Here is a 57444-nt window from a genome sequence, read left to right as displayed (position 1 = left end):
GCCGCCTGCCACGCGGCTACCAGGCGATGGACGCGCAGGCAGTGCGCGGCCAGTTCGTGCTGCACGTAGCTGTAGGGATAGGCGCCGCCCTGGAACAGCTCCTTGAGGTTGGAGAAGCAGGCGTCCATCGGCTCGCGGCGCAGGCACACGATGCGCGCCCGTGGCAGCGCACGCAGGACCAGCGGGATGCACGACAGGTTCATCGGGTTCTTGTCGACCAGGTGGCTGGCCACGGCATCGGCGGTGCCGATGCGCTGCAGGTAGCGCCGGCCCACGGCGGCCGCGTCGACCGATGCCAGCAGCGCGGCCGCGCCGGGCTGCAGGCCATGGCGGAAGAACCGCCCCGACACCTCGCTGATCGCGGCGGCCAGGTCGTTGCGTTCGCCCAGCGCGCGCACCTGCGGATGGTTGCCGAGGATGCGTTCCAGCAGGGTCGTTCCGGTGCGCGGCATGCCCACGACGAACACGGAGCATCGACCTTCGACGCCCACGCGCGGTTCCGGCAGCGCGCCGACGGGCATCAGCGCCTCCAGGGCGGCGGTCTCCAGCGCCGGATCGCAGGTGATCGTGGCGCGGGCCAGCGCGGCGCCGCGGTCGAGCGCCGCCCAGGCCTGTTCCGTTTCGCCGGCGCGGTCGAGCTCATGGAACAGGGCGTATTCCAGCTGGACGCGCTCCCAGCCGCTCGCCGCGGCCAGCGCCTGGCGCAGGCGCGGCACGCGTGACATCGCCGGCTCGGCCGGCGCGTGGGTGGCCAGTGCCCAGTGCGCGTCGGCCAGGCGTGGATCCAGGGCCAGCGCGGATTCGTAATGGCGCATCGCCTCGCCGGCGCGCCCGAGGTAACGCAGGACGTTGGCGCGGGTCAGCTCCAGCAGCGGATGCGGCGGCAGCCGCCGCCCGGCCCGGTCGAGCAGGTCCAGCGTCTCCGTGTAGCGTCCTGCCAGCCACAGGTGCTGGGCCAGCGCCGGGAGCTGGCGCAGGAACTGCGGATCGTCGTGGTCCGCCTCCAGGACGAGCGCAGCCACGCGGTCCTCGGCCGCGAACTCCAGCAGGCGCGCGGTGAGATAGGCCAGGTTGCGGTCCACCGGCGCCGGAGGCAGCAGCATGGCGGCCTGCAGCACGTGGTCGCGGGCGGCGATGTAGTCGTCGGCGGCCTGCTCCAGGCGCGACATGCGCAGACGCGCCGGCACGTGCCAGGGGCAGGCGGCGAGGATCGCTTCGTAGTGCGGCCGTGCCGCCGCCGGGGTTCCGGCGGCCACCAGCTGCTGTGCCTGCTGCCATGACTCGACGACCGTCGGCATGCGCTCCCCGTGGTGGACGGACGGCCCAGCATAGCGCCGGGCCGCCGGAAGACGGAGGCCGCCACGCGGCGGCCTCCACTGCCATGGCCCGCGTGCAGCGGGCGCGGCGTCGCTCAGAACCGGTACTGGACCATGAATCGCACGCTGCGTGGCGCCTGGAAGCTGCGCGGCAGCAGGTACGTGTTCAACGGCACGCCGGTATTACCGTCCTCGGCCCGCTCATCCACCGCGGTGACCTTCTGGTTGTTGAACACGTTGAACACGTCGATCTTGAACGACAGGCCCTCGGCCCAGTTGGGCGCGTAGGCGATGTTCAGGTCGAACGTGTTGGTCCACGGCAGGCGCCCGGCGGTGCCACGCGGCACGGCCTCGGCCGGCCCGTCGACGCCGCCGGCCTCGGTGGTGCCGCAGCGGAAGAACGACGCGCCGTACGGGTGGATGTCGCCCTGGTAGGGGTAGAACACGCCGAGGCAGTTGACCGGGCGGCCGGACTGCACCAGCAGGTTGCCGCCCACCGACCACTCGTCGTTGAACTGGTAGTTGCCGAACAGCTTCAGGCTGTGGCGCCGGTCATTGGGCAGGTAGCCGTAGGAGTCGACCGCCAGTTCCTTGTAGTCGAAGTCCTGGGTGACGCTGGTATCGGCCTGGCCGATGTCCGACTTCACGCCGCCTTCGGTGTTGCCCTTGCTCCAGGCCAGGGTGTACGAACCGCTGAGGAAGAAGTTGTCCCAGCTGCCGTCCCAGAAGAACTCCAGGGCCTTGTAGTTGCGCTTGGCCGGCGGCGACAGCAGTTCGCCCGGGATCGTGTACTCGGTGAGGACGCCGTTGTCCTCCAGGTCGGTGACGAACACCGCGTCCTTGCCCGGGTTGAACATGCGGCAGTACGGGAAGCCCGAGCTCGGCAGCACCGGGTCGAAGCCCTCTTCGACGGCGCGGTCGTAGATCGGCGTGTAGTCGCAGTTGTCGTCGATGGCGGCCTTGAGCTTGCGGTAGATCGCCTTGGCACCGATGTTCTGGTGCTCGGTGAGCTGCTTCTGGAAGCCGAGGATGAACTCGTCCTGGTACATCGGATCGAGGTTCTTGGCAGCGATTGTGGCGGGGTTCTTGGGCTCGCCGAACTCGCCGTTGATGTACTGCAGGCCGCCGCGCGGGGTCAGCCCCTGCGGCACGCCGGTCACCGGATCGACCCCGGTGAAGTCGTAGTTCTGGCGGGTGTAGAGCGAGGCGCTGGCGCCGCGCACGGCGACGCTGGCGGTCAGCGGCAGCGCGTAGCGGCCGGCGTTGCCGTAGATCTTCAGCGTGGAGTCGCCGTTGGCGTCCCAGGAGAAGCCCAGGCGCGGGGCGAACTGGTTCTTGATCTCCACGTACGCCTGGCCGTCGCCGTTGAAGTTCTTGAAGCTGTCCCAGCGCGCGCCCAGGTAGGCGGTGAAGCGCGGGGTGATCGACCAGAAGTCCTCGATGTAGTACGCGGTCTGCTCGACCTTGACCCGGGTGCCCTGGTTGACGATCTGCTCGCGGACGATGTCGAACTCGTCGCCGGTGTTGGGCAGTTCGTCGGGACCGTTGTTGGTCGAGTAGCGCCAGATGCGGCCGCCCTCGTAGGAGTTGCCCGCCACCGAGGTGAAGTCGTCGGTGTCGTAGCCGAACCCGATGCGGTGGTTGCCGATCTCCCAGTCGAAGTCCAGGCGCAGCTGGTCGCGTTCGTCCCTGGAGTCGCTGCGTGCGATGGGATCGCCGGTGATGTTGCAGGCGCTGGAGTACACGCCGGTGATCGCGGTCCGGTAGCCGGGGCGCGCGTCGGTGATGATCGGGCAGCCGTTCGCCGGCTCGGCCAGGTTGCCGCCGTACTCGACCCGGGTGCCGTCGGCGGTGCGCAGGTAGGTGGCGCGCGAGTACTCGCCGGTGCCGTAGAGCACCGACATGGTGAAGGTGTCGGTCAGGTAGCCGGTATAGCGGCCGATGTAGTTGTCGCCGCCGGCCTCGGTGTACGAGGTGCCCACCAGGTCGCCACGGTTCACCTGGCCGACGTCGTTGAGGTAGGTGCGGGTGGTGGTGGTGCGCTTGTCCGACAACCCCGTGAACTCGATCACGTGGTTGTCGGTGATGTTCCAGTCCAGCTTGACCAGCCAGCGCGGATCGCCCTTCTCCACTTCCTTGTTGTTGGTGCTGGACACCACCGTGTCCCAGTAGTCCTCTTCCCGCTCGGAGTAGGACACGATGCCGTAGGCGAACAGCTTGTCCCTGATCAGCGGGCCGCCAGCCCAGAACGAGGTCTCCCAGCTGCCCAGGGTATCCTTGGAGTTGTCCTCGCGGATCTTGCCCAGGTCGTCCGGCACCAGCGGGTTGGAGTAGTAGGCGCTCCTGACCTCCTCGCGCAGCGAGTCCGGCGACCAGAACACGTTGGCGCCGGCCTCGAACTCGTTGGTACCGCGCTTGGAGACCATGTTGATCACGCCGCCCAGCGAGCGGCCGAACTCGGCGCCGTAGCCGCCGGTCTTGGTCTGCTGCTCGGCGATGGCCTCGTAGGGGACCTGGGCGAAGTTGAGGTTCCGGAACGAATTGCTGATGTTGAAACCGTTGAGGTAGTACTGGTTCTCGGCCACCGAGGAGCCGCCGAACGAGGCGAGGTTGCCGAAGGCGTCGTCGCCACGCACGGTGCCCGGCGCCAGCAACGCGACCGACACGCCGTCGCGCGACACCGGGATGCGCGCGATCTGCTCGGCGGTGAGGATGCTGGTGGACTCGACCGAGGACACGTCGATCGGATTGACCGCACGCGCGCCACGGACCTGGATGCCGGCGAGGGTCTGGGCGCCGGATTCCTCGACGAAGTTGACCCGGGTACCGGTGCCGAGGCTGACGCTCACCTCGCGGACCGCGGTGGACCCGTCGCCGCGGGTCAGCGTGACCCGGTACGTACCCGGCTGGATGGAAGGAACGCGATAGCTGCCGTCGGCGCCGACGGGCACCTCGCGGCGGAAGCCGGTGGCGGGGTTCTCGATAACCACCGTCTCCCCGGGGTTGGCTTGTCCAAACAGCGCACCGGTCGCCGACTGCGCGTACACACCGGTGGTGACACAAAGGCCCAGCGCCATGGTGAGGGCGCTGCGGCGAAGGTTGCGGTTCCAGCGTTTGTGCTTCACGGCTTTCCCTTCGTGGACAGCCCGGATGGGCCCTCAACCGTTACTATCGGCACTTGCTCCGGTCAACAAACATTCAGCAGATATAAATAATTTGTATCGAAACTGTGTCGGCGTTAACAGTTTCATACGATTGCTTTAACGCCAAACCCCTCCGGCCCGTTTGCGGCGCGGCCGGCCACGCGCACCCCGGGCCTCCATGCAGCCGCACCACAACTCCGAAGACCCGGCAGTACGGGCGTCGTCACATTCCCCGTACCCACGCGCCCGCCGGCAGGCGCGATAATCGGGCCGATCGATGGATACTCCCCTGCCCGGCAACCTGAGCTTCGAACTGGCCCTGGTGCTGCTGGCCGCCACGATCGTGGCCGTTCCCCTGTTCCGCCGGCTGGGCCTGGTCGCCGTGCTGGCCTACCTGGCCACCGGCGTGCTGCTGGGACCGGACGGCATCGGCGCGGTCAGCGACCCCGAGCGGATCCTGGGCGCCTCCGAGCTCGGCGTGGTGATGCTGCTGTTCGTGATCGGCCTGGAGGTCTCGCCCTCGCGGCTGGGCCTGCTGCGGCGCCCGGTGTTTGGCGCCGGCGGAGCGCAGGTGGCGCTGTCGGCCCTGCTGCTGGGCACTGCCCTGTTCCTCTATGGCGTGCACTGGAAGGGCGCGCTGGTCGCCGGCATGGGCCTGGCCCTGTCCTCCACCGCGGTCGGGCTGCAGATGCTGGCCGAGCGCCGCGAACTGGGCAGCGACCACGGCCAGCTGGCGTTCGCCATCCTGCTGTTCCAGGATCTGGCCGCGATCCCGCTGCTGGCCATCATCCCGCTGCTGGGCGGGGTCAAGGACGAGAGCCTGACCTGGGCCATGGTCGGCCACGCGCTGGGCGCGCTGGCCCTGGTGTGGTTCGGCGGCCGCCTGCTGATGCGGCGCGGACTGAAGGTCGTGGCCAGCATCCGCACCCCCGAGGTGTTCACGGCCACCGCCCTGCTGGCGGTGCTGGGCAGCGCCTGGATCATGCAGCAGGCCGGGCTGAGCCCTGGCCTGGGCGCGTTCATCGCCGGCGTGCTGCTGGCCGATTCCGAATACCGGCACGAGCTGGAATCGCAGATCGAGCCGTTCAAGGGCCTGCTGCTGGGCCTGTTCTTCATCGCCGTGGGCATGGGCATCGACCTGGACCGGATCGCCGCCGAGCCCTGGCTGATCGCCGGCGGGGTGGGCCTGCTGCTGGTGGTGAAGTTCGGCGTGCTGCTGGGCATCGGCAAGGTCGCGCGGCTGCAGCCGGGGCACGGCCTGCTGCTGGGCGGCACCCTGTGGCTGGGCGGCGAGTTCGCCTTCGTGGTCTTCCACGAGGCGCTGCGCGTGCGCCTGCTGACCACCGCCGAGTACGACCGCCTGGCCGCGATCGTCGGCGTGTCGATGGCGCTGATGCCGCTGATGCTGATGGCGCTGGACCGCTACCTGCGCCAGCGCCGCGAGGACCATCCGCAGGAGGCGCCGCAGTACGACAACCCGGCGCCGTCGCTGGAGAAGCCCAAGGTGCTGATCGCCGGCGTGGGCCGGTTCGGCCAGATCGTGGCGCGCGTGCTGGCGGCGAAGAAGATCCCCTACGTCGCCCTGGACCGGAGCCCCGAGCGCGTCGACGACGTGCGCCGCAGCGGCGGCCGCATCTTCTATGGCGACCCCACCCGCTCGGACCTGCTGCGCGCGGCCGGCGCCGAGCACGTCAAGTTGTTCGTGGTCTGCACCGACGAACCGGAGACCACCATGCAGTCCGTGCGCCTGATCCGGCGCCAGTACCCGCAGGCAAGGATCCTGGCCCGCGCGCGCGACCGCCACCAGGCCTGGCGGCTGATGGACCTGGGCACCGAACCATACCGGGAGCTGCTGGGCACCAGCCTGGAAGTGGCCGAGCGCGTGCTGCGCGAGCTCGGCGTGCCCGCGGCCGCCGCCGCCGAGCATATCCGCCGCTTCCGCGAGCACGACGAGGCCCTGCTGCAGGAGCAGTACCTGGTCTACGACGACGAGGCCGCGCTCAAACGCAGCACCCGCCAGGCACGTGCCGAACTGGTGCGGCTGTTCGAGGCCGATGCCGAGGACCCGGCGGTGGCCGGCGCGGCCGAAGGCACGGAAGGCACGACGCAGGCCAGGCCGCCGGGCGACGCCACCTGAAGCCGCCCCGCTCCGGCGGGCCGGTCAGTTCCGCGGCTGGTTGAGGAAGCGGGCCATGGACAGCCCGCCGTTCTGGTGGGAGGGCACGAATTCCGCGGCCACGTCGATGAAGCCCCGCATCACCGCGATCTCGCGCGGGGTGCGGTTGAGGGTGTCGCGCAGGTCCGGGTCGGCGCCGGCGCGCAGCAGGCGCTGGACCACGCCACCCAGCCCGTGCAGCGCGGCCAGGTGCAGCGGACCGAAGCCGCGCGGGTCCTGCGCGTCGAGCGAGACGTCCTCTTCCAGCAGGCGCTCCAGGCCGGCCAGGACCACGTTCTCGTCGCAGGCGCTGCCCGGCTCGGCGCGCGCGCCCAGCAGCAGCAGCAGCGGGGTGACGCCGCCCGCGGCTGGCTGGTCCGGCTCGGCGCCGGCCAGCAGCAGGGTGTCCAGCAGCGCCAGCAGGCGCGGGCCGTCGCGCCCGGTGAAGCCGTACAGGGCGGCGCAGTGCAGCGGCGCCAGGCCCTGGCTGTCGCCCGCGGAGATGTTGGCGCCTGCAGTCAGCAGGCGCGCGGCGATGTCGGCCAGGCCCAGCGCCGAAGCCAGCATCAGCACGGTCACGCCGCCAGGCAGGCGGTACTCCAGGTCCGCGCCTGCATCCAGCAGCGCCGAGACGATCCCGGCCTGGCGCATGCTCACCGCCGCCGACAGCGGGGTGGCGCCGCTGTTGGCCGCATGCTGCGGGTTGGCGCCGCGCGCCAGCAGCAGGTCCACGACCGCGACATGGCCGCCACCGGCTGCGCGCAGCAGGCCGGTGCAGCCCTGCGCATCGGTCGAATCCACCGCGAAGCCCAGGTCCAGCAGGCGGCGAACGGCGTCGGCGTCGCCGGCCATCGCCGCCGCCGGCACGTCCGACGCACGCAGTGGGCGGCCCGGAAGCTGCCAGCCGCGCCAGTCCAGCCAGTCGGCCAGGTCGCGGCGGCCGCTGGCCAGGGCCACGCCCAGCGGGGTCTGGCCGTCGGCGGCGCGCGATTCAGGCGAGGCGCCCTGCGCCACCAGCCGGCGCAGCGCGGCCTCGCGGCCCAGCGCCGCGGCCAGGTGCAGCGCGGTCATGCCATGGCTGTCGCGCGCCTCGCGGTCCACGCCGGCGTCGAGCAGGGCGTCCAGCAGGCGCAGCCAGCCCAGGCGCACGGCCAGCGCCAGCGGCGGATCGCCGGCCGGCGAAGGCAGGAAGGGATCGGCACCGGCGGCGAACAGGGCCAGCGCCAGCTGCGCGTGGCCGCGCGCGGCCTCGTCGCGCTGCACGCAGGCGGCGAGGAACCGGGCCAGCCCGCCGGCACCGGCCGGCGAGGCGCCATGGCGCAGCAGCTGCTGGATCGCCGGAGCGGCCTCGCCGCCACGGCCGAGCAGGGCCGAGAGCACGGTGTGGCCCTCGACCAGGGTTTCCGGATCCGCACCCTGCTCCAGCAGCCAGGCCAGGGCCGAAGGCCGCGCCTGCAGCTCGCGCTCGTGCAGCAGGCCGCCCAGCTCGGCGGCGCTGCAAAGGCGCGCCAGCGTCGCCAGGCCGTCCGTGCGGTCCGCCAGCAGGCCCTCGCGCACCAGCGCCAGCGGCGGGCGCGCGTCGGCTTCGGCCGGAGCGGTGGCCACCGCGTCGGCCACCGCCAGCGGCAGCGGATAGGCCGGATCCAGCGCGGCCACGATCGCCCAGCGTCCCGCCTCGGCGGCCACGTCCACCGCGCGGCGACCGGCGGCGTCGGCCACGGACGGATCGACCCCCACCTCGAGCAGGCGACGCACCAGCGGCAGCGAAGGCTGTTCGGCGGCGGCGGCCAGGCGCAGGGCATTGCGGCCCCCGGCATCGGCCGCGGCCACGTCCACGCCGACCGCCAGCAGCTGTTCCAGCACCTCTGCATGCTGCCCGCGTGCGGCTTCCAGCCATGGGGTGCGGCCGGCCTGGTCGGCGCGGTGCGGGTCGGCACCGGATGCCAGCAACGTGGCGACGATCCCGGCATGGCCGGCCAGCGCGGCCTCGTGGAGCGCGGTGCGGCCGCTGCGGCCCACCGCTCCGACCCGGGCCTTGAACTTCAGCAGCAGCTGCACGCCGGCCGGATCGTCCTCGTCGCAGCCGGCCGCGGCCAGCAGCACGGGTTGCCCGCCCGGCGGTTCGGGCTTGGCGCCCCGCTCGAGCAGGAACTTGGCCAGCCGCCAGTTGCCCGCGGCGCAGGCCACGCCCAGCGGCGACAGGCCGTCGTTGTTCAGCGCCTCCAGCTCGGCGGCGGCGTCGCGCAGCAGCGCGGCTACGCCCGGGTCGGTGCTGCGCGCGGCGTGGTGCAGCGGGGTGTTGCCCTCGGCATCGCGGGCGCGCGGATCGGCGCCGTTGGCCAGCAGGGTCATCACCGCCTCGGGGCGGCCGTGCCAGCTGTCGCGGGTGGCCGCCAGCAGCGGGCCGGTGCCGTCGGCCGGATTGAGGTCGATGCCGCGGGCGATCAGTGCGCGCAGCAGGCGCAGGTCCGGCAGCACCGCGGCCAGCACCGCCAGGCTGCGGCGGTCGCGGTCGTCGCCCGGGGGCGGCAGGGGGGGATCGGCGCCCGCGTCCAGCAGCTGCAGGGCATGGTCGACGCGCCCGGCGCGGGCGGCGGCGTACAGCGCCTCGGCCAGCGCGGCCGGATCTTCCGGCGCCGGCGGCAGCGGCTCCGGCTCGGCCTGCATCAGGCTGGCGGCGGCAAGGAAATCCAGCGGCGCGGCGCGCTCGGCCGGGGCCGGGGTCCGCTGCAGCCACAGGTGCAGGGGAATGCCTGCCAGGGACCAGCCCGCCGCCAGGATCCAGCGGCCGACCGGCGACAGCAGTCCCGGCCAGGCCAGCAGCAGCCAGCCACCGAGGAGCAGTGCGATGGCCGCGGCGGCGCCCAGTCCGGCCCAGCTGTCGGCCTGCTGCGGCGGCAGCCGCCGCCACGAGGCACCGGGTGCGGCGCCCTCGCCTTCGACGGCGCGCCATACCGGCCAGGTGCGCCAGAGGCCGAGGACCAGCAGGGCCGCCATCAGGCTCGTGCCCAGCGCCGCGCCCAGGCTTGCGTGGTCGCGCAGCGCCTGCAGCGGCCAGGCCAGCAGCAGCGTGGCCGCGCCCAGGCCCAGGCCCCACGTCGCCAGCAATGCCGGCAGCCCGGCAAGGACCGCGCGCGGTGCGGCAGCCTGCTTGCGGCTGCCGCGCCACCAGGACAGGCCCAGCGCCAGCAGTGGCTGCGCCAGCAGGCCGGCAGCCACGGCAACCCACCCGCCGATGCCGGCCAGCACCGCGACGATCACGCCGGCAGCCAGCAGGACCGGGGCGATGGCGGGCCGGGCAGGAGCCGGAGCGGGCTTACTCATCGGCAGCCCCCGGCATGCCGGGCACGGGCGGGAACTGCACGTGGAAGCCCTGCGCGGACAGGTTGGCGCGGACCACGGTGGCATCGGCGCGCGCCAGCCGGCGGTCGGGCGTCAGTGCGACTTCCAGGACGAATTCCAGCTGGCCCAGCGCTTGCGCCACCGTCGCGGGCAGGCGTGAAAACCCGTCGCGTTCGGCAAGGAAGACGTAGGTGTCGGCTCGGCGGCGGCTCTTGTAGACGTAGGCTTGCATGCGCGCGTGTCGCGCCCGGCCCCGGGGGAACGTAAGAACGTAGGGATTGTGTAGGAAATGTCGCAGGCGCGGAAGCGCGATTTCGCCTGCCACGTTCATCTACGTCAAACCGGGGCCGACGCGGCAGGAACGCCCGCTGTCGCTATACTCGCGCGCCTGCTGCCAACTGCCGCCGCCCTTGGTCAACCATCCCCGCCCGACGCCGATCGCACCCGTCGCCGTCACCGCCTTCACCGCGACCACCGCGCTCGGACCCGGCCTGCAGGCGCAGCGCCAGGCCCTGGAAGGCCGGCGTAGCGGCCTGCGCCGCAACGACCTGCCGGAAAAGCCGCTGGAATGCTGGATCGGCCGGGTTGAAGGCGTGGAAGCGGTGGAGTTTCCCGCCGGGTTCGAGGCCTGGCGCTCGCGCAACCACCGCCTGGCCTGGCTGGGCCTGCAGCAGGACGGCTTCCTCGATGCGGCCCGCGCCGCGGTCGCACACCATGGCGCGGCACGCGTGGCGGTGGTGATCGGTACCTCGACCTCCAGCATCGGCGAGACCGAGGACGCCTACACCCGGCTTGAGGACGGCCGTTTCCCCGCCGACCTGGCGCGGCTGAAGGTGCATTCGCCCGATGCGGCGTCCGGCTTCGTGCGCGCGGCCACCGGCGCCGCCGGCCCGGCCCTGACCGTGGCCACCGCCTGCTCCTCCAGTGCCAAGGTCTTCGCCCATGCCGCGCGCCTGATGCAGGCCGGCCTGGCCGATGCGGCCATCGTCGGCGGCGTGGATACCCTGTGCGGCAGCGTGCTGTACGGCTTCAATGCGCTGCAGCTGGTCTCGGCGCAGCCCTGCCGCCCGTTCGACGCCGCACGCGACGGGCTTTCCCTCGGCGAGGCCGCCGGCTTCGCCCTGCTCGAGCGGCAGCCCGGCGCCGGCCAGGTGCGCGCCTGGCTTGCCGGTTATGGCGAATCCAGCGACGCCCACCACATGTCTTCGCCGCATCCGGAAGGCCTGGGCGCACGGCGGGCGATGGAGGATGCGCTGGCGCGCGCGGGCCTGGCGCCGGGCGACATCGGCTACCTGAGCCTGCACGGCACGGCGACCCCGGCCAACGACAGCGTCGAGGCCGCCGCGGTGGCCGCGCTGTTCCCCGATACCCTGCACGCGAGTTCGACCAAGGGCTGGACCGGCCACACCCTGGGCGCGGCCGGCATCGTCGAGACCGCCTTCTCCCTGCTGGCACTGGAGCACGGGCTGCTGCCAGGCACCCTCAACAGCACCGCGCCCGACCCGGCGTGCGGCCCGCAGATCCGCTTCGACAATGCCCGCGCCGACATCGTCCATGCGATGAACAACGCCTTCGGCTTCGGCGGCAACAACTGTTCGCTGGTGTTCTCACGCGCATGACCACGACCCTGACCGCGGCAATCGAAGGCATCGGGCTGTGGGCCCCGGGCGTCCCGTCCTGGGAGGCCTTCGTCGGCCTGCAGCGTGGCGAGGCGGCGCCGGAAGGCGCGCCCGCGCGCCCGGCGCCGGCCCTGCTGCCGCCCAACGAGCGCCGGCGCGCGCCGGACACGGTGCTGGTCGCGCTGCAGGCGGCGCAGGCCGCGTGCGAGGCGGCCGGCCGCGATCCGGCCAGCCTGCCCTCGGTGTTCGCCTCCACCTACGGCGAGCTGGCCATCACCGACAACATGTGCGCGACCCTGGCGAGCGCGCCGACCGAGATCTCGCCCACGCGCTTCCACAACTCGGTGCACAACGCCGCCGCCGGCTACTGGACCATCGGCACCGGCGCGATGGAACCGGCCACCGCGATCAGCGCCGGCGAAGCCACCTTCGCCATGGGCCTGGTCGAGGCCCTGGCCCAGCTGGAAGCCGGCGCGCCGGCGGTGCTGCTGGTCGCCTACGACGGCACGGCGGTCGGTCCGCTGCACGACGTGCTCGGCAGCGAGGGCCTGCTCGGCATGGCCCTGGTCCTGGCCCGTCCCGGCGGCAACAACCGCCTGCAGCTGCGACTGGACCCGGACGCCGGGGCGGCGCCGGTAGCGCCACGGTGCGGCATCGCCGCGCGCAATGCGATGGCCCCGGCGGCGCTGGCGCTGGCCGAGGCGCTTGCCAGCACGCATGGCACCACCGCCCTGCCGCTGGGCGAGGGCCGCGGACTGCGGATCGGACTGGCCCATGGCTGACCCGCGTACCACTCCGGTCGTGATCCCGGCGCTCAACGAAGCGCTGCGCATCCGCGACGTCGTCACCCAGACCCTGGCCCATTGCCCGTGGGTGATCGTGGTCGACGACGGCTCCACCGACGGCACCGCCGACTGCCTGGCCGACCTGCCGGTCACCGTGCTGCGCCACGGCCTGCGCCGCGGCAAGGGCGCGGCCCTGCGCACCGGCTTCGCCGAGGCGCTGGCGCGCGGCGCCACCGGCGCGCTGACCATCGACGGCGACGGCCAGCACGATCCTTCCGACCTGCCGCGCCTGCTGGCCGCCGCCGGGCGCCATCCGGGCCACATCATCATCGGCGCGCGCCTGCGCCACCGCGCCCAGGCGCCGCGGCTGCGGCGCATGGCCAACGCCTTCGGCGACTGGGGCGTGAGCTGGGGCGCCGGCTACCGCATCGCCGACACCCAGAGCGGACAGCGCTACTACCCCGCCCCGGTGCTGGCGTTGCAGGACGTGCCCGGCGAGGACTTCGTGTTCGAGGCGCAGCTGCTGATCTCCGCCTCGCGCCGGCTGGGCGTGCGCAGCGTCGCGGTGCCGGTGGAAACCCGCTACCGCGGCCAGGACGGCGGTCCGCTGCGGCGCAGCCATTTCCGCCCGCTGCGCGACCTGTACCGGATCACCTCGCACGTGGTGCGCCAGGTGATCGCCTATGGCGACGTGTGGCGCGAGTACGCGCGCGTGCGGGCACAGCCGCCGCTGATCGACACCACGCCCTGAAGCGGACCGTTTCAGGGCCAACCGTGTTTGGCCGGCAGCCCTTCCCGGGGCTATAAGGGCCTACCTGCGCCGGGGGAGATGAGATGACGGGGCTGTTGCTGTTCCAGATCGCCGTGGTCCTGGTCGCCGCGCGCAGCTGCGGCATCGTGCTGGCCCGCCTGGGCCAGCCGCCGGTGATCGGCGAAATGGCCGCCGGCGTGCTGCTGGGCCCGGTCGTGTTCGGCGCCGCCCTGCCGGACCTGCACGCGGCGCTGTTCCCGGCCGCCTCGCTGCCGGGCCTGTCGGCGCTTTCGACCCTGGGCCTGGTGCTCTTCATGTTCGTCATCGGCGTGGAGATGCGCGCCCCCGACGGCGCGCGCGCCCAGGTGCTGGCCGCCGCGCGCGTGGCGGGCCTGTCGGCCCTGGCGCCGTTCGCCATGGCGCTGGCGGTGGCGCCGCTGCTGCACGGGATGCTGGCGCCGGAAGGCGTGGCCTTCTGGCCGTTCGCGCTGTACCTGGGCGTGGCCCTGTCGGTGACCGCATTCCCGGTGCTGGCACGGATCCTCAAGGACCGCTGCATGCAGCACACCGCGGTCGGGCGTCTTTCGCTCTCGGCCGCCGCGCTGCTGGACGTGGGCGCGTGGATCGCCTTGGCCCTGCTGGTGGCGCTGACCAGCGGCGAAGGCCATGCCGGACTGCTGCGCACCCTGGCCGGGCTCGGCCTGCTGCTGGTGCTGGTGTTCGGCGTGCTCAAGCCGCTGTTCGCCGGGCTGCTGCGCCGACACGCCAGCGACGGCCGCCCCTCCGGCACCGTGCTGGCGGCGCTGCTGGTGGGCCTGTTCGCCTGCGCCGCGGCCACCGAGTGGCTGCAGCTGCACCCGGTGTTCGGCGCCTTCCTGTTCGGCGCCTGCCTGCCGCGCGACGACCGCCTGATGCATGCCCTGGTCGAGCGCATCGAGCACCTGGCCCTGGTCCTGCTGATGCCGCTGTTCTTCGCCGTGGCCGGCATGGGCACCACCGCCGACGCGTTCACCGCCACCGGCGCCGGCGCACTGCTGCTGATCCTGGCCGTGGCCGTGCTCGGCAAGCTGCTGGGCGGCGGCATCGGTGCGCGGCTGTCCGGTTGCACGGTCCGCGACAGCCTGGCCGTGGGCTCACTGATGAATGCCCGCGGCATGATCGAGCTGATCGTGATGAAGGTGGGCCTGGACGCGGGACTGATCGGCCCGGAGCTGTTCACCCTGCTGTTGCTGGTGGCGCTGTGCACCACCCTGATGACCGGGCCGCTGCTGGCCCTGCTGGCACGCCGCGATGCGGTCGCCAGCGCGCAGGCCGGCGTGGCCGCGCCACCGGACGGGCGCGGCCGCTGAGGCCCGGCCTCAGCCCATGCCGCCGTTGACGCCGATCACCTGGCCGTTGACGTAGCCGGCGGCCTCCGAGCACAGGAAGGCGACCAGCGCGGCCACCTCCTCCGGACGCCCCGCGCGCGCGGCCGGCACCATCTGCCTGATCGCCTCGGGGCTGAACGTTCCTTCGGTCATGGCACCGGCGATCACGCCCGGCGCCACGACATTGACCGTGATCCCGCGGCTGCCCATCTCGCGGGCCAGCGATTTGCTGGCGCCGTGCAGCGCGGCCTTGGCGGCGGCGTAGTTGGTCTGGCCGCGGTTGCCCAGCACCGCCGCCACCGAGGACACACTGACGATCCGGCCCCAGCGCCCGCGCGCCATCGGCAGCAGCAGCGGCCGGGTGACGTGGAAGAAACCGTGCAGCGACACGTCGATCACCCGCTGCCACTGCGCATCGGTCATGCCGGCCATCGGCGCGTCGTCGTGGATGCCGGCGTTGTTGACCAGCACGTCGATCCGGCCCTCGCCCAGCAGGGCTTCGAGCGCGGCACCGGTGGCGGCGCCATCGGCCACGTCGAAGGCGACCGCCTGCGCGCTGCCACCGCGTTCGCGGATCGCGGCGGCGACCGCCTCGGCACGGGCCAGGTTGGTGTTGGCATGGACGATCACCGCCATGCCGGCATCGGCCAGGGCATGGCAGATCGCGCCACCGATGTCGCCGCTGCCGCCGCTGACCAGGGCGCGGCGCAGGGGATGGGTCGGACTGTTCATCGCGACATTCTGCCAGCGCGCGCGGCGCTGACGTCAGCGACCGGCGAGCGCGCTGCCGAGCATGGCCGCCGCGCGACCGCTGGCGATCACCTGGCCTGCGTGCAGGATGCGGAACGCGTACTGCTGGCTGGCCTCGCTGGCGGCCAGCAGCTCGGCCTCGCATTCCAGCGCCCCGGACAGGTCGTCGATACGGGTGACGGCCAGTTCGATCCCGCGCAGCGCCACCAGCACGCCCGGCGCGGCGCGACCGCCTTCCGTGCCGGCCAGCAGGCCGCCGTGCACGGCCATGGCCTGGGCGCCGTACTCGCACAACGCCAGCGCCGGCAGCCGTCCGCGCGCGCGCAGCGGATGCGCCGGGTCGCGGTGGTTCCAGGCACGCACGCGGATGCTGCGTCCCTCCCAGGCCAGGACCTCGTCCCACAGGCACATCGGGCCCTGGTGCGGGACCAGGGCGAGGATGTCGGCGCGGCCGGGCAACGGGCGGTTCATCACGCCTGCTCCTCGGGGCTGCGCGCCACCAGCACGGCCAGCACGAAGTTGGACACTACGCCCAGGGCCACGGTGCTGCCGATCGCGCGCAGCACCGGGATCGAGGACAGCGCCAGCAGGCCGAACACCAGGGCGGTGGTCAGGCTGCACACGATCACCGCATGCAGGGTGCGCAGCTGGTCGGCGCGGTCGTCGCCGGCATGGTCGAAGAACAGCGCGTAGTCCAGGCCCAGGCCGGCCGCCAGGATCAGCGAGACCAGGTGGAACAGGTTCAGCTCGACGCCGAAGGCGCGCAGCACGGCCAGGATCAGCAGGGTGGTCAGGGCCATCGGCGCCAGCACCCGCAGCACGCGGCGGCGGTCGCGCAGCGCGCCCACGACCACGCCGGCCAGCAGCAGCGCCGCCACCGCCAGCGCGCCAAGCAGGCGCAGGCGCCACTGCGCCACCAGCGATTCGGAGGCCTGCTTGAGGTCCAGCAGCTGCGCGCCCGAGCGCGCCACCGCATCGGCCACGGCCTGCGGATCGCTGAGGCCGGACAGCGACACCAGCGCGGTGGCGTGGTCGTCGCCGCGCACCAGCAGCCCGCCGACCGCCAGTTCCAGCGGCGTGCCGGCAAGGTCGTCCACCGTCAGCGGCGGCGCGGCACGCGCGGCGGCCACGTCCCCGATGAAAGGCTCGAAGGCATCGGGCAGGAACGGCGAACCGTCCAGCGCCTGTTCCAGCGAGTCGCGCAGGGTGTCCCCGTCCGGCAGCTTCGCCTGGCGCGCACGCTGCAGCGCGGCGCTGGGCAGGTAGCGCGCGGCCAGGTCGTAGCCGGCCAGAACGCCGCGCGCCTGCAGCTCCTGCAGCACCGGCAGCAGCTGCTCGGAGCGCTGCAGCGCCTCTTCCACGTCCGCGCCCTGGATCGCCAGCATGTAGCGCACGTCCGGCGCACCCAGTTCGGCGCGCAGCTGCGCATCGCGCTGCAGGTCGGCCGGCGGCACCGGGGTCAGCCGCGACAGGTCGTTCTGCCAGAACGCACCGGGCGCGAGCAGCGCCACCGCCGCCGCGGCGACCGCCAGCGCGGCCAGTGCGCGGCGCGGGCGCGGCAGGTGGGTGAGGCCACGCCAGATGCGCGCCAGTCGCTCCGAATCGGCCGGATCCCGCCGCGCCGGCGTGACCAGCCGCGGCAGCAGCCAGCGGGTCGAGGCGGCGGCCACGCCCAGGCCGGCGATGGTGAACACCGCCAGCTGCTGCAGGCCCTGCACGCCGGAGAACAGGAAGGTCGCGTAGGCAATGCAGGTCGCCAGCACGCCGGTGACCAGGGTCGGCCACAGCGCGCGCACGCTGGCTACCGGCGACTGCCCGGGGCGCAGGTGGCTGAAGAAGTGGATCGGATAGTCCTGGGCGACACCGATGAGGGTGAAGCCGAAGGCCACGGTGATGCCGTGCACGCCATCGAACAGCAGGGCCACGGCGCCGAGTCCGGCAAGACCGCCACTGGCCAGCGGCAGCGCGCCCAGCAGGGGGATGCTCCAGCGCCGGTAGGCCAGGCCCAGCAGCAGCAGCAGGCCGACGGTGTCGACCGTGCCGATCCACGATACCTCGCGCTCGGTGCGCTCGCGGATGGCCACGGCGAACGCACCGGGGCCGCTCATTTCCAGAGCGGTGGCCGCGCCTTCGGCGCGGCTGGCATCGAACGCGGCCTGGATCGCCGACACCGCGGCCTGCTGGCCGGCGCTGTCGAAGCCGGCCGCCGCGGTCTGCACCAGCAGCAGGGCCTGCGCGCCGGCGCGGTCGAACCACACGCCCTGGCGGCGTTGCGGCGCCTGCGCCGGCTGCCAGGCCTCGGCCAGGCGCAGGGTTTCCAGGGTCGGATCGGAGGGCACCAGCGGCTCGACCAGGTCGGCCGCCGGCGAACCCAGGTCCTGCAGGCGCTGGTCCAGTTCCTCGCGCAGCGTCGCCGCGTCCAGCGACTGCGCCTGCGGCGAGGGCGAAAGCAGGTAGCGGTAGGGGCGCAGGTCTTCCGGCACCGCGTCCAGGCCGGCGTCCTCGCCGTTGGCGACCAGGGCGATTTCCGGGCGCGCGGCCAGCTCCGCCGCCAGCGCGCGCGAATGCGCGGCCAGGGTCTCTTCGTCCGCGCCGGACACCGCCAGCAGCAGCATGCGCGAGCCGGGCCCATCGCCCAACTCGTCTACCAAGAGCACCTGCGCCGGCGTGCGCGGCGTGGGCAGGAAGCGGCGCAGGTCCTCCTCCATCCGCAGCCCGCGCGACAGCAGCACGCCGCCGAGCGCCAGCAATGCGACCCAGCCCAGCAGCAGGGCCAGGCGTGCGCCGCCCTGCGTATCCAGCTTGCGCATGCCTTACCTCGCCGTGCCGTGGCAGAGCGCGGCCAGGGCCTGCGCATCCTCGACGCCGGCGGCGGCCGTGGCCGCGGCGGCCATCAGCGTGCGCTGCGGCTCGCCGCGCGCCGGATGGCTTTCCACGCACAGCAGTTCGGAACCCTGCCCATGCAGGTCGATGCGTGCCAGCGTGCGGGCGAGCTTCGGATCGCGCGGCTGCATGCGCATGGTCCAGGCCTGCAGCGTGCCTTCGGACTGGACCTGGTAGGTCCGCTCCAGCCGCTCCACGTCGCCGGCCAGCAGCGCGCCGAAGCCGTTCTGGATCGCCTCCAGCTCCGGCACCTGCTGCAGCGAAACCCTGCGCGGCGCGCGGCCGGCACGCTCGATCACCGCCTCGCCGGCCGACAGCGTGGTGGTCTCGGCATAGGGCACGCGCACCTCGCGGACCAGGCGGCCATCGGCTTCGCGCCGGTACTCGCCCTCGATGCGCAGCGGCTTCTTCAGCATCGCCGACTGCCGCACTTCCACGAAGGGCGTGTGGCTCGGGGCGGGGCGCGCCCCCGCGCGCAGGATCGACTCAGGCGCCGGCGCGGTCCCGGCCGCCGCCGGCAGCGTCGTCGCGCACGCCAGCAGCAGGGCCGGCAGCAGGCGCCGCGGGGCCGGTCGTCGGGGAAGTCGCGTCATCGTCATTCCAGAAGTCGAAGAAGTTGAACCAGTTGTATTCGGCATCGCGCGCATGGTGCTCCAGGCGCACGGCGTAGGCCGCTACCTGCTGGCGCAGCCATTCGGCGCGCCCGGAACGGCCTGGCGGCGGCGTCTGCTGCGGATCGAGGAAGGGCTCGAAGCGCAGGTCGTAGCGGTTGCCGCCGCGGTAGAGCCCGAAGCACAGCAGCACCGGCGCATGCAGCGCCAGGGCCAGCCGCCACGGCGTCAGCGGCAGCCGCGCCGGGGTGCCGACGAAGGGCACGGACACGGTCTCCTCGTGGCCGTGCACCCGGTCGACCAGCAGCGCGACCAGGGCGCCCTGCTGCAGCGCGTGCTGGATCTCCAGCGCGATCACCGGGCCCGGCTGGCCACCATCGATCACGCCGGCGGCCAGCGCCGGATCCAGCGAGTCGAACACTTCGGTCAGCACCGGGTTCTGGCCGCGGTCCAGCACGATCCGCACCTGCAGCCCCGGGCGGCGCCGGGACAGCACCCGCAGCGCGTCGAAGCTGCCGAGGTGGGAACCGAACAGCAGCGCGCCGCGGCCCTGGTCCACCAGCGCCTCCAGGTGCTCCAGGCCCTGCACGTCGATGTCGAACACCTCCATGCGTCCGCCGAGCAGGAACACCCGGTCCAGGATCGTGGCCGAGAAGGTGTGGATGTGCCGCGCCACCGCCCACAGCGAGGCCGGCCGGCCATGCACCCGCGACAGCCAGGCGCGCGAGGCGCGCCGTTCGGCACCGCGCATGGCCAGGAAGTAGGCAACGATCGGATACAGGCACAGTCGCGCCGCGCCACGGCCGCCGCTGCGGGCGATGGCCAGGATCAGCCGGATCATCGCCGGGCTGCCGCCCTCCGGGCGCTGCTTCCAGGACGGACGCGAGTGGGTCTCAGCGGCCATCGCCGGCCTCCGCGCGCAGCTGGCCGCTGGCCAGCACGGTGTCGCCGCGGCGCACCTGGAAGCGCCAGGCCGGCGCCTCGCCCTCCAGCACCACCTCGGCTTCCTCGCCCGGCAGCAGCGGGTGCAGGAACTTCACCTGCGGCAGTTGCAGCGGGCCGCGCGCGCCGTGGGCGGCCTCCACCGCCTCCAGCACGCGCTCGAGCAGGACCACCCCCGGCACCAGCGGGCGGCCGGGAAAGTGCCCGTCCAGGCACGGATCGTCAGCGGGAATGATGAAATGCATCGCACAAGGATAGCCCGCCGCGGCCACGGCTCAGCCGAGCAGGTCGCGCCAGAATTGCGGGCCCAGCTTCACCATCTGGCGCACGAAGTCCAGGCCGTTGCGGTAGGGCTGGCGCGGGAAGCGGCGCTTGCGCCAGGCGAACTCGCCGACCATGAAGCCACCGACGACCCCGTAGTTGAGCAGGTTGGCGAACCAGGACCAGGCCTCCGGCGACACCGCCAGCGGCGGCGTGCGCCCCAGCGCGTGCAGCACCCCGCCAGGCACGGCCCACAGCGCCAGCAGCGCGTTGGCCACGGTCAGCAGGGCCAGCACCCCGGCCCAGCCGGCGGTCAGCCGGCGCGCATAGGCGGCCAGGTCGGGGGTGTACGGCTGCCCGGCGCGCTCGTGCAGGGCGCGGACGATGCGTGCGATCAGCGGGGTGCGGCCGCCCCAGAGGGTGCGCGCGAACCACCACGCCAGCCAGCCGGTGAACAGCACCGGCGGGGCCAGCAGCAGCAGCTGCGGCCAGGGGCCGCCCTCCAGCCAGACCAGGCCGGCCAGCAGGACGGCCAGCAGCAGCAGGGCCCAGACCCGGCGCCGCAGCAGCGGCGCCGCGAGCACCAGCAGGACCAGGTCGGCCAGGGCGATGCTGGCCCAGGGCGAACCCTTCACCGTGGCCGCATGGGCCAGGAACGGATAGGCCACGCACAGCACCAGCTGCAACGGCAGCAGCAGCGCCGGGGTGCCGGCGCGCGGGGTTTCAGCCGGCGCGCCGGGACTGGACATGGGCCGCCAGCGCGCGCAGCGAGGCGAAGATGCGGTGGTTGTCCTCGCTGTCCGAGCGCAGCTGCACGCCGTATCGCTTGGCCACGGCCAGCGACAGCTCCAGCGCGTCGATCGAGTCCAGGCCAAGCCCCTCGTTGAACAGCGGCGCTTCCGGGTCGATCCCGTGCGGGTCGACGCCCTCCAGGTTCAGGCACTCCACCAGGAGTTCGGCCAGTTCGCGCTCGGCTTCGGTCTGGGACATCGGTACTTCCCGGGTCATGCAGGGGCGGCAACGATCCGGCATTGGCCGCCCCGGTGCAAGTCCGGGCGCGCGCGCAGGCATGCGCCCGGGCGGGCGTGACGGGCGTCGCGGTATCATGTGCGACCAATCATCCACGCCGGCCCAACGCATGATCCAGCACGACCCGACGCTCCCTCCCACCGCCCCCGGGGCGCCAGCGGAGGCAACGGACGTGGTCGACACGGACGTGCTGGTGATCGGCGGCGGTCCTGCCGGGACCACCGCCGCGACCTTCCTGGCCCGCCGCGGCCGCAAGGTCGTGCTGCTGGAGAAGGACGTCCACCCGCGCTTCCACATCGGCGAGTCGCTGCTGCCGATGAACCTGCCGATCCTCGAGCGCCTGGGCGTGCTGGACCAGGTGCGCCGGATCGGCGTGTACAAGCCCGGCGCCGACTTCCCGATGCGCGGCAACGCCGACAGCGTCAACGTGTTCCGCTTCGACCGCGCGCTCAACCCGGTGTTCGGCTACGCCTACCAGGTCAAGCGCGCCGAGTTCGACACCATCCTGTTCGACAACGCCGTGGCCAACGGCGTGGACGCGCGCCAGCAGGTCAAGGTCGAGCAGGTCGAGTTCGGCGCCGACGGCCGCCCGGCCCTGGTGCGCGCGCGCCAGGCCGATGGCACCGCGCTGGCATTCCGCCCACGCTACCTGGTCGACGCCAGCGGCCGCGACACCTTCCTCGGCAACAAGCTCAAGCTGAAGAAGAAGAACCCCAGGCACCAGTCGGCGGCCATCTTCAGCCACTTCCGCGGCGTCGCCCGGCGCGAGGGCGAGGCGGCCGGCAACATCACCGTCGAGCGCTTCGCCCACGGCTGGATGTGGCTGATCCCGCTGACCGACGACATCATGAGCGTCGGCGCGGTGTGCTTTCCCGAGTACCTGAAGACCCGCACCGGTGACAACGAGTCGTTCCTGATGCAGACCCTGCGCGACACGCCCTCGGTGTGGGCACGCATGGCCAATGCCGAGCGCGTGGCCCCGGTCCACGCCACCGGCAACTATTCCTACACCAGCGAGCGCATGCACGGCCCCGGCTGGGTGATGGCCGGCGATGCCTTCGCCTTCATCGACCCGGTGTTCTCCTCGGGCGTGTACCTGGGCATGAACAGCGGCGAGCAGGCCGCGGCGACGGTCGACGCGATCCTGGCCGATCCTTCGCGCGAAGCCGCCGAACACCGCGCCATGGACCGCCGCCTGCGCCGCGGGCTGCGCTACTTCTCGTGGTTCATCTACCGCTTCACCACGCCGGTCATGGAGCATCTGTTCGCCAACCCGCGCAACTACTGGCAGATGGAACAGGCGGTCATCTCGATGCTGGCCGGCGACGTGTTCGACAACCGCGCCGTGCGCTGGCGCCTGCGCGCGTTCCGCATGGTCTACAACCTGACTGCTATCGGCATGGCGCCACGCGCGCTGGCCGGCTGGCTGCGCCGCCGCCGCCAGGTCCACCAGAAGTTCAGCGGCGACACCCTGCAGGGAGGCAATCCTTGAGCCGTCCGCTGCCGCTGCCCGGGTCCGACGCCCGCCTGGAGGTCAGCTACGCGCCGGCGCACACCCTGCAGGCGCAGCTGGACGATCCGCGCACCCTGGCCGTGTTCGGCTTCGGCGACGACGCCCCGGCGAGCGATGATCCGCGCTGGCTGCGCGTGCCGCTGCGCCCGCTGCAGGACCAGGCGGTGGTCGAGGTCTGGCGCGCCGCCGGCCCGGTCAGCCATGGCCGCGACGGCGACGTGGCCTGGGCCAGCGACGGCCGCCTGCTGTTCGGCGCGATGGAAGTGCCCGAGCCCGAGGGCGACGACATCCGCGCCGCCGCGCACCATGCCTATGCGCGCATGTGCGGGTTCATCGCCGGCAGCCAGGCCACGCACCTGCTGCGCGTCTGGAACTACATGGACGCCATCACCCTCGGCGAGGGCGACGACGAGCGCTACCGGCGCTTCTGCGTCGGCCGCGTGGAGGGCCTGGGGCAGTTCGAGGCCGGCCGCCTGCCCGCGGCCACCGCGATCGGCCGCTGCGACGGCCGCCGCGTGCTGCAGGTGTACTGGCTGGCCGCCACCGGCCCGGGGACCCCGCTGGAGAACCCCCGCCAGGTCAGCGCCTCCCGCTACCCGCGCCAGTACGGCCCGCAACCGCCGAGCTTCGCCCGCGCCATGCTGCCGCCCACCGGCAGCGACATGCCGCTGCTGCTGTCCGGCACCGCCGCCATCGTCGGCCATGCCTCGCAGCATGCCGGCTCGGTGCGCGCCCAGGTCGACGAGACCATGGCCAACATCGGCGTGCTGGTCGGCTCGGCCCGGCGCATCCGGCCCTCGCTGCCGGCTGCCCCGGACGCGGCCACGCCGCTGAAGGTCTACGTGCGCCATCCGGAGCACGCGGCCGAGGTCGCCGCGGCCCTGGAAGCGAACCTGGGCCGCCAGGTGCCGCGCCTGCTGCTGCACGCCCAGGTCTGCCGTCGCGAACTGCTGGTCGAGATCGACGGCGTGCACGGGGTCCCGGTCGTCTGACGGCCGGCCGGGCGTTGCAGGCCCGGCACATGCGTGGCCTGATGGCGCGCGCCATGCCCGCCATCCGTCCCAGGAGACCGCCGTGCCCCTTATCCGCCTGCACGCCTGCCTGACCGCCCTGCTGCTGCTCTCCGCCGCCTTCACCGCCGGTGCCGCCACACCCGGCTTCGACGGCCGCGCCGGGGTGGCGCGGATCGACCGCGAACGCATCGACGCCGCGCTTTCCGGCCTGGTCGACTCGGGCCAGGTCATCGGCGCGTCGGCGCTGGTCTGGCAGGACGGCCGCGAGGCCTATTACGGCGCCTTCGGCCTGGCCGACCGCGAGGCGGGAAGGCCGATGGCGCGCGACACCCTGGTCCAGATCTTCTCGATGACCAAGCCGGTCGCCGGCGTGGTCCTGATGCAGCTGTACGAGCAGGGTCGCTTCGGCCTGGACGATCCGGTCTCGCGGTACCTGCCCGAATTCGCCGCCATCCGCGTCTACGGCGGCACCGATGCCCAGGGCCAGCCGCTGTTGCTGGAGCCGGAGCGTCCCATCACCATCCGCGACCTGCTGCGGCATACCGCCGGCATGGCCGGCGGCGACGCGCCGGAGCCGGTCGGCGGCTACTACCGCGCCGCCGACCCGGACAACCTCGACAACACCCTGGAGGAGGCGGTGCGGCGCATGGCCTCCGTGCCGCTGCTGTACCAGCCCGGCACCCAGTGGCTGTATTCGCCGGCGGTCGACGTGCAGGCGCGGCTGGTGGAGGTGCTGTCGGGCATGCCGTTCGAGCGCTACCTGCAGCGCCATGTGCTCGGCCCGCTGAAGATGAGGGACACCCGCTATACCCTGCGTGCGCAGGACTGGCCGCGCATGGCGGCGCTGTACCAGCGCAGCGACGACGGCGTGTTCACCCGCATCCCCGAAGCGGAGGCCTACAAGCTCAACGGCCGCCAGCGCGCGCTCACTCCGGGCAGCTGGGGCCTGGTTTCCAGCCTCGACGACTACATGCGCTTCGCGCGCATGCTGCTGGGCGGCGGCGAGCTGGACGGCGTGCGCCTGCTGCAGCCGGCGACCGTGCGGCTGATGGCCAGCGACGCGCTGCCGGCCGCGGTCGGCGCGGGCAGACGCTCGTGGCTGCCGAGCAAGGGCCAGGTCGGGTTCGGCATCGACTTCGCCGTGCGCGTGGCGCCCCCGGCCGATGCCGAGGAAGCTTCGGGCGAGGTCGGCGAGTTCTTCTGGGACGGCGCGGCCAATACCCTGTTCTGGGTGGACCCGGCCAACCAGCTGGCGGCGGTGCTGGTCGCGCAGTGGCTGCCGTTCGGCAAGGTGCCGCTGCCCAAGGCCTTCCGCGACGCGGGCTACGCGGACGATTCCTCCGCCGCCGCGCCGCGGCCCTGAGCGCGCGGGCCGGCCGCGCTCAGTTGGCGACCGGGGCGCAGGCCTCGTCGCCGCCGCCGAGCGGGTTCCAGCGCGAGCGCGGCTTGCACGGCGGCAACTGCGGTGCCCGCGCGGCGGCCTGCTTCGCGGCTTCGGCACGGGCGGCCTGCAGGCGGTCGGCCTTCAGCTTCTCCAGCGCCGCGCGGATCTGCGGCAACGCCGCCAGCGCGGCCTTCTCGCCTTCGAGGATGGCCTGGTTGCGGCGGGTGAAGTCGGCCGAACCGTAATCGATCACGTTCGGGCGGATGACCACGTCGGCGCGTGCCATCTCCTGCTCGCCCAGGCGCTGGCCCATGATCGAGATCGACTGGTTGACGATGCCCAGCATGCCGTCCGGGCGCTTGCCGGTGGCCTTGCTGGAAATATCCACGGCGATGACGAAGTCCGCGCCCAGCTGGCGCGCCGCGTCCACCGGCACCGGGCTGACCACGCCGCCATCCACGTACTGGTAGCTGCCGATGGTCACCGGCTCGAACACGCCCGGCACGCTGCTGGAGGCCCGCACCGCCTGGCCGGTGTTGCCGCGCACGAACACGGTGCGCTCGCCGGTCTCCAGGCGCGTGGCCACCGCCGCGAACGGCTTGCGCATGCGCTCGATCGGGCGCTTGCCGACCTGGGCGTTGACGTAGTCCTGCAGGGCCACGCCCTGGATCAGTCCGCCGGAGAACAGGCGCACGTCGCGGATGCTGGTTTCGTCCAGCGCCACTGCCTTCTCCTGCAGCTGGAACGGATCCATGCCGCTGGCGTACAGGGCCCCGACCACGCTGCCGGCGCTGGTGCCGGCGACCACGTCCGGGGTCAGGCCATTGGCCTCCAGCATCTTGATCACGCCGATATGGGCGAAGCCCTTGGCCGCGCCGCCGCCCAGGGCCAGGCCGATCTTCGGCGGCGGCACCACCGGGTCGGGCAGCACCGGGGCCACCGGTTCCGGCGGCGTCGGGCGGACGTTGTCGCCGCCGCAGCCGCCAGCAGCGCGCCGGCCAGCATGGGCAGGAGCAGGCGCCAGCGGCGCGGGCGGGGGGTACGCACGGATGCAGGAAGGTTCACGGCGGTCGGCACGGAGAGCGGGCGGGGATGCGGGGCGATTCTAGGCCGCGCTGCCTGAGCCGGACCCGACGGTGCAGGTCCCCGGCCCGGCCAGCGCCTCCAGCACGGTGTCGCGGCTCAGCTTGCCGGTGGCGTTGCGCGGCAGCTGCGGCAGCAGCCGCACCTTGCGTGGCAGGAATACCGGATCGACCGTCGCGCGCAGCGCGGCGACGATGTCCGCCGGCGCCAGGCCCGGCGCCACCGCCAGCGCGGCGATGCGCCCCACCCCGCCCTCGCGCTCGGGCTGCAGCTGCACCACCACGCCGTCCTCCACGCCCGGCACGGCCAGCAGGCGGCGGGTCAGGTCGCCCAGCGAAGCGCGCTTGCCGGCGATCTCCAGCAGGTCGGCCTGGCGCCCGCACAGGGGGAAGCGTCCGTCCGGCTCGACCTCGAAGATGTCGGCCAGCGCCACCGGCACCGGCAGGTGCGGCGCGTGCACCAGGGTGCCGTCCGGCTGCGGGCTGACCCGCACGCCGGGCAGCGGCGTCCACAGAAGATCGCGCGCGGTGCGGCGGCGGGCGAACACGCAGGTCTCGGTGGATCCGAACACCTCGCGCACCTCGCCGCCGTAGCGGCCCTCGGCCTCGGCGGCCAGTTCCTGCGGCAGCGGCGCGGTGGCCGAGACGATGCCGGCCAGCGGCGGCAGGGCCACGCCCGAGCGCAGCAGCGCGCGCAGGTGCACCGGCGTGGTCACCAGGATGCGCGGGCCGGAGGCCTGTTCCAGGGCTTCGGCCACGTCCGCCGGCAGCAGCGGCCGGCCGGCATGCACGGCCGCGCCACCCAGCAGCGGCAGCAGCACGCTCATCTCCATGCCGTACATGTGCTGCGACGGCACGGTCGCGACCACCTGCGGCTGCTGGTCGCCCCACAGGTCGGCCAGCGCCGCCAGGTTCTGCGCGGTGCCGGTGGCGAAACCGCCCCAGGTCTTGGCATGGGCCTGGGGACGGCCGGTGCTGCCGGAGGTGTAGCCGATCGCGGCCAGGTCGCCACTGCCGACCCGGGGTGTCTCCAGGCCCGACGCCAGGCGGCCGCGGGCTTCCTCCAGCCCCGGCACCGGCAGGCCCTGGTCCCCGCCAAGCCGGTAGGAACCGCCGTCGGCATGGGCCCTGAGCACGTCGGCAAGGGTGCGCGGCGCGCCGGACGGCGGCAGCAGCGCCACCTGGCCGCGCAGGGCCGCGGCGCAGAAGCCGAGCAGGAAGCGGTAGCGGTCCTCGGACAGATGCGCGACGTAGCGCGCGTCGGGCAGGCGGCCCGCCAGCGCCCGGGCCTGGTCGAGGAAGGCGCCCAGGGTCACGCTGCCGTGGCCGTCGAACACGAGGACGCGCGCGGGGTCCCCGGCGGCAAGCGGCAGGTCTTGGACCGCGGGAAGAGCTGGCTGGATGACTGCTGACATCTGGCTGGTGGTTCCTGCGGCCGTCCCCCCGGCCGCACAAGACGGTACAGGATGGCGGGCGACCCTCCCGTGAGCAAGCGCGGCGCCGGGCCATGACCTTCTGCCGTGGTCGCCGCGGACCGGGCTGGTACCCTGCGACGCCACTTCCACTGCCCGGTTCGCCCATGACCCAGCCTTCCACGCGGGCCACGCTGCGCCTGCTTCCGCTGCTGCTGGCGGCCCTGCCCCTGGCCGCATCCGCCCAGGCCCAGGATCCCTCCGCGGCCCTCACGCTCGAGCAGGCGATGGCCGATCCGGACTGGATCGGCCCGCCGGTGGAGAAGGCCTGGTGGAGCTGGGACGGCCGCGAGGCGCAGCTGCTGCTCAAGCGCGAGGGCAGCGCGGTGCGCGACACCTGGCGCCAGCCGGTGGCCGGCGGCGCGCTGGAGCGGGTGTCCGACGCCGACCGCGGCGGCCTGGACGCCCCCGACCCCGTGTACGACCCGCAGCGCCGGCGCATGGCCTACGTGCGCAACGGCGACGTGTTCGTGCGCGACCTGGCCACCGGCGCCCTGACCCAGCTGACCCGCACCGCCCAGGCCGAGGCCCAGGTGCGCTTCGCCGCCGACGGCGGCGTGCTGTGGCGGGTCGGCAACGACTGGTTCCACTGGAGCCCCGGCGGCGTCGCCGCGCAGGTCGTGGCGCTCAAGGCCGAGCGCGATCCGGCCGCGCCCCCGGCCCCCGACGCCCTGCGCGAGCAGCAGCTGCGGACCCTGGAGACGCTGCGCCGCGACCGCGAGCGCCGCGAGGCCCAGCGCGCCCAGGAGGAAGCCTGGCGCAAGGCCGATCCCACCCGCGCCGCCGGCCCGGTGTTCCTCGGCGCCGAGGTCGAGATCGTCGACAGCAGCCTGTCGCCGGACGCCCGCCACCTGCTGGTGGTGACCCGGAAGAAGGGTGCCGAAGAAGGCCGCCAGGGCAGGATGCCGACCTACGTCACCGAGTCCGGTTACGAGGAATTCGAGGAAGTGCGCACCCGCGTCGGCCGCAACGACCCGGTCCCGCACGCGCTGTGGCTGGTCGACGCCGCCACCGGCAAGAGCCGTGAGCTGAAGTTCGACGTCCTGCCCGGCATCGCCAGCGATCCGCTGGCGTCCCTGCGCAAGGCCGCCGGCAAGGAGCCGCTCAAGGGCCCGCGTCCGCTGCAGGTCGACGGCGGCCGCGAGGGGCCGGCGATCCGCTGGAGCGACGATGGCCGCAACGTGGCGGTGATGCTGCGCGCGACCGACAACAAGGACCGCTGGCTGGCCGCGGTCGACCTGGCCCAGGCGCGCCTGCAGCCGCGCCACCGGCTCACCGATCCGGCCTGGATCAACTGGAACTTCAACGACTTCGGATGGCTGCCGGACAACCGCACCCTGTGGTTCCTGTCCGAGGAAAGCGGCTGGTCGCACCTGTACACCCAGTCCGGCGACGGCAGGCCGCGCCAGCGCACCTCCGGCCGCTGGGAGGCGTCCTCGCCGGTGCCCACCGCCGACGGCCGCGGCATGCTGTTCCTGTGCAACCGCGCCTGGCCGGGCGACTACGAGGTCTGCGCGCTGGACCTGGCCAGCAACGAAGTCCGCGAGGTCACCGCGCTGGACGGCGTCGAGGACTTTGCCCTCTCGCCCGACGGACGCCAGCTGCTGGTGCGCTGGTCGGCCAGCTGGACCCCGCCGCAGCTGGCGGTCGCGCCGCTGGACGGCGGGCAGGCGAAATTGCTGACCGACCCCCGCAGCGCCGCGTTCAAGGCCCGCCAGTGGATCGGCCCGGAGATCGTGCAGGTGCCGTCGAAGCACGGCGCCGGCACCGTCTGGGGCAAGTTCTACGGTCCGAAGACCTATGAGCCGGGCCGCAAGTATCCGGTGGTGATGTTCGTGCACGGCGCCGGCTACCTGCAGAACGTGCACGCGCGTTGGCCCAACTACTTCCGTGAACAGATGTTCCACCACCTGCTGGTCGAACAGGGCTACGTGGTGCTGGACCTGGACTTCCGCGGCAGCGAGGGCTACGGCCGCCACTGGCGCACCGCCATCTACCGCAACATGGGCCACCCCGAGCTGGAGGACTACCTCGACGGTCTGGACTGGGTGGCGGCCAACCGCCAGGGCGACCGCGACCGGGCCGGCATCTACGGCGGCAGCTACGGCGGCTTCATGACCTTCATGGCCCTGTTCCGCTCGCCGGGTACGTTCAAGGCCGGCGCCGCGCTGCGCCCGGTGGTCGACTGGACCCAGTACAACCACGGCTACACCTCCAACATCCTCAACACCCCGGAGCTGGACCCGGAGGCCTACCGCAGGTCCTCGCCGATCGAATACGCCGACGGCCTGCAGGACCACCTGCTGATCGCCCACGGCATGATCGACGACAACGTCTTCTTCCGCGATTCGGTGGTGCTCACGCAGAAGCTGATCGAGCTGCGCAAGGACAACTGGGAGATCGCGCCCTACCCGCTGGAGCGCCACGGCTTCACCCGCGCCGATTCCTGGTTCGACGAATACCGGCGCATCCACAAGCTGTTCGAGCGCACGCTCAAGGAGCCGGCGCGATGAGCGCGGCCGCGGAACCGATCCGCACCGTCGCCGCCGTCATCCGCGACCAGGACGGCCGGGTCCTGCTGGTACGCAAGCGCGGCTCGGACACCTTCATCCAGCCCGGCGGCAAGCGCGAGCCGGGCGAGGCCACGCTGCAGACCCTGGCCCGCGAACTGGAGGAGGAGCTGGGGGTGGCCATGCGTGCCGCCAGCGCCTGGCGCCTGGGCGAGTTCGAGGCCGACGCGGTCAATGAACCCGGCCGCCGGGTGCGCACCGAGGCCTACGTGGTCGAGGTCGACGGGCAGCCGGAGGTCCGCGCCGAGATCGAGGAGCTGGCCTGGGTGCTGCCGCGGGCGCCGTTCCCGGTGAAGGTCGCCCCGCTCAGCGCCGGCCACGTGCTGCCGGCGCTGCGCGAGGCCCTCGGGCACGGCGCGTCGGCCTGAGGCGGGCGCCGCGCCGGCGCCCGGCTGGGGCAGAATGGGGCATCGATCGGGGAGTCGAGCATGAACGCACCGCCACCGCTGCCACGCACCGGTTTCGTCACCGTGCTCGGCCGCATCTCGCTGTTGCTGGCCGTCCTGGTGCTGGCCGGTTCGCTGCTCCAGGCCGTCTTCGCCCTGCTGCTGTCCGACGACACCGTGGCGCGGTTCGCAGCGCACCCGGCCATGCCGCCGGCAGGGGCCTGGATGCTGGAGCAGCGGCGGCTGCTTTCCCTGCTGGGGCTGGCGCTGGCCGTGCTGTTCCTGGCCTCGTCCTGGGGCCTGCTGCGGCGCCTGGAGTGGGCCCGCTGGGGCTTCATCGGCTTCCTGGTGGCCTCGGCCGCGCTCAACTTCGCCTCGCTGCCCCTGGCCGGGCAGTTCTTCGACGGCATGGTCGGCATGTTCCCGGCCGAGTTCCTCGATACGCCGGATGGCCGGGAATTCCTGGCCCAGATGAAGTTCAACCGGGCCGTCTCGCTGGCCACCGCGACGCTGACCTCGCTGGCCTTCGCCGCATTGCACGGGTACGTGGCCTGGAAACTCTGCACCCCGGAGGTGCGCGCCGAGTTCGGCCGCACCGGGCAGGATTGATCCCGATCAAAGGTCGGACCCGGTCCGCCCGCTAGAATGCGTGCCATGGATCCGAACTTCGACCTCGTTAGGGACTATCTGACCGGGCTGCAGGACCGCATCTGCACCGCCATCGAGTCCGCCGACGGCCAGGCCCGCTTCGTCGAGGACGCCTGGACCCGCCCGGGCGAACCGGGCGGCAGCACCCATGCCGGTGGCGGCCGTACCCGTGTGCTGCGCGACGGCGCGGTGTTCGAGCAGGCCGGCATCGGCTTCTCGGACGTCTCCGGCAGCCGCCTGCCGCCATCGGCCAGCGCCGCCCGGCCCGAGCTGGCGGGCGCCTCCTGGCGTGCCACCGGCGTGTCGCTGGTGTTCCACCCGCGCAATCCCTACCTGCCGACCACCCACGCCAACGTGCGCCACTTCCAGGCCCAGCGCGACGGCGAGACGGTGGCCTGGTGGTTCGGCGGCGGCTTCGACCTGACCCCGTTCTACCCGTTCGACGAGGACGTGCTGCACTGGCACCGCACCGCCGCCGACCTGTGCGCGCCGTTCGGCCCGGAGCGCTACGCCCAGCACAAGCGCTGGTGCGACGACTACTTCTTCCTGCGCCACCGCAACGAGACCCGCGGCGTGGGCGGCCTGTTCTTCGACGACCTGCACGGCGACTTCGAGCGCGACTTCGCCTACCTGCGCGCGGTCGGCGATGGCTTCCTCGATGCCTACCTGCCGATCGTCGAACGCCGCAAGGACACCCCGTACGGCGAGCGCGAGCGCGAGTTCCAGCTCTACCGCCGCGGACGCTACGTCGAGTTCAACCTGGTCTACGACCGCGGCACCCTGTTCGGGCTGCAGAGCGGCGGACGCACCGAGTCCATCCTGATGAGCCTGCCCCCGCGCGTGCGCTGGGAGTACGGCTACCAGCCCGAGGAAGGCAGCGCCGAGGCACGCCTGCGCGAGTACCTGGTACCGCGCGACTGGCTGTCGCAGGAGCCTGCCTGAGCATCGCCAGGGGATAGGGGATGGCGGCCTGCGGCCGCCGGAGGGAATCCGGTTCCACGGAACGGATGCGCCGGACGATGGGGTCGTCCGGCGCGCTGTGCCCGGGCATGTTCCGGGCCACGTTCCATGGGGCCGGAAATAAGAAGCCCCGCCAACCAGGGGGAGGTTGGCGGGGCCGGGGAACGACGGCTTGGGGAGGAGCCTTCGTTCCAGTAGATCTGCTCCAGGGGAAGGGAGAGATCCGCGACAGGCGTTGCACCTGTCGAGGGTTATGTAAGCACGGGAGACATTGATGTTTCGTGAAGAAGACCCCGTGTTTGGGCGGATATTTATGCCGGATTCAGTGCTTTTCGCGCGGTAACCGCTGAAATCAGAAGATTCTGTAAAAAGGCCGTGAACAACGCGGTCAATGGGCCTCGTCCCAGTTGCATCCGATACCGGTATCGACGACCAGAGGGACGCTGAGCTCGGCCGCCGAAGACATCAGCCCACGCACGTTCTCCACCAGTACCGGCACGAAATCCTCGTCGGCTTCGAACACCAGTTCGTCGTGCACCTGCAGCAGCATGCGGGCGCGCCCGGCATGCCCGGCCAGCCAGGCATCCACGGTGATCATCGCCCGCTTGATGATGTCCGCCGCCGTGCCCTGCATCGGCGCGTTGATCGCCGCGCGCTCGGCGCCGGCGCGCTGCGCCGCGTTGCGCGAATTGATCGCCTCCAGGTGCAGGCGGCGGCCGAACACGGTCTCGACGAAGCCGCGCTCGCGCGCCTGCTCGCGGGTGCGCTCCATGTAGTCGCGCACGCCCGGGTAACGGCTGAAGTACAGGGCGATGTAGTCCTGCGCCTGGCCGCGGTCGATGCCCAGCTGGCGCGCCAGGCCGAATGCGCCCATGCCGTACATCAGGCCGAAGTTGATCGCCTTGGCCGCGCGGCGTTCGTTGACCGTCACTTCCTCCAGCGGCCGGCCGAACACCTCCGCCGCGGTGGCGCGGTGGATGTCGGCGCCGGACGCGAACGCGCGCAGCAGGCCGGCGTCCTGCGAGAGGTGGGCCATGATCCGCAGCTCGATCTGCGAGTAGTCGCAGGCGATCAGCTTGCGCCCCGGCGGCGCGACGAAGGCGCGGCGGATGCGGCGGCCGTCGTCGGTGCGGATCGGGATGTTCTGCAGGTTCGGATCGGACGAGGACAGCCGGCCGGTGGCCGCGCCGGCCTGGTGGTAGCTGGTATGCACCCGTCCGGTCTCCGGGTTGACCATTTCCGGCAGCTTGTCGGTGTAGGTGCTGCGCAGCTTGGCCAGGCCGCGGTACTCGAGGATGATCCGCGGCAGCTCGTGCAGGTCGGCGATGGCCTCCAGCGCCTCCTCGTTGGTCGAGGGCTGGCCCTTGGGCGTCTTCACCAGCGCCGGCAGCTTCAGCTCGTCGAACAGCAGCGCGCACAGCTGCTTGGGCGAGTCCAGGTTGAAGGTGCGCCCGGCCAGCGCGGTGGCGCGCTCCTGGGCCTCCAGCATGCGCCGCGACAGGTCCGCGCTCTGCCGGCGCAGCTCCTCCATGTCCACCAGCACGCCGTTGGCCTCGATCCGTTCCAGCACCTGCACCAGCGGCATCTCGATGTCGCGGTACACGGCCTGCAGCTGCGGCTCGGCCTGCAGGCGCGCCGACAGCACGCGGTGCAGGCGCAGGGTGATGTCGGCGTCCTCGGCGGCGTAGCGGGTGGCGTCGTCCAGCGCGCACTGCGAGAACGGGATCTGCTTTGCACCCTTGCCGCACACGTCCTCGTACTTGACCGTGGTGTAGCCCAGGTGGCGCAGGGCCAGGCTGTCCATGTCGTGGCGGGCGTTGCCGGAATCGAGCACGAAGCTCTCCAGCAGGGTGTCGTCGGCGTAGCCGGCCACCGGCACGCCGTGCCGGCGCAGCACGTGCAGGTCGTACTTGCCGTGCTGGCCGAGCTTGCGCACGGACGGATCAGCCAGCAGCGGGCGCAGCAGGCCCAGGGCCTGCTCGCGGTCCAGCTGCGCCGGCGCGCCCGGGTAGTCGTGGCCCAGCGGCAGGTAGGCCGCGCGGCCGGGTTCGGCGGCGAAGCTCAGGCCGACCAGGCGCGCGCGCATCGGGTCGAGGCTGTCGGTCTCGGTGTCCAGGGCGAAGCCGCCGGCGGCGCGCAGGGCGTCGATCCAGGCCTGCAGCTGTCCGGCCGTGGTGATGGTCTCGTACTGACCGGGCGCGGCCAGGGCCGGATCCAGGCCCTCGGGCGCCACCGCGGAGGCCGTGGCGAATCCGGAGGAACGGGCGCGCCCGGGCTCCTTCTCCGCCACCTCGCCGGCGACCGCGCCGCCTTCCAGCTCGCGCAGGGCCTGGTTGAAGCCGTAGCGGGCATACAGCTCGCGCAGCTGGTCGACATGGCGCTCGCGCAGGACCAGCGCCTCCGGTCCCTGTTCCAGTGGCACGTCGGTACGGATGGTCACCAGCTCGCGGTTGAGCGGCAGGCGGTCCAGGGCCGCGCGCAGGTTCTCGCCGATCTTGCCCTTGATGCCCGGGGCCGCGGCGATCACGCCCTCCAGCGAACCGTATTCGCCGATCCATTTGGCCGCGGTCTTGGGACCGCACTTCTCCACGCCGGGGACGTTGTCGATGGCGTCGCCCATCAGCGCCAGCAGGTCGACGATGCGCGAAGCCGGCACGCCGAACTTGTCGATCACCGCCGCGTCCGAATCCATGCGGCTGCCGGTCATGGTGTTGACCAGGGCGATCGAGCCGCCACCGTTGCCGTCCGGTGCCCGCACCAGCTGGGCGAAGTCCTTGTCCCCGGTGGAGATGGTGACCTCCATGCCGGCGTCGGCGGCCCGGGTCGCCAGGGTGCCGATCACGTCGTCGGCCTCGACCCCCTCCACGCGCAGGATGTCGATGCCCAGCGCGTGGACGATGTCGCACATCGGCTGCACCTGGGCGCGCAGCTCGTCGGGCATCGGCGGGCGGTTGGCCTTGTACTGGGGGTAGAGGTCGTCGCGGAAGGTCTTGCCCGGCGCATCGACCACGAAGGCCACGTAGTCGGGCTTCTCCTTGAGCGTGGCCCGCAGCATGTTGACCACGCCGAACAGCGCGCCGGTGGGCTCGCCGGCGGCATTGGTCAGCGGCGGCAGCGCGTGGAAGGCGCGGTAGAGGTAGCTGGAACCGTCGATCAGGATGAGGCGTTTCATCGCTGCATTCTAGCGGCCCGCCCCGGAACCAGCCGCCAACGGCGCCAGCCGCGCCCGCACCACTGCGTCCCACCCGGCGGCGTGGGCGCCACCCATGCCGGCCATCGCGCATAATTGCCGCGTCCACCCGGGAGAAACGCCATGCGCACGCCGACCAAGATTGCCGCCACGCTGGCCGCCAGCCTCCTGCTCGCCAGCTGCGCCACCACCGCGCCTGCCGATGCCCCGGTGGACGTCAGCGGCGCCGAAGTGGCCACCCGGGTGCTGGAGAACGGCGACCGCCTGGACGAATACCGGGTCGGTGGCCAGCTGCGCATGGTCCGCATCACCCCGGTGCGCGGCCCCGCCTACTACCTGTACGACCGCGACGGCGACGGCGCGCTGGACAAGGACGACGCGGACAAGCTGCCCCAGGTCTACTGGAAGCTGTTCTCCTGGTAAGCGCTATGCGCCGCGGCCCGGCGCTGGCACGCAGCGTCCGCCTGGCCACGGCATGGGCATTGCCGGCACCGGGGTAGAATCGGCGCATCCCGCCGCGCCCGGCCCGGAACCGGAACGCCGCAGGCCTCGCTTCGGCCATGCCCCTGGCACCTGCCTGCCACCCGGTCCGACGACCGGTTTGCCGCCGTCCCCGATCGCGCATCCGGGCGGCGCGGCGTGCAGCGCGCACGCCGCCAGACCGCGCCCGCCCCTGTTACGCCGCCTCCCGGGCGCCCCCGCCAGAATCCCTGATGGACGCAACCACCAATCCGACCCCGTCCCGCCGCAGCTGGCTGTTCCGCTGGTTCGAACGCCGCATCGATCCGTATCCGCCGGCGCCGGTGGTGCAGCCGCCGCGTTCGCTGTATGCGTTCTGCCGCCACTACACCCGCGGCACCGAGCCGTGGCTGGCACTGATGGCGGTGCTGACCACCGCGATCGCCATCACGGAAGTCTCGCTGTACGCGTTCACCGGCTCCATCGTCGACCGCCTGTCCAGCCATACCCCGGCCACCTTCCTGGCCGAGGAAGGCTGGAAGTTCGCGGCCATGGCCGTGGTGGTGCTGGTGGTGATGCCGGCGCTGAACCTGCTCAGCTCGCTGGTGATCCACCAGACCCTGCTGGGCAACTTCCCCATGCGCATCCGCTGGCGGGTGCACCGCTACCTGCTGCGCCAGTCCATGGGCTACTTCCAGGACGAGTTCGCCGGGCGCATCGCCACCAAGCTGATGCAGACCTCGCTGGCGGTGCGCGAGACGGTGATCAAGCTGCTGGACGTGGGCAACTACGTGGTCGTGTACTTCGGCGGCGCACTGCTGGTGGCGGCCTCGGCCGACTGGCGGCTGATGCTGCCGTTCGCCGGCTGGCTGGCCGCCTACGCCGCGCTGCTGCGCTACGCGATCCCGCGGCTCAACAAGGTCGCGCAGGAGCAGGCCGATGCACGCTCGACCATGACCGGGCGGATCGTGGACAGCTACACCAACATCGCCACGGTGAAGCTCTTCTCCCATTCGCATCGCGAGGAGGAATACGCGCGCGGGTCGATGGACGGCTTCCTCGGCACCGTACACCGGCAAATGCGGCTGGCGACCTTCGTCAACGTCAGCAACGACACCCTCAACATGCTGCTGCTGTTCGCGGTGGCCGCCACCGGCATCGGCCTGTGGATGCAGGACGCCGTGAGCGTGGGCGCGATCGCGGTGGCCATCGCCTTCGTGCTGCGGCTGATGGGCATGTCGCAGTGGATCATGTGGGAGATGTCGGCGCTGTTCGAGAACATCGGCACGGTGCAGGACGGCATCAACTCCATCGCCCTGCCGGCCACGGTGGACGACCGCCCGGACGCGGCGCCGATCGGCCCGGTACGGGGCGACATCCGCTTCGACCACGTCACCTTCCACTACGGCAAGCAGGGCGGCGTGATCGAGGGCCTGGACCTGCACGTGCGCCCGGGCGAGAAGGTCGGCCTGGTCGGCCGCTCCGGCGCCGGCAAGTCGACCCTGGTCAACCTGCTGCTGCGCTTCTACGACCGCGAAGGCGGCCGCATCCTGGTCGACGGCAGCGACATCGCCACGGTCACCCAGGATTCGCTGCGCGCGGCGATCGGCGTCGTCACCCAGGACACCTCGCTGCTGCACCGCTCGGTGCGCGAGAACATCATGTACGGCCGCCCTGACGCGACCGAGGAAGAGATGATCGAGGCCGCGCGCCAGGCCAATGCGCACGACTTCATCATGGAGCTGGTCGACGCCAAGGGCCGGCGCGGCTACGACGCCCAGGTCGGCGAACGCGGCGTGAAGCTGTCCGGTGGCCAGCGCCAGCGCATCGCCATCGCCCGCGTGCTGCTGAAGAATGCGCCGATCCTGGTGCTGGACGAGGCTACCTCGGCGCTGGACTCGGAAGTCGAAGCGGTGATCCAGGAGAACCTGTACCGGCTGATGCAGGGCAAGACGGTGATCGCGATCGCCCACCGCCTGTCGACCATCGCGGCGATGGACCGGCTGGTGGTCATGGACCAGGGCCGCATCGTCGAACAGGGCACGCACGAACAGCTGCTGGCCGCCGGCGGCCTGTACGCGCAACTGTGGCAGCGCCAGTCCGGCGGATTCCTGGAACTGGAGGCCGAGGCCGCGGCGTCCTGAGGCGCCGCCCTACTCCGCAGCGGCTTCGCGCCGGCGCTGGGCGCGTCCCAGCGCCAGGCCGGTGCCGGCCCAGGCCAGGGCGATGCCGGCGCCGATGAACAGCGCCAGCGAGGGGTGCTCGCCGAGCAGGTCGAGCATGCGCTTGACCCAGGCCGACAGCGCGTCGCCGCCACGGTAGACCGCGGTGTCGATGAAGTTCTTGGCCTTGTACTTCTGCGCCGCGGGCACGACGGTGTAGAGCATCTCCCGGCCCGGGCGCACCAGCGCGTACTCGCCGGCGCGGCGGGCGACCATCACCACCACGAACACCGCGAACACCGGGGCCAGCGCCAGCCACAGGAAACCGGCCGCCATCACCAGGGGCACCGCCACCAGCAGCACGCCCACGCCGAGCTTCCGGGCGATATGGCCGGTCACGAACAGCTGGGTGAGGATGGCCAGCACCTGGACGGCGGTGTCGATCAGGCCGAACACCCGGGTCTGCTGGCCGCGGTCGGGGAACAGGTCGGCGACCATCCGCGCCTGCTCGAAGTACAGGAAGGTGGTCACCGTGCTCAGCAGCACCACGAACAGGGCGATGCCCAGCAGGTACGGCGAACGGAACACATCGAGGGCGCCCTCGAACGGATTGCCGCCCAGCCGCCTGGGTGGCGGTGCGGCCGCGCGCTCGCGCGCGGGCAGCGGATGGCGGTCGCGCCAGCGATGGAGCCACAGCGCGGTGGCGGCGCTGCCGCCGATCAGCAGCGACGAAAGCAGCAGCAGGCCGCCATGGCCAAGCACCCCGACCAGCAGCGCGGTCAGCAGCGGGCCCAGCAGGCCACCGGCACTGGCACCCGAGGCGACCAGGGCGAACAGGCGCTTGGCTTCCGAAGGCGCGAACACGTCGGCCAGCACGCTCCAGGCCAGCGAGATCAGCAGCAGGTTGACCACCGAGACCCAGATGTAGAACGCGCGCCCGACCCACACGTCCTCCGGCTGCAGCAGCAGGCTCAGCCCGAAGCCGAGCAGGGTCGCCACCACCAGGCCGAACACCCACGGCAGGATCCGGCGCCGCGGCACCTTCGACGCGATCCAGCCGAACGCCGGAAGCACCGCGATGGTGGCCAGGAAGGTGCCGGTGAACAGCCACTGCAGGTTGTCCACGCCCCCGGCCACGCCGAAGGTCTCGCGCACCGGCCGCAACATGAAGTAGCCGGTGAACAGCAGGAAGAACATCGCCAGCCCGGCACCGACCGCCGGCGCTTCGTGCGGTTGCACGCCGAACAGGCGTGACAGTAGTGGCGTGCGGTCAGCAGTGCCGGGCGCGGGCGTCATCGGGCGCGGCTCAGGCGGAGAACTGGCGGACCAGTTCCTGCTGCTGGGCCTTGCTGAGCAGGGGCCCGGTGCCCGCCCTGAGCTGGTCGAGCTGGCGCTCGGGCTTGCCCGTGGCCGGGATCACCACGGTCACCGCCGGATGGCTGATGGCGAACTTCAGGAACATCTGCGCCCAGGAGGTCACCCCGGCTTCCGCTGCCCAGCCCGGCAACGGCCTGTCGCGCACCTGGGAGAACAGGCGGCCGTCGTCGAAGGCGCGGTTGACCAGCACGGCCACGCCGCGGTCCCGTGCCAATGGCAGCACCGTCTTCGCCGCGTTGGTGGAATTGACCGAGTAGTGGATCTGGATGAAATCCAGCTTCTCGCTGCGCAGGATCCGTTCCAGCTCCGGCAGGCCGGCATCGGTGTAGTGGGTGACGCCCACGTACTTCGTCCGGCCTTGCGCCTTCAGCTCGCGCGCGTAGGGCAGCTGCCGCTGCCAGTCGCGCATGTTGTGCACCTGCAGCAACTCGACGTGGTCGGTGCGCAGCCGACGCAACGACTCGGCCCACTGCGCGCGCGCATCCTCGGCGCTGTCGGCGGCGATCTTGGTGGCGAGGAAGCAGCGATCGCGCCAGCCGCCGTCGGCCAGCAGGCTGCCGACGACGGTGTCGGAACGGCCGTAGTTGGGCGAGGTGTCGATCACCGAGCCGCCGCCCTCGAAGAAGTGCTTTACCACCAGCTGCAGCTGGGCGTACTCGGCCGAACCGGGGTCGACGTCGTAGCTGCCGGAGGTGCCGGCGCCGATCACCGGCAGCAGCTCGCCGGTGGACGGGATGGGCCGGGTCAGCAGCGGCGACGGGGCGGGTTCGCCGGCAGCGGCCCAGAGGCGGCCGGGCGCGCCCAGCAGGGAGGCACCCGCGACGGCCGAGGTGGCCAGCAGCGAGTGGGCGAGGAAACGGCGACGCGAAGGCATGTTCATGGAACGGGCTCCCGTGGCGACTCGCGATGTCCGCCGATCCTAACGTTGTTTGCCCGGTCCGCATGTGCATATCGGCAGGGGGCATGCCGCGCCGGTGACGCGCAGCACACGTCGACGCGCTAGGCTTCCCGTCCCCTGTCCGCCCTGTATCCAGCGACGACGTGACCGGCCTCCCCGACCCGACCTGGCAGGTCCTGCCCCGCGAGTTCTATCGCCGCCACCCGGCGCTGGTGGCGCCGGAGCTGCTGAACAAGATCCTGGTGCGCAGCGACGGGCGCGCCGCGCGCATCGTCGAGGTCGAGGCCTATGCCGGCAGCGAGGATCCGGCCGCGCACTCGTTCCGCGGCCGCACCGCACGGACGGCGACCATGTTCGGCGAGGCCGGGCACCTCTATGTCTATTTCACCTATGGCATGCACTGGGGCAGCAATGCGGTGTGCGGCGAAGCCGGGGAAGGCTTCGGCGTGCTGCTGCGCGCGGCCGAGCCGCTGCTGGGCGTGGAACTGATGCGCCAGGCCCGGCCCCGCGCGCGCCGCGACCGCGACCTGGCCAGCGGCCCGGGCAAGCTCTCGCAGGCCTTCGGCATCAACCGCGACTTCGACGGCGCGGACCTGGTCGGCGGCGACCGCGGCATCCGCATCGCCAGCGACGGCACCCCGCCGCCGGATACGCCCGTCGTCGGTCCACGCATCGGCATCAGCCGCGCGGTCGAGTTCCCCTGGCGCTGGCACGTGCCGGGGCACCTGCATGTGTCGGTGCCGCCAAGGAAGCGCTAGTTCGCGTCCGGACGCACCGCCCCGCTACTTTTTTTCTGGTATTACAGGACCAAGCCGCGACCCGCCCTTTTTTCACGCAGGTCGTGACTTGGCAGGCAAATCGGCAGGGCCAGATAGTGGCCCTCTGCGAGGAGGACACATGCGCGGCCTTGTATTGGGTCTGTGCTGTTTGGTTCTGGGCGGATGTATCAGCGTCCCACCTGCACCCGCCCGCCAGGAATGGGAGGAAATCCACACCCGCTCCTTCGCCGGGAAATCGCCACGAGAGGTACTGGACGCAGCAGAGAAAGTACTGCGTGCGGCAGACCACGATTTCACTTTCGACTACCCGACTGGAAAGCTGATTGGCACCCGTCGATGGACCGTGTACGCGGTTTTGATGGCCACCGGCGGCACCGACTACTGGACGATCGAGACACAAGAGGCCGACGGAGCCACCCAAGCATCGGTCATGATCACGCGCCAGGTAATGGCGGTCATGCCGTCCCCCACCTTCAATCCTGGCGCTTCTTCAGGCTGGGGAGTCCAGTCAAGCACAACACCAGGCACGCCCTTGCAGGCCCGGGCGGCTTACGACCTGTTCTGGGATCGGGTTGACTCCGTTCTGGACGGCCGTCCTTGGCCAACCTGCGAAGACCGCAAGCGTGCCATTGCTCGCCGAGACCGGGGCGGTCTGGATGCCCTTTGCAGCGTCACGACAGATGACGAGACCCCCGGTTAGCGGCTGAAGGAGTCTCGCCACGTGGCCAGTGATAGGCGCCACCGATGGCCTGCGTGGTATCCTGTCCATCCTCGTTTGGGGAGTAGCCTGCCCCGCCGCAACGGCAGGGCGTCCGCGTCAACACACTCGGCCAAGGCCGTGGCGCGGACACCGCAAGGACTGGCGAGACCAACGGTTGGCTGACGCGTCCGAGGCTGGGCGCCAGCCGGCCGTGTCCGTTGTCCAGCCTGGTATTCCCGATGCGCCCGCTTTCCATCCTCATGATCGGCCTGGCCATGTCCACCGATGCCTTCGCCGCGGCCGTGGGCAAGGGCGCGGCGATGCAGCGCCCCGGCATTGGCCTGGCCCTGCGCACCGGGCTGCTGTTCGGCGTGATCGAGGGCATCACCCCGGTGATCGGCTGGCTGCTGGGTATCGCCGCGGCGCGTTACATCACCGCCTGGGACCACTGGATCGCGTTCGGCCTGCTGGTCCTGCTGGGCCTGCACATGATCTGGCACGGCATCCACCCGGACGGCAACGAGGACGGAGAAAATCCGGCTCGGCGCCACGGCTTCTGGAACATGGCGCTGCTTGCCCTGGGCACCAGCATCGATGCGATGGCGGTGGGCGTGAGCCTGGCCTTCCTGGATGCGCCAATCGCTGTGGTCGCGCTGGTCATCGGCCTGTGCACGATGGTGATGGTCACCATCGGCATCCTGCTCGGGCGCGTGTTCGGTGCCCTGGTCGGGCAGCGCGCTGAACTGGCCGGCGGCATCGTGATGATCGCCATCGGCGCGGCGATCCTGTACGAGCACCTTGGCGGCGCGGCCTGAAGGCCGCGCTCAGCGCACCACCAGCACCGGCACCTTCGAGCGCGCCAGCACCGCTTCGGCCTGGCTGCCCAGCAACACCTTGCCCAGGCCGCGGCGGCCGTGCGAGGCCATCACCACCAGGTCGGCGCCATGTGCGCCGGCGGCGTGGACGATGGCGTCGGACGGATGGCCATCGGGCACGTGCACGGTCTCGCATTCGACGCCCGTCGATGCCGCCTGCGCGGCCGCGTCGGCAAGGATGTGCTGGGCCGAGCGCTCGCAGCCTTCGCGGTACTGCCGCTGCATGTCCGGATCGGCGGACAGGGCGAGGGCGTCGTCGAACGCCGGCATCCATGGCTCGGTCACCGTCACCACCACCGCCTTCGCGCCGACCGCGCGCGCAAGGGCCAGGCCATGGTCCAGGCCCTTGCCGGCCAGCTCGGAACCGTCAGTGGCGATCAGGATGCATCGGTACATGGCGCCCTCCAGGCATGGGATTGCACATATTGCACATCCGCGGGCGTGATGGCGCGGATACGCGGCCAACGCCCTGCCCGGTCGCGACCCCGGCTCAGACCGGCTGCAGCTTGGCGAAGGCCAGCACCAGCCACTTGCTGCCGGCGTCGTCGAAGTTCACCTGCACCCGCGCGTGGGCACCGCTGCCTTCGTAGTCGGTGACCACGCCGCGGCCGAAGCTGGGGTGCATCACCGCCTGGCCCAGGGCGATGGCCGGCGCCTCGATCGCCGGATGCACCGGGGTGCGCGGCGGTGCGGCCATCGGCCGTGCCACCTGCACCCGCGGGCGCACCTCGTTGAGCAGGTGGCCGGGGATCTCGCGCAGGAAGCGCGAGGGCATGCCGTACATGTCCATGCCGTGGATGCGCCGGCTCTCGGCATAGGTCATCACCAGCTTCTGCCGGGCGCGGGTGATGCCCACGTAGGCCAGGCGCCGCTCCTCCTCGAGCCGGCCGCTTTCCTCCAGCGACTTGCTGCTGGGGAACACGCCCTCCTCCACGCCGACTAGGAACACCAGCGGGAACTCCAGGCCCTTGGCCGAGTGCAGGGTCATCAGCTGCACGCCGTCCTCGTCAGCCTGGGCCTGGCCTTCGCCGGCCTCCAGCGCCGCATAGGACAGGAAGGCGACCAGCTCGCTCATGCTTTCCTGCTCCTCGTCCAGCTCGGCGCGGGAGAAGCGCGAGGCGACCGAGACCAGCTCGTCCAGGTTCTCCAGCCGCGACTCGGCGTCGAGCTGGCCGCGCGACTCGCTGGCCCAGTGCTGGCGCAGGCCGGATCGGGCCAGCACGTGGTCGACCCGGTCCTTCAGCGCCAGGTCGGCGGTCTCCGCGTCCAGTGCCTCGATCAGGCCGAGGAAGCCCGCTACCGCGTTGCGGGCGCGCGCCGCCAGGGCGTTCTCAGCCACCAGCGCGGTGGCCGCATCCCACAGCGACTGCGAACGCTCGCGGGCGCGGCGCCGGATCTCGTCCAGGGTGCGGTCGCCGATGCCGCGCGCCGGCGTGTTGACCGTGCGCTCGAACGCCGCGTCGTCGGCGCGGCTGGCGACCAGGCGCAGGTAGGCCAGGGTGTCCTTGATCTCGGCCCGCTCGAAGAAGCGCATGCCGCCATAGACGCGGTACGGCACCTGCTCGGACAGCAGGACCTCTTCCAGCGCGCGCGACTGGGCGTTGGAGCGGTACAGCACCGCCGCCTCCCGCCAGCTGCCGCCGTCGCGCACCCACTGGCGGATGCGCTCGACCACGAAGCGGGCCTCGTCCATCTCGTTGTAGGCCGCGTACACGTCCACCGGCTCGCCTTCGCCGCTGTCAGTCCACAGCTGCTTGCCGATGCGGTCGGGGTTGTGCGCGATCACCGCGTTGGCGGCATTGAGGATGTTGGCGGTGGAGCGGTAGTTCTGCTCCAGGCGGATGGTCTGCGCACCGGGGAAGTCGCGCAAGAACTGCTGCACGTTCTCCACCTTGGCGCCGCGCCAGCCGTAGATGGCCTGGTCGTCGTCGCCGACCACGAACACGTGGCCGGTATCTCCGGCCAGCACCCGCACGAAGGCGTACTGGATGGCGTTGGTGTCCTGGAACTCGTCGATCAGCAGCTCGCGGAAACGGGTGCGGTAGTGCTGCAGCAGGGCCGGGTTGTCGCGCAGCAGCTCGTGGGCGCGCAGCAGCAGTTCGGCGAAGTCGACCAGGCCGGCGCGGTCGCAGCGCTCCTGGTACAGCTCGTAGGCGCGGCGCATGGACTCGGTCCACGGGTCGTTGACCGCCTGGATGTGTTGCGGGCGGCGGCCCTCGTCCTTCTGCGCGTTGATCCACCAGGCGATCTGGCGTGGCGGGAAGCGGCCCTCGTCCAGCTCCAGCTGCTGCACCACGCGCTTGACCAGGCGCTGCTGGTCGTCGCTGTCGAGCACCTGGAAGGATTCGGGCAGCTTCGCCTCGTTCCAGTGCAGGCGCAGCAGGCGATGGGCGATGCCGTGGAAGGTACCGATCCACATGCCGCGGCTGCCGTTGCGCAGCTGCAGGTCGGCGCGCGCGCGCATCTCGCCGGCGGCCTTGTTGGTGAAGGTGACCGCGAGGATCCCGTGCGCCGGCACGCCCAGGACTTCATTGAGCCAGGCGATGCGGTGGGTGAGGACGCGGGTCTTGCCGGAGCCGGCACCGGCCAGCACGAGGTAATGGCCGGGCGGGGCCGAGACGGCCTCGCGCTGGGCGCTGTTGAGGCCGTCGAGAAGGTGGGAGACATCCATGGGCGCATTTTACGGGTTCGGGGGGCGCAGGCCGTGAGACGCGTGCCTGCGGTTCATGCGCCGGGCCCTGCCGCAGGGGAAGCGGAGGCAGCCCCGGCGTGCGTCCGCGCCGGATTCCGCGGATACATGAACGACGAAGGGCCGCCCTGCGGCGGCCCTCCGGCATTCCTGTCCCGCGCGGTCGCGGCGGGCGGCGCGACGGCTCAGTGGCTGCCGTGCTCGCGCTTGTGGCTGTTGTGGGTCATCAGCTTGTCGGTCCAGGCGATGCCGATGGCCGACAGGATGAAGACGATATGGATGATGGTCTGCCACAGGACGCCATCGGTGGTCAGGGCGTTGCAGCGGGCGGCACCGACGTTGGAGGCGGCGGTGGCGACCAGCTCCGGCGGGCAGAACGGCAGGCCGTTGAGGGTGCCGGCGGCGATGAAGGTCTTCAGCAGGTGGATCGAGGAGATGCCGATGATCGCCATCGCCAGCTTCACCTTCAGCACCGAGGCGTTGACGTGGCTCAGCCACTCCGGCTGGTCCGGGTGGCCTTCCAGGCCCAGGCGCGAGACGAAGGGCTCGTAGCCGCCGACGATCACCATCACCAGCAGGTTGGAGATCATCACCACGTCGATCAGGCCCAGCACGATCAGCATGATCTGCTGCTCGCCCATGCTCGGCGCGTCGTGGACCAGGTGCCAAAGTTCCTTGGCGAACAGGAACACGTAGACGCACTGCGCCAGGATCAGGCCCAGGTACAGCGGCAGCTGCAGCCAGCGCGAGGCGAAGATCAGGGACGAAAGGGGGCTGAGCGGACGGTGCGGCGTGGGCTGCGACATGGGGCTGCTGCAATGCGGAAAAGACGGCGCAGGGTAGCTGTGCACCCCGCCGCCTGCCAAGCAGCAGGGGGCCACCGGGCCCCGGGGCACCTCCGGCGGCGGGCGCACCCCGGACCGGACCGGCGGCTGCAACGCAGCAGGCCAGCGGTGGCGACGGGGCCGCCCCCCTTCCCGCCCTACACTCGCAGGCCCGAACCGGAGGCATGCGCATGATCGAGCTTTACTACTGGCCCACCCCCAACGGCCACAAGATCACCCTGTTCCTGGAGGAAGCCGGCCTGCCCTACACCATCAAGCCGGTGGACATCGGCAAGGGCGACCAGTTCAGGCCGGAGTTCCTGGCGTTCTCGCCGAACAACAAGATGCCGGCGATCATCGACCGCGAGCCCAACGACCTGGGCGAGCCGATCACGGTGTTCGAGTCCGGCGCGATCCTGCGCTACCTGGCCGACAAGACCGGGCGCTTCGGCGGCGAAGGCCTGCGTGGACGCGTCGAGGTGGACCAGTGGCTGGCCTGGCAGATCGCCGGCCAGGGCCCGATGACCGGCCAGTACGGCCACTTCACCGTCTACGCCCCGGAGAGGATCGAGTACGCCATCGACCGCTACACCCGCGAGGTGCAGCGCCTGCTGGGCGTGCTCGACAGGCGGCTGCAGGGCCGCGCCTTCATCGCCGGCGACCAGTACACCATCGCCGACATGGCCGCCTATCCCTGGATCAATCCGTACACCAGGGCCCCGCTGGACCTGGAGCCGTATCCGGAACTGCGCCGCTGGCACGCCAGCATCGCCGGACGCCCGGCCACCCAGCGCGCCTACGCCCTGACCCAGCAGGTCAACCCGAACGCAGGCAAGCCGCTGACGGAAGAAGAACGCAAGCAGCTGTTCGGCCGCTGAGGCGAACCCGCCTCAGCCTGCTGCCCGCCGCGACACCCAGGCGTGGATCAGTCCGGCCTGGAAGAACGGCACGGGGAGCTCGAAACCGCCCGCGCGCAGGATCGCCTCGACCTGCGCCGGCGGCAGCACGGCCACGTCCTCGCCATAGGCCCGGCGCATGCGCTCCAGCGCATCCGCCGGGACCTCGGCGCCGGCCATCGTCCGCATCCAGGCCTCCAGCAGCACCGCGTACTCCGGCGATGCGGTATCGGCCGCCAGGTCCGAGCTGGCCAGCAGTCCTCCGGGCCGCAAACGCGCGGCGATGGCGCGGAACAGGGCGGCCCGCTCGTCGATGTCGAGGATGAACTGGGACACCAGGAAGCAGGTCGCCGCGTCATATGCCGGGGCTTCCGGCAGTTCCTGCACGTAGCCGGCATGGAAGACGCAGCGGTCGATGAAACCTTCCTGCTCCGCGCGGCGGCGGCTCACCTCCAGCATCGCCCCGGACGGATCGACCGCCATGAAGCGCCAGCCGGGGCAGCGCCGCGCAAGGTGCGCCATCTCCGCACCGGTGCCCACGCCGACGCAGAGGATCCGCGCATCCTCCGGAAGTCCGGCGAACACCGGCTCCAGCAGGAAGTGCAGGCACTGGCGGATCGGCGCGGTCTTCTCCCACTGCCGGTCGTAGCCGGCGGCCTGCTGGTCGAACAGTGCCTTGATGGCCTCGGGCTGCATGGCGCACTCCTCTCGGGAAAGTTCCAGCATGCAGGAGCTGTCAAGCGCGCCGTCGACAGGCCCGGTGCTTGCGCGCCTGTCCGCGGATGGGGCACGTCAGCCCTCAGGCGCCCCGGCCGGCCGTTCGTACAGCCCATGCCGCAGGGCGAACGCTTCGAAGCGGTCGTGCAGGCCATCGGGATCCGCGCGGAACTGGCGATCCAGCTCTTCCAGCCGTTGCTCCTGGCCGGGCGTCAGCCGCTCGAAGGCTTCGTCGCAGGCCCAGGCACTGGCTGGAACGCCGCCGAACCCGAACACGATCTGCCTGGCCGCCTCGAGGATCCTGATGCTGTCCACCGCACCGATCTCCTCCAGGCAACGCAGCGCCGTGGCATAGCGTTCGCCGCCGGTATTGCGGAAGGCGGCATCGAAACCGGTGGAGATCACGTCGCCCGCCAGCAAACAGGCGGCGAAGTACAGCTTCTCCCGGGGCGGGAGCCGGTCATAGCCGTCAGGCGTGCCGTACGCACGGGAGCAGAGGCCGTCCCAGTAGATGTGCCGCGGATCGGCTTCCAGGCGCGCCCGGTACTCGCGGTACTTCTGGCGGGAGCGTCCCATCGTCTCCCGCGTGCCATTGGCGCAGGGCATGCACTGCCCGTCGTTGCGCTGGGCCGTGGTGGGCAGGATGGGAACACCGCAGGTGTTGCAGGGAATCTTCTCCATGATCCGGTTCTCCATGCGGGTGATCAGGTCGGGCACGGCGGCAGGAAGCCGTGCTCCAGCGGACATGCAATCTCCGGCGCCGGTCTTCCGGCGGTCAGGCGGGATCGACGAAGTGGTCGGCCCAGACGGCAGCCGCTTCGCCCTGCGACTTCACGCCCCGGAAGGACGCCGCGCCCGCCGCACGCAGGTCGGGCTCGCCCTCGCCCTGCCAGTCCACGAACCCTGGCGGATACACCGCAACACCCCCCTCCGATCCGGCATTGCGGTACGGGACGACGATCCTGAGGGTTTGCGGAGCCTGGCCGCAGGAACGGGCCACGACGAACAGCGCGTCGGTCCGGACGCCCTCCTGCTCCGTGAAGCCGTCGTAGACCAGCACGGCGCGGTCGACGCCCCGGGGGATTGGCCTGGAGGCGATCGAACGCTTGGGCCACGGCCTGTTCAATGTCCTCGTCCCCGAAGCGGAGCATCCTGCGCCCGTCGGCGGACGGCTCCTGCCCGGGCATCGGCACCAGCGGCTCGCCATCGGCCACGCACCAGATGCCGTGCGCTGCAAGGAAGCCGGCAAATCCGGCTGTGCGTTCCATCGCTTCCCCCTCAAATCCATCGGATGCGCCCCCGCAGGGGCGGGCCGCAGTCTGCATTTGCGCCCGGAGGACCGTCAATCGGAGCACGCCTCCGCGAGGGCGATCGCCACAGGCACCGCTGTGCCTACAATGCGGCCATGTCGCCCTACTGGATGCCTGCATGCGTTTCGCCACGCTTCCCGCGCTCGCCGCGCCGCTGCTGCTCGCCTTCGCCATGACCTCGCCCGTTGCCGCCGGCCCCATCCCGGCCGGGGAGAAGCTCACCCTCGAGGCGATCACCGGCAGCGCGCCGCTGTCCGGGCCGACGCTGATGAAACCGCAGGTGTCGCCGGACGGGGCGCGGGTGACCTTCCTGCGCGGCAAGGAGGCGGACCGTAACCGCCTGGACCTGTGGGAGTACGACGTGGCCAGCGGACAGACCCGCATGCTGGTCGATTCCAGCGTGGTGCTGCCGGGCGAAGAGGTGCTCAGCGAGGCGGAGAAGGCGCGGCGCGAGCGCCAGCGCATCGCCGCCTATTCCGGCATCGTCGACTACCAGTGGTCGCCGGACGGCAAGTCGCTGCTGTTCCCGCTGGGCGGCGAGCTGTACCTGTACGACCTGGCCCGCGGCGGTCGCGAGGCGGTGCGCAAGCTGACCTCGGGCAAGGGCTTCGCCACCGACCCGAAGCTGTCGCCGCGCGGCGGCTACGCCAGCTTCGTGCGCGACCGCGACCTGTGGGTGATCGACCTGCGCAGCGGCCGCGAGATCCGCCTGACGCACGACGCCAGCGAGACCATCGCCAACGGCGTGGCCGAGTTCGTGGCCGACGAGGAGATGGGCCGCCACACCGGCTACTGGTGGGCGCCGGACGACAGCGCCATCGCCTTCATCCGCATCGACGAGTCGCCGGTGCCGCTGCGCCAGCGCCACGAGGTGCATGCCGACCGCACCGTGGTGGTGGACCAGCGCTACCCGGCCGCCGGCGATCCCAACGTGCGCGTGCAGCTGGGCACGATCGCCCCGCGCGAACGGGCCAGGCCACGCTGGATCGACCTCGGCCCGGAGCACGACATCTACCTGGCCCGCGTCGACTGGCGCGACCCGCAGCGCCTGGCCTTCCAGCGCCAGTCGCGCGACCAGCACCTGCTGGAGCTCGTCGAGGCCGACCTGGCCAGCGGCAGGCAGCGCGTGCTGGTGACCGAGACCTCCGACACCTGGGTGCCGCTGCACAACGCCCTGCGCTTCCTGCCCGATGGCCGCTTCCTGTGGTCGTCCGAACGCAGCGGCTACCAGCACCTGTACATCGCCAGCGAGGACGGCAGCGAGCTGACCGCCCTCACCTCCGGCGCGTGGGTGGTCGACGAACTGGTCGCGGTGGATGCCGAGGCCGGCTACGCCTGGTTCACCGGCACCCGCGAATCGCCGCTGGAAAAACATGTCTACCGCGTGCCGCTGGCAGGCGGCGAAGTGGAGAAGCTGTCGCGGGAGCCGGGCATGCATGCGCCGTCCTTCGCGCGCAATGCCAGCGTCTACGTCGACCACTGGTCCAACGAGCGCACGCCGCCGCAGATCGAGCTGTTCGGCAACGATGGCACGCGCCTGGCCACCCTGCTGCGCAACGACCCGGCCGACGCCGACCATCCTTTCGCGCGCTACCGCGACGCACAGCTGCCGGTCGAGTACGGCACGCTCACCGCGGCCGACGGCAGGACGGAGCTGCACTACAGCCTGATCCGGCCCGCCGGCTTCGATCCGGAGAGGAAGTACCCGGTGGCGGTCCATGTCTACGGTGGCCCGGCCTCCCAGACCGTGACCCGCGCCTGGCCCAGCCGCGGCGACGCCCTGTTCAACCAGTACCTGGCCCAGCGCGGCTACGTGGTGTTCTCGCTGGACAACCGCGGCACCCCGCGTCGCGGACGCGATTTCGGCGGCGCGCTGTACGGCCGCCAGGGCACGGTGGAAGTAGAGGACCAGCTGCGCGGCGTCGAGTGGCTGAAGTCGCAGCCGTGGGTGGATGCCTCGCGCATCGGCGTGCAGGGCTGGTCCAACGGCGGCTACATGACCCTGATGCTGCTGGCCCGCACCGACGCCTACGCCTGCGGCGTGGCCGGCGCGCCGGTGAGTGACTGGGGCCTGTACGACACCCATTACACCGAGCGCTTCATGGGCCTGCCGGCGGCCAATCCGGACGGCTACCGCGCCGCGCGGGTGCTGGAGCACATCGACGGCCTGGTCGGACCGAACGCGCCGAAGCTGCTGCTGATCCACGGCATGGCCGACGACAACGTGCTGTTCACCAATGCCACCGCGGTGATGTCGGCGCTGCAGAAGCGCGGCCAGCCGTTCGAGATGATGGCCTACCCGGGTGCGCGCCACGGCCTGTCCGGCGCCGATGCGCTGCACCGTTATCGCCTGGCGGAGGATTTCCTGGCGCGTTGCCTGCGACCGGGGCAGTGAAGCGCTTGCGGCATCCCGGTTCCCCGATGCGCCTGGCCCGGCCGGCCTGCACCAGCGGGCGATCGGCAGCCCAGGCAAGGCCGCGGGCCGCATCCGTGGCAATTCGCTGACGCGACGACGCGGCCGGAGGGCCGCGTCGGATGGAGATGGGGAGCGCCCGCCCCAGTGGCCGGCGTTGCCGTTTCAGTCCGCCGGCTCCGGCGGTTCGCTGGATGCCGGCTCGCCCGCCGGTTCCGGCGCCGCCTGCGGGGCGACCGCACCCGGCGGCACCCAGATGGCGATGCCGGCGGCCTTCTTCTGCGTGGTCGGGATGCCCACGCTCACGCCACCGGCGGTGTGCCGCCCGAAGGTGCCGGCGCCGACCGACATGCCCAGCGGCGAGCCGGACGAGCCGACGCCGACCAGCACCACGCCGTTGGCGCCCAGCGCCGCGGCCTCGCGCTTGAGCCGCTCCACCGCCGCGTCGGTCTGGCCCTGGGTGCCGAAGCCCACCGCGCTGGAGGCCTCCAGCTGGGCCACGTCCTGCGAGCCCGGCGGCGGCACCGAATACACCTTCACCTCGGACGGATCGATCGGCGGCCGCGCCTGTCCAAGCATGACCTTCGAGGCGCCGGCGCATCCGGCCAGCAGGGTGCCGGCAAGTGCGGCGGCGAGCAGCAGTCTGGTGGAATGCATGGCGGATCCCCTGTTCCGGTGGTGGTGGCCGGATGTTCCCCCCGGGCGGGTGAATCGGCCGCGAACCGGCGACCCGGCCGGGACAATCTGTCCGGGGGAGTGGCCGGGGCCGGGGCGTATCATTCCAGGCCTGCAAGGAGCCCCGCATGTCCTATCCCCTGATCCGCCCGCGCCGGATGCGGCGCGACGAGTTCTCCCGCCGCCTGATGCGCGAGAACGTGCTGACCACCAACGACCTGATCTACCCGGTCTTCGTCCACGAGGAGAAGGGCCGCGCCCCGGTGCCCTCGATGCCGGGCGTGGAGCGGCTGTCGATCGACGAGCTGCTGCGCGTGGCCGAGGAGGCGCTGGAGCTGGGCGTGCCGGTGCTGGACCTGTTCGGCGTGCCCGATCCGGCGGCCAAGACCGCCGACGGCCGCATCGCCTGGGATCCGGACGGCATCATCCCGCGCGCCATCCGCGCCCTGAAGTCGCGCTTCCCCGAGCTTGGCGTGATGACCGACCAGGCCCTGGACCCTTACACCACCCACGGCCAGGACGGGCTGATCGACGAGTCCGGCTACATCCTCAACGACGAGACCATCGAAGCGCTGGTCAAGCAGTCGCTGGTGCACGCCGAGGCCGGCGTCGACATCCTCTCGCCCTCGGACATGATGGACGGCCGCATCGGCGCTATCCGCGAGGCACTGGAGAACGCCGGTTTCATCAACACCCGGATCATGTCCTACGCGGCCAAGTACGCCAGCGCGTTCTACGGCCCGTTCCGCAGCGCGGTCGGCAGCGCCGGCAACCTCGGCAAGGGCAACAAGTTCACCTACCAGATGGACCCGGCCAATTCGGACGAGGCCCTGCGCGAGGTGGAACTGGACATCGCCGAGGGCGCGGACATGGTCATGGTCAAGCCGGGCCTGCCCTACCTGGACGTGATCCGCCGGGTGAAGGACGCCTTCGGCGTGCCGACCTTCGCCTACCAGGTCAGCGGCGAGTACGCGATGCTCAAGGCCGCCTCGGCCAATGGCTGGCTGGACGAGAAGGCCTGCGCGCTGGAAGCGCTGCTGGCGTTCAAGCGCGCCGGCGCCGACGGCGTGCTGACCTACTACGCCATGGACGTGGCGCGCTGGCTGCGCCAGGGCTGAGCCGGGGAACCCGGATCCAGTGGCTCCCGGCGCTCAGGCGCCGGGCATGCAGCCGTCGGCCCCGCGCAGGGTCGGCACGGCGACCCGGTAGAGATCGCCCTTGCCGGCCTTCGGCGCAGGCGCCGACCCGGTGACCAGCAGGTCGGCCGGGCGGGAAAGGTCGACCACCGGCGCCCGCGTGTCGCGGTCGTCGGTGTTGAAGGACAGCCCCCATGGCCCCTGCGCGGCATAGGCCGCGCCCTGGCAGGCCGCCAGGTGGAGGCGCGACCGGCCGCTGGCCGGATCGCGCCGCGCGAACAGCAGCGCGCGGCCGCCGTCCAGCTCCAGCACGTCCAGCTCGTCGATCCGGGTGTTGACGCCCGGCAGGGCGCCGACCAGGACGAAACTGTCGTCGGGAAGGATCCGCGCGGCATACAGGTCCAGCCCTCCGGCGCCGGGGTGGCCATCGCTGGCGAACAGCAGGCGGTCCGCGGTGGGCGTGGGCGAATGCTCGTCGCCCGGGGTGTTGAGCGCGGCCAGTGGCTCCGGCGCGCCCCAGCGCTGGCCGTCGAAGGCCACCCGGTACAGGTCCAGGCCCCCGCGGCCGCCCTTGCGTTCGGAGGCGAAGTACAGCCAGCGCCCGTCCGGCGAGAACGCCGGCTCGGTTTCGGTGCCGGGCGTGTTGAACGGCAGCGGGCGCGGATCCACCCAGCGGATGCCGTCACGACGGGCGACCCACAGGTCCATCCCGCCCGCCCCGCCGGCCCGGTCGCTGGCCCAGACGATCGCCTGGCCGTCGGGCGAGATGCTGCCGCGCAGCTCGTCGTCGCGCGTGGACACCGTCCACAGGCCCTCGATGCCAAACTCGGCCAGGCCGAACGCGGTGGCCGGCAGGAGTAGACTCAGGCAGAGGGCCGTTCGCAGGTGGCTTCGCATGGCTCGGTCCGTGGTCCTGGGCCGGGCAGTCTAGCCGCGACCGGCCCCATCCACCGCAACGTCGAGGACGCCATGCCCGAAGCCCGCTATGCCGTGTTCGGCCACCCCATCGCCCACTCGCTGTCGCCGCGGATCCATGCGGCGTTCGCACGACAGGCAGGCATCGCCCTGCAGTACACGGCCATCGATGCACCGCCCGAGGACTTCGAACGGATCCTGGCGACCTTCGCCGCCGACGGCGGCCGCGGCGGCAACGTCACCATGCCACTGAAGGAACGCGCCTACGCCCTGTGCTCCACCCTCACCGCGCGCGCGCGCTCGGCCGGCGCGGTGAACACGCTGACCTGGCGCGGGGAGCAATGGCATGGCGACAACACCGACGGCGCTGGCCTGGTGCGCGACCTCACCGGCCGCCAGGGCCTGGACCTGCGCGGACGACGCACCCTGCTGCTGGGCGCCGGCGGCGCCGCGCGCGGAGTGGCGGCCGCGCTGCTGGACGCCGGCATCCTCGAGCTTGCCGTGGTCAACCGCACGCCCGCGCGCGCCGACGCGCTGGTCGACGCGCTGGGCCAGCCGGACCGCGCCTACTCGCGCTACTGGGACGACCTGTCCAACCAGGGCGACTTCGAGCTGATCGTCAACGCCACTTCCGCCGCGCGCGGTACCGGTGCCGGCACGTTCAACGCGCCGATGACGCTGGTCAACAGCCGTACCGTCGCGGTGGACATCAACTACGGCGAGGCGGCGATCCCGTTCCTGGCCTGGGCCCGCGCCGCCCGCTGCCTGCACGTGGTCGACGGCCTGGGCATGCTCGTGGAGCAGGCCGCCGAAGCCTTCGAGCTGTGGCATGGCAGGCGCCCGGACACCCGCCCGGTGTACGAGGAACTGCGCGCGCAGCAGGTGCGCCTGGTCACCGCGGACTGAGGCCACATGATGCTGACCCAGGCGCTGACCATGCTGGCTTACCAGCTGCCGGAACTGCTGGCCGCCAGCCTGGTGCTGGCGCTGCTGCGCACCCGCACCCCGGCCGGCGCCCACGGGCGCAGGCTGGCCGTGGCGGGCGCGGCGGTGGTGCTGGTCGCCTCGTTGCTGCGGCTTCTGGCCGGTTTCGGGCAGGCCTGGCTGATCACCGGCGGCGTGGCCGCCATGTCCGGCTCGCTGGGCACCTGGCTGGCCCTGTACAGCGCCGCCGCCCTGCTGCTTTCGGTCGCCTCCGCGGTCGGCCTGGCCCTGCTGGGGTGGGGTGCGGTCCGGGCGATCGGCGCCACGACCGCGCGCGCGGCCTGAGCGCGCGATCCCATGCCCGGCGCGGGCATGGCACCCGGCCGCTGCCCGCCGGTCGCGCGACGCCCGGAAGCGTGCGCGCGACGGCAGCGGCGTCGGCCATGCAGCAGTGTCGACCGGTCCGGTTAGTGCGAGGACACGTACCTGCTCCCGGCTTCCCGTGGCGGGAGGGCAAAACTCTGGCGCATGCGCTGCGCTTCCCGCGCCGGGGTCAGGCCGAACAGGCGCTTGAACTCGCGGTTGAACTGCGAGGCGCTCTCGAAACCCACGGCGTGGCAGGCGGCGGCTGCAGTCATGTCCTGCTGCACCATCAGCAGTCGCGCCTGGTGCAGGCGCAGCGACTTGACGTACTGCAGCGGCGAGGTGCAGGTCACCGCGCGGAAATGCGCGTGGAACGACGGCACGCTCATCCCGGCCTCGCGTGCGAGCGTGGCCACGTCCAGCCGGCTGGCATGGTCGGCATGGATGCGCTGCAACGCCCTGCCGATCCGGCCGAAGCTGCCGCGGCTGGCGAGCGCGGCGCGGATCGTGGGCCCTTGCGGGCCGGTCAGTACGCGGTAGTACAGCTCGCGCAGCAACTGCGGGCCGAGCACGGACGCCTCCACCGGGTCGGCAAGCGCTTCCAGCAGGCGCTGCACGGCCAGGCACAGGGTCGCATCCATCGGGCTGGACACCATGCTCTGCGCCTGGGCGTCGCTGGCGCCACCACCCAGGCGGTCGATCTCCAGCATCAGGTCCGCCGCCAATGCGGAATCCAGCTGCAGGTACAGCGCCAGCAGCGGCTCCTCCGCCGAGGCGTCGGTCTCCATGGTGAATGGCACCGGGACCGAGACGGCGAGGTACTGCAGCGCGTCGTAGCGGTACAGGCGCTGGCCGAACCAGCCGCGCTTGTGCCCCTGGCACACGATCACGATGACCGGATCGTAGAGCACGGGCGTACGCGGGAGCGGCCGGTCCGAACGCAGCAGGCGCACGCCCCGCAACGCGGTCGGGTTGTAGCCCTCGCGCGGCGCCAGTCCCCGTACCAGCGGCACCAGCGCCTGCGGGCCCGGGACGCTTGTCGGGGATGGCAGGCTCATAGGATCAGGCAAGAATCCGAGCGGCTTGCGCCTTATCCGGCACGCGGCGGCTGCCTATTGTGCACCCATCGTTCAGTGCAGCAGCACGATGGCTACAGAAGGACTGATCCTCGTCACAGGCGCAAGCAGCGGCCTGGGACCTGCTTTCGCCCAACACGCATTGGCCTCGGGCCGGCGGGTACTGGGCACGGTGCGCAGGCAGGCCGATGCCGAGGCCTTCGAGCGCCTGGCGCCCGGCCATGCCCACGCCCGCCTGCTCGACGTCACCGACACCGCCGCCATCGATCCGATGGTCGCGGAGGTGGAAGCAGCCTCGGTCCGGTGGAGGTGCTGGTAAACAACGCCGGCTACGGCCACGAGGGCATCCTCGAGGAATCTCCGCTGGAGGAGCTGCGCCGCCAGTTCGAGGTCAATGTGTTCGGCGCGGTCGCGATGATCAAGGCGGTGCTGCCGCACATGCGTTGCCGGCGCCGCGGTCGCATCCTCAACATCACCTCGATGGGCGGATTCATCACCATGCCCGGCATCGCCTACTACTGCGGCAGCAAGTTCGCGCTGGAGGGCATAAGCGAAGCCCTGGCCAGCGAAGTACGCGACCTCGGCATCCACGTCACCGCCGTGGCGCCGGGCTCGTTCCGCACCGACTGGGCCGTGCGCTCGATGACCCGGACTCCCCGCCACATCAGCGACTACGACGCACTGTTCGATCCGGTGCGGCAGCGCCGCCAGGCCGCCAGTGGCCGCCAGCCGGGCGATCCCGCCAGGGCAGCCCGGGCGCTGCTGGAGGTGGTCGACAGCGACGCGCCGCCCCTGCACCTGCTCCTGGGCAGCGATGCGCTTGGCCTGGTCCGGGACAAGCTGGCCCGGCTGCAGCAGGAGTGGTCGCAATGGGAGCCCCTTGCCCGCTCGACCGACAGCCAGGCCACCGCGCCCGCCACTTGATCATTCTACCTACCAGTAGGTAGGCTACCCCCCCCCAAAGCCAGGACCCCCGCCATTGCCCTGTCTCTTCAACACATCTCCCAGCCCCCGCGCCTCCTGAGCATCTTGTCTCCCGTCTTACTCTTGGAAAAAAACCAATCACACCACACTACTACACACA

The 57444-nt window shown here is 71.9% G+C and carries 48 protein-coding genes and 1 pseudogene (1 of these 49 only partly in view); 23 read left to right on the top strand and 26 right to left on the bottom strand.

All coding sequences use genetic code 11. From position 1 onward, the window contains the following. Positions 1–1298, bottom strand: the 5' portion of a protein-coding gene (locus tag CSC68_RS05745; RefSeq protein ID WP_162202567.1) for a tetratricopeptide repeat-containing sulfotransferase family protein. The gene continues 256 nt to the left of window position 1, outside the view; 1298 of the gene's 1554 nt are visible here — the first part of the coding sequence; the start codon lies at positions 1296–1298; its stop codon lies beyond the left edge, outside the window. Positions 1299–1411: 113 nt separating this feature from the next. Beyond that, positions 1412–4441, bottom strand: a complete 3030-nt coding sequence (locus CSC68_RS05740) for a TonB-dependent receptor (RefSeq protein WP_162202566.1) — start codon at positions 4439–4441, stop codon at positions 1412–1414. Positions 4442–4736: 295 nt separating this feature from the next. Between CSC68_RS05740 and CSC68_RS05735 the strand changes: the two genes are divergently transcribed. Beyond that, the gene (locus tag CSC68_RS05735; protein ID WP_162202565.1) at positions 4737–6596 is read left to right on the top strand and encodes a monovalent cation:proton antiporter-2 (CPA2) family protein; all 1860 of its coding nucleotides are present in this window, start codon (positions 4737–4739) and stop codon (positions 6594–6596) included. Positions 6597–6620: 24 nt separating this feature from the next. On the opposite strand, the gene CSC68_RS05730 is transcribed toward CSC68_RS05735, so the two are convergent. After that, positions 6621–9938: an ankyrin repeat domain-containing protein gene (locus CSC68_RS05730; RefSeq protein WP_162202564.1), complete on the bottom strand. Its 3318-nt coding sequence runs from the start codon at positions 9936–9938 to the stop codon at positions 6621–6623. Further along, positions 9931–10188, bottom strand: a complete 258-nt coding sequence (locus tag CSC68_RS05725; protein ID WP_162202563.1) for a YcgL domain-containing protein — start codon at positions 10186–10188, stop codon at positions 9931–9933. Before CSC68_RS05725 ends, CSC68_RS05730 begins: the two co-directional genes overlap by 8 nt. A 205-nt stretch (positions 10189–10393) precedes the next feature. Between CSC68_RS05725 and CSC68_RS05720 the strand changes: the two genes are divergently transcribed. The 4 genes from CSC68_RS05720 to CSC68_RS05705 all read left to right on the top strand — a co-directional run bounded on the left by CSC68_RS05720 (position 10394) and on the right by CSC68_RS05705 (position 14460). Further along, a complete protein-coding gene (locus tag CSC68_RS05720) occupies positions 10394–11575 on the top strand; it encodes a beta-ketoacyl-[acyl-carrier-protein] synthase family protein (protein ID WP_162202628.1) in 1182 nt (393 codons plus the stop codon). Beyond that, a complete protein-coding gene (locus tag CSC68_RS05715) occupies positions 11572–12357 on the top strand; it encodes a beta-ketoacyl synthase chain length factor (protein WP_162202562.1) in 786 nt (261 codons plus the stop codon). Before CSC68_RS05720 ends, CSC68_RS05715 begins: the two co-directional genes overlap by 4 nt. Then, the gene (locus CSC68_RS05710) at positions 12350–13111 is read left to right on the top strand and encodes a glycosyltransferase family 2 protein (protein WP_162202561.1); all 762 of its coding nucleotides are present in this window, start codon (positions 12350–12352) and stop codon (positions 13109–13111) included. Before CSC68_RS05715 ends, CSC68_RS05710 begins: the two co-directional genes overlap by 8 nt. Before the next feature lie 83 nt (positions 13112–13194). Beyond that, positions 13195–14460 carry a cation:proton antiporter gene (locus CSC68_RS05705; RefSeq protein ID WP_162202560.1) on the top strand — a complete coding sequence of 422 codons (1266 nt, stop codon included), beginning with the start codon at positions 13195–13197 and terminating at the stop codon, positions 14458–14460. Between the two features lie 9 nt (positions 14461–14469). On the opposite strand, the gene fabG is transcribed toward CSC68_RS05705, so the two are convergent. From fabG to CSC68_RS05665, 8 genes are read right to left on the bottom strand one after another with little or no spacing between them, the layout of a single operon-like run. Then, complete coding sequence (fabG, locus tag CSC68_RS05700; protein ID WP_162202559.1) at positions 14470–15210, bottom strand: 3-oxoacyl-ACP reductase FabG; 741 nt, start codon at positions 15208–15210, stop codon at positions 14470–14472. Positions 15211–15243: 33 nt separating this feature from the next. Continuing rightward, positions 15244–15699 (bottom strand): hotdog family protein, encoded by a 456-nt coding sequence (locus CSC68_RS05695; protein WP_246193457.1) that lies wholly within the window; start codon positions 15697–15699, stop codon positions 15244–15246. Continuing rightward, positions 15699–18038 (bottom strand): MMPL family transporter, encoded by a 2340-nt coding sequence (locus tag CSC68_RS05690; RefSeq protein ID WP_162202558.1) that lies wholly within the window; start codon positions 18036–18038, stop codon positions 15699–15701. Before CSC68_RS05690 ends, CSC68_RS05695 begins: the two co-directional genes overlap by 1 nt. Before the next feature lie 3 nt (positions 18039–18041). Further along, a complete protein-coding gene (locus tag CSC68_RS05685; RefSeq protein ID WP_162202557.1) occupies positions 18042–18704 on the bottom strand; it encodes a LolA-related protein in 663 nt (220 codons plus the stop codon). Then, positions 18598–19626 (bottom strand): lysophospholipid acyltransferase family protein, encoded by a 1029-nt coding sequence (locus CSC68_RS05680; protein ID WP_162202556.1) that lies wholly within the window; start codon positions 19624–19626, stop codon positions 18598–18600. The genes CSC68_RS05685 and CSC68_RS05680 overlap by 107 nt, the downstream gene beginning before the upstream one ends. After that, a complete protein-coding gene (locus tag CSC68_RS05675) occupies positions 19616–19909 on the bottom strand; it encodes an ApeI family dehydratase (RefSeq protein ID WP_162202555.1) in 294 nt (97 codons plus the stop codon). Before CSC68_RS05675 ends, CSC68_RS05680 begins: the two co-directional genes overlap by 11 nt. A 30-nt stretch (positions 19910–19939) precedes the next feature. Then, positions 19940–20620, bottom strand: coding sequence for a COG4648 family protein (locus CSC68_RS05670; RefSeq protein WP_211365694.1), 681 nt, complete (start codon positions 20618–20620; stop codon positions 19940–19942). Positions 20621–20648: 28 nt separating this feature from the next. Next, a complete protein-coding gene (locus tag CSC68_RS05665; RefSeq protein WP_162202553.1) occupies positions 20649–20915 on the bottom strand; it encodes a phosphopantetheine-binding protein in 267 nt (88 codons plus the stop codon). Between the two features lie 148 nt (positions 20916–21063). On the opposite strand from CSC68_RS05665, the gene CSC68_RS05660 reads away from it, so the two are divergent. The 3 genes from CSC68_RS05660 to CSC68_RS05650 all read left to right on the top strand — a co-directional run bounded on the left by CSC68_RS05660 (position 21064) and on the right by CSC68_RS05650 (position 24843). Beyond that, positions 21064–22446 (top strand): NAD(P)/FAD-dependent oxidoreductase, encoded by a 1383-nt coding sequence (locus tag CSC68_RS05660; RefSeq protein WP_246193456.1) that lies wholly within the window; start codon positions 21064–21066, stop codon positions 22444–22446. Continuing rightward, on the top strand, positions 22443–23459 hold the full coding sequence (locus tag CSC68_RS05655) for a chorismate transformation FkbO/Hyg5 family protein (protein ID WP_425501208.1): 1017 nt from the start codon (positions 22443–22445) through the stop codon (positions 23457–23459). The genes CSC68_RS05660 and CSC68_RS05655 overlap by 4 nt, the downstream gene beginning before the upstream one ends. Positions 23460–23541: 82 nt before the next feature. Beyond that, positions 23542–24843: a serine hydrolase domain-containing protein gene (locus CSC68_RS05650; RefSeq protein ID WP_162202552.1), complete on the top strand. Its 1302-nt coding sequence runs from the start codon at positions 23542–23544 to the stop codon at positions 24841–24843. Positions 24844–24862: 19 nt separating this feature from the next. On the opposite strand, the gene CSC68_RS05645 is transcribed toward CSC68_RS05650, so the two are convergent. Then, positions 24863–25888: a patatin-like phospholipase family protein gene (locus CSC68_RS05645; RefSeq protein ID WP_162202624.1), complete on the bottom strand. Its 1026-nt coding sequence runs from the start codon at positions 25886–25888 to the stop codon at positions 24863–24865. An 81-nt stretch (positions 25889–25969) separates the two neighbouring features. Then, positions 25970–27361 (bottom strand): AMP-binding protein, encoded by a 1392-nt coding sequence (locus CSC68_RS05640; protein WP_162202551.1) that lies wholly within the window; start codon positions 27359–27361, stop codon positions 25970–25972. Between the two features lie 164 nt (positions 27362–27525). Here CSC68_RS05640 and CSC68_RS05635 point away from each other — a divergent pair, with 164 nt between their 5' ends. Genes CSC68_RS05635 through hemF form a run of 4 tightly spaced genes read left to right on the top strand, consistent with a single transcriptional unit; the run spans position 27526 to position 31964 of the window. Beyond that, a complete protein-coding gene (locus CSC68_RS05635; protein WP_162202550.1) occupies positions 27526–29931 on the top strand; it encodes a S9 family peptidase in 2406 nt (801 codons plus the stop codon). Continuing rightward, entirely contained in the window at positions 29928–30356 is a 429-nt protein-coding gene (locus tag CSC68_RS05630; protein WP_162202549.1) for an NUDIX hydrolase, read from the top strand. Before CSC68_RS05635 ends, CSC68_RS05630 begins: the two co-directional genes overlap by 4 nt. Positions 30357–30416: 60 nt before the next feature. Continuing rightward, positions 30417–30983 (top strand): hypothetical protein, encoded by a 567-nt coding sequence (locus CSC68_RS05625; protein WP_162202548.1) that lies wholly within the window; start codon positions 30417–30419, stop codon positions 30981–30983. 45 nt (positions 30984–31028) lie between these two features. Beyond that, entirely contained in the window at positions 31029–31964 is a 936-nt protein-coding gene (hemF, locus tag CSC68_RS05620; RefSeq protein WP_162202547.1) for an oxygen-dependent coproporphyrinogen oxidase, read from the top strand. Positions 31965–32370: 406 nt separating this feature from the next. Here the strand turns inward: hemF and polA are convergent, their stop codons facing one another. Next, entirely contained in the window at positions 32371–35154 is a 2784-nt protein-coding gene (gene polA, locus CSC68_RS05615; protein ID WP_162202546.1) for a DNA polymerase I, read from the bottom strand. A gap of 141 nt (positions 35155–35295) precedes the next feature. Between polA and CSC68_RS05610 the strand changes: the two genes are divergently transcribed. Both CSC68_RS05610 and CSC68_RS05605 read left to right on the top strand, forming a co-directional pair. Then, positions 35296–35595 carry a DUF2782 domain-containing protein gene (locus CSC68_RS05610; RefSeq protein ID WP_162202545.1) on the top strand — a complete coding sequence of 100 codons (300 nt, stop codon included), beginning with the start codon at positions 35296–35298 and terminating at the stop codon, positions 35593–35595. Positions 35596–35927: 332 nt separating this feature from the next. After that, on the top strand, positions 35928–37775 hold the full coding sequence (locus CSC68_RS05605) for an ABC transporter ATP-binding protein (RefSeq protein WP_211365692.1): 1848 nt from the start codon (positions 35928–35930) through the stop codon (positions 37773–37775). A 9-nt stretch (positions 37776–37784) separates the two neighbouring features. Here the strand turns inward: CSC68_RS05605 and CSC68_RS05600 are convergent, their stop codons facing one another. After that, positions 37785–39089, bottom strand: coding sequence for an NTP/NDP exchange transporter (locus CSC68_RS05600; RefSeq protein ID WP_162202543.1), 1305 nt, complete (start codon positions 39087–39089; stop codon positions 37785–37787). A gap of 10 nt (positions 39090–39099) precedes the next feature. Next, the gene (locus CSC68_RS05595; RefSeq protein ID WP_211365690.1) at positions 39100–40050 is read right to left on the bottom strand and encodes an aldo/keto reductase; all 951 of its coding nucleotides are present in this window, start codon (positions 40048–40050) and stop codon (positions 39100–39102) included. 161 nt (positions 40051–40211) lie between these two features. On the opposite strand from CSC68_RS05595, the gene CSC68_RS05590 reads away from it, so the two are divergent. The 3 genes from CSC68_RS05590 (at position 40212) to CSC68_RS05580 (ending at position 42362) form a co-directional block, all read left to right on the top strand. Next, positions 40212–40826, top strand: coding sequence for a DNA-3-methyladenine glycosylase (locus tag CSC68_RS05590; protein ID WP_162202542.1), 615 nt, complete (start codon positions 40212–40214; stop codon positions 40824–40826). A 139-nt stretch (positions 40827–40965) separates the two neighbouring features. Then, a complete protein-coding gene (locus CSC68_RS05585; protein WP_162202541.1) occupies positions 40966–41547 on the top strand; it encodes a hypothetical protein in 582 nt (193 codons plus the stop codon). A 239-nt stretch (positions 41548–41786) separates the two neighbouring features. After that, entirely contained in the window at positions 41787–42362 is a 576-nt protein-coding gene (locus CSC68_RS05580) for a manganese efflux pump MntP (protein ID WP_162202540.1), read from the top strand. A gap of 9 nt (positions 42363–42371) precedes the next feature. On the opposite strand, the gene CSC68_RS05575 is transcribed toward CSC68_RS05580, so the two are convergent. The 3 genes from CSC68_RS05575 to CSC68_RS05565 form a co-directional block, all read right to left on the bottom strand. Next, a complete protein-coding gene (locus CSC68_RS05575) occupies positions 42372–42818 on the bottom strand; it encodes a universal stress protein (protein ID WP_162202539.1) in 447 nt (148 codons plus the stop codon). A 94-nt stretch (positions 42819–42912) separates the two neighbouring features. Next, positions 42913–45093 carry a DNA helicase II gene (gene uvrD, locus CSC68_RS05570; protein WP_162202538.1) on the bottom strand — a complete coding sequence of 727 codons (2181 nt, stop codon included), beginning with the start codon at positions 45091–45093 and terminating at the stop codon, positions 42913–42915. 203 nt (positions 45094–45296) lie between these two features. After that, complete coding sequence (locus CSC68_RS05565) at positions 45297–45917, bottom strand: TIGR00645 family protein (RefSeq protein ID WP_162202537.1); 621 nt, start codon at positions 45915–45917, stop codon at positions 45297–45299. A gap of 209 nt (positions 45918–46126) precedes the next feature. Here CSC68_RS05565 and CSC68_RS05560 point away from each other — a divergent pair, with 209 nt between their 5' ends. Further along, a complete protein-coding gene (locus CSC68_RS05560) occupies positions 46127–46813 on the top strand; it encodes a glutathione binding-like protein (protein ID WP_162202536.1) in 687 nt (228 codons plus the stop codon). A 12-nt stretch (positions 46814–46825) separates the two neighbouring features. Here CSC68_RS05560 and CSC68_RS05555 read toward each other — a convergent pair whose 3' ends face one another. From CSC68_RS05555 to CSC68_RS05545, 3 genes are all read right to left on the bottom strand, one after another. After that, positions 46826–47527 (bottom strand): class I SAM-dependent methyltransferase, encoded by a 702-nt coding sequence (locus tag CSC68_RS05555; protein ID WP_125165798.1) that lies wholly within the window; start codon positions 47525–47527, stop codon positions 46826–46828. A gap of 96 nt (positions 47528–47623) precedes the next feature. Next, positions 47624–48295 (bottom strand): DMP19 family protein, encoded by a 672-nt coding sequence (locus CSC68_RS05550; RefSeq protein ID WP_162202535.1) that lies wholly within the window; start codon positions 48293–48295, stop codon positions 47624–47626. Between the two features lie 28 nt (positions 48296–48323). Continuing rightward, positions 48324–48608 (bottom strand): hypothetical protein, encoded by a 285-nt coding sequence (locus CSC68_RS05545; RefSeq protein WP_162202534.1) that lies wholly within the window; start codon positions 48606–48608, stop codon positions 48324–48326. 422 nt (positions 48609–49030) lie between these two features. Between CSC68_RS05545 and CSC68_RS05540 the strand changes: the two genes are divergently transcribed. Then, positions 49031–51253 (top strand): S9 family peptidase, encoded by a 2223-nt coding sequence (locus tag CSC68_RS05540; RefSeq protein ID WP_162202622.1) that lies wholly within the window; start codon positions 49031–49033, stop codon positions 51251–51253. A 183-nt stretch (positions 51254–51436) separates the two neighbouring features. Here the strand turns inward: CSC68_RS05540 and CSC68_RS05535 are convergent, their stop codons facing one another. Beyond that, complete coding sequence (locus tag CSC68_RS05535; protein ID WP_162202533.1) at positions 51437–51928, bottom strand: hypothetical protein; 492 nt, start codon at positions 51926–51928, stop codon at positions 51437–51439. A gap of 146 nt (positions 51929–52074) precedes the next feature. On the opposite strand from CSC68_RS05535, the gene hemB reads away from it, so the two are divergent. Then, entirely contained in the window at positions 52075–53064 is a 990-nt protein-coding gene (hemB, locus tag CSC68_RS05530; RefSeq protein ID WP_162202532.1) for a porphobilinogen synthase, read from the top strand. 33 nt (positions 53065–53097) lie between these two features. Here the strand turns inward: hemB and CSC68_RS05525 are convergent, their stop codons facing one another. Continuing rightward, on the bottom strand, positions 53098–53979 hold the full coding sequence (locus tag CSC68_RS05525; protein WP_162202531.1) for a TolB family protein: 882 nt from the start codon (positions 53977–53979) through the stop codon (positions 53098–53100). 72 nt (positions 53980–54051) lie between these two features. On the opposite strand from CSC68_RS05525, the gene aroE reads away from it, so the two are divergent. Further along, a complete protein-coding gene (aroE, locus tag CSC68_RS05520) occupies positions 54052–54903 on the top strand; it encodes a shikimate dehydrogenase (RefSeq protein ID WP_162202530.1) in 852 nt (283 codons plus the stop codon). A 6-nt stretch (positions 54904–54909) separates the two neighbouring features. After that, positions 54910–55266 carry a hypothetical protein gene (locus tag CSC68_RS05515; RefSeq protein ID WP_246193455.1) on the top strand — a complete coding sequence of 119 codons (357 nt, stop codon included), beginning with the start codon at positions 54910–54912 and terminating at the stop codon, positions 55264–55266. A gap of 122 nt (positions 55267–55388) precedes the next feature. On the opposite strand, the gene CSC68_RS05510 is transcribed toward CSC68_RS05515, so the two are convergent. Continuing rightward, entirely contained in the window at positions 55389–56342 is a 954-nt protein-coding gene (locus CSC68_RS05510; RefSeq protein ID WP_162202529.1) for an AraC family transcriptional regulator, read from the bottom strand. Positions 56343–56430: 88 nt separating this feature from the next. Here CSC68_RS05510 and CSC68_RS05505 point away from each other — a divergent pair. Further along, positions 56431–57284 (top strand): annotated as a pseudogene (locus tag CSC68_RS05505) (oxidoreductase). Positions 57285–57444: the final 160 nt, after the last annotated feature.

The organism is Pseudoxanthomonas suwonensis (genome assembly GCF_010093235.1).
In the GTDB taxonomy this organism is placed as follows: Bacteria; Pseudomonadota; Gammaproteobacteria; order Xanthomonadales; family Xanthomonadaceae; genus Pseudoxanthomonas; species Pseudoxanthomonas suwonensis.
This window is presented reverse-complemented; position numbering and strand designations above follow the sequence as displayed.

Coding starts and splice junctions, on each gene's coding strand:
- CSC68_RS05735 (WP_162202565.1), top strand. CDS start 4,737: ATGGATACTCCCCTGCCCGGCAACCTGAGCTTCGAACTGGCCCTGGTG.
- CSC68_RS05730 (WP_162202564.1), bottom strand. CDS start 9,938: ATGAGTAAGCCCGCTCCGGCTCCTGCCCGGCCCGCCATCGCCCCGGTC.
- CSC68_RS05725 (WP_162202563.1), bottom strand. CDS start 10,188: ATGCAAGCCTACGTCTACAAGAGCCGCCGCCGAGCCGACACCTACGTC.
- CSC68_RS05715 (WP_162202562.1), top strand. CDS start 11,572: ATGACCACGACCCTGACCGCGGCAATCGAAGGCATCGGGCTGTGGGCC.
- CSC68_RS05710 (WP_162202561.1), top strand. CDS start 12,350: ATGGCTGACCCGCGTACCACTCCGGTCGTGATCCCGGCGCTCAACGAA.
- CSC68_RS05705 (WP_162202560.1), top strand. CDS start 13,195: ATGACGGGGCTGTTGCTGTTCCAGATCGCCGTGGTCCTGGTCGCCGCG.
- fabG (WP_162202559.1), bottom strand. CDS start 15,210: ATGAACAGTCCGACCCATCCCCTGCGCCGCGCCCTGGTCAGCGGCGGC.
- CSC68_RS05695 (WP_246193457.1), bottom strand. CDS start 15,699: ATGAACCGCCCGTTGCCCGGCCGCGCCGACATCCTCGCCCTGGTCCCG.
- CSC68_RS05690 (WP_162202558.1), bottom strand. CDS start 18,038: ATGCGCAAGCTGGATACGCAGGGCGGCGCACGCCTGGCCCTGCTGCTG.
- CSC68_RS05685 (WP_162202557.1), bottom strand. CDS start 18,704: ATGACGCGACTTCCCCGACGACCGGCCCCGCGGCGCCTGCTGCCGGCC.
- CSC68_RS05680 (WP_162202556.1), bottom strand. CDS start 19,626: ATGGCCGCTGAGACCCACTCGCGTCCGTCCTGGAAGCAGCGCCCGGAG.
- CSC68_RS05675 (WP_162202555.1), bottom strand. CDS start 19,909: ATGCATTTCATCATTCCCGCTGACGATCCGTGCCTGGACGGGCACTTT.
- CSC68_RS05665 (WP_162202553.1), bottom strand. CDS start 20,915: ATGTCCCAGACCGAAGCCGAGCGCGAACTGGCCGAACTCCTGGTGGAG.
- CSC68_RS05660 (WP_246193456.1), top strand. CDS start 21,064: ATGATCCAGCACGACCCGACGCTCCCTCCCACCGCCCCCGGGGCGCCA.
- CSC68_RS05640 (WP_162202551.1), bottom strand. CDS start 27,361: ATGTCAGCAGTCATCCAGCCAGCTCTTCCCGCGGTCCAAGACCTGCCG.
- CSC68_RS05635 (WP_162202550.1), top strand. CDS start 27,526: ATGACCCAGCCTTCCACGCGGGCCACGCTGCGCCTGCTTCCGCTGCTG.
- CSC68_RS05630 (WP_162202549.1), top strand. CDS start 29,928: ATGAGCGCGGCCGCGGAACCGATCCGCACCGTCGCCGCCGTCATCCGC.
- CSC68_RS05625 (WP_162202548.1), top strand. CDS start 30,417: ATGAACGCACCGCCACCGCTGCCACGCACCGGTTTCGTCACCGTGCTC.
- hemF (WP_162202547.1), top strand. CDS start 31,029: ATGGATCCGAACTTCGACCTCGTTAGGGACTATCTGACCGGGCTGCAG.
- polA (WP_162202546.1), bottom strand. CDS start 35,154: ATGAAACGCCTCATCCTGATCGACGGTTCCAGCTACCTCTACCGCGCC.
- CSC68_RS05610 (WP_162202545.1), top strand. CDS start 35,296: ATGCGCACGCCGACCAAGATTGCCGCCACGCTGGCCGCCAGCCTCCTG.
- CSC68_RS05600 (WP_162202543.1), bottom strand. CDS start 39,089: ATGACGCCCGCGCCCGGCACTGCTGACCGCACGCCACTACTGTCACGC.
- CSC68_RS05595 (WP_211365690.1), bottom strand. CDS start 40,050: ATGAACATGCCTTCGCGTCGCCGTTTCCTCGCCCACTCGCTGCTGGCC.
- CSC68_RS05585 (WP_162202541.1), top strand. CDS start 40,966: ATGCGCGGCCTTGTATTGGGTCTGTGCTGTTTGGTTCTGGGCGGATGT.
- CSC68_RS05580 (WP_162202540.1), top strand. CDS start 41,787: ATGCGCCCGCTTTCCATCCTCATGATCGGCCTGGCCATGTCCACCGAT.
- CSC68_RS05575 (WP_162202539.1), bottom strand. CDS start 42,818: ATGTACCGATGCATCCTGATCGCCACTGACGGTTCCGAGCTGGCCGGC.
- uvrD (WP_162202538.1), bottom strand. CDS start 45,093: ATGGATGTCTCCCACCTTCTCGACGGCCTCAACAGCGCCCAGCGCGAG.
- CSC68_RS05565 (WP_162202537.1), bottom strand. CDS start 45,917: ATGTCGCAGCCCACGCCGCACCGTCCGCTCAGCCCCCTTTCGTCCCTG.
- CSC68_RS05560 (WP_162202536.1), top strand. CDS start 46,127: ATGATCGAGCTTTACTACTGGCCCACCCCCAACGGCCACAAGATCACC.
- CSC68_RS05555 (WP_125165798.1), bottom strand. CDS start 47,527: ATGCAGCCCGAGGCCATCAAGGCACTGTTCGACCAGCAGGCCGCCGGC.
- CSC68_RS05550 (WP_162202535.1), bottom strand. CDS start 48,295: ATGTCCGCTGGAGCACGGCTTCCTGCCGCCGTGCCCGACCTGATCACC.
- CSC68_RS05540 (WP_162202622.1), top strand. CDS start 49,031: ATGACCTCGCCCGTTGCCGCCGGCCCCATCCCGGCCGGGGAGAAGCTC.
- CSC68_RS05535 (WP_162202533.1), bottom strand. CDS start 51,928: ATGCATTCCACCAGACTGCTGCTCGCCGCCGCACTTGCCGGCACCCTG.
- hemB (WP_162202532.1), top strand. CDS start 52,075: ATGTCCTATCCCCTGATCCGCCCGCGCCGGATGCGGCGCGACGAGTTC.
- CSC68_RS05525 (WP_162202531.1), bottom strand. CDS start 53,979: ATGCGAAGCCACCTGCGAACGGCCCTCTGCCTGAGTCTACTCCTGCCG.
- aroE (WP_162202530.1), top strand. CDS start 54,052: ATGCCCGAAGCCCGCTATGCCGTGTTCGGCCACCCCATCGCCCACTCG.
- CSC68_RS05515 (WP_246193455.1), top strand. CDS start 54,910: ATGATGCTGACCCAGGCGCTGACCATGCTGGCTTACCAGCTGCCGGAA.
- CSC68_RS05510 (WP_162202529.1), bottom strand. CDS start 56,342: ATGAGCCTGCCATCCCCGACAAGCGTCCCGGGCCCGCAGGCGCTGGTG.